Raw genomic sequence first — 57,202 nt, 5'->3', positions numbered from 1 at the left:
CGAAGCTGTCGGGGCGCTGCGGGCCGCGGGTTTTGCGCCGCCCGTGTGCGTGGTGGTGCACGCGCTGTTTGCAGGCGATGCGCTCGATGTGCTGCGGGCAGCAGGACCATCCATCATCGCCAGCTGCAACACGGCGCCGCACGCGACTAACCGGATCGACGTCATCCCCGCGCTGGCGGAAGCGGCCCGGGACCTTTGGAAGCAAGGAGGAATAGTATGAAACCGCATGCCGAAACCCGGGCCGAAGTGCCGCTCGAAGTGCCGCTCATTCGTGCGCAAGCCTTTGAACTGGACGCGGACTTCAGTGCGCTGGGCATCGCCTTGCGCACGATTTTGCAGCAACGCCGCTCCCAGTTTGAATTCTCTCCGGACCCGGTGCCCCATTACCGCTTTTCACGCCTGCTGTGGGCCGCGTGCGGCTGTAACCGGGAAGGGACGTCGCTGCATACGGTGCCGTCGGTATGTGGCGGGGTGGCTGTGGACTTGTATGTCGCAAACAGCGACGGGCTCTACTTGTTCGACTCCGCACGCATGGTGCTGGCGCCGCGCAGCGCCGCGGACGTGCGCAGCCGCGATGCACATGGCGTACCGGCTGCGCCGCTGGAATTGATTTATGTGGCCAATACCGCGCGCATGGCGGCCATACCGGCCGGCGAGCGCTTGTGGCAAGCGGCGCTGGACGCCGGCTTCATGGCGGAAAATGTCAGCCTGTTCTGCGCGGCCGAAGGATTGGCCACGTGCATGCTGCCGGCAGCCGGCCGCTCAGCCCTGGCGCAGTCCATGGCGCTGCAAGAGGGCGAACGCATTGTGCTGCTGCAGCAGGTCGGCATGCCGAAGAATGCGCCCGAGCGCAACCCCTGGCTGTAAGTCATCGACTGAACGGGTATGCGCAAGGCATGGCAAGCCGAGTGGCAGGCGATCACGAACCGCCTGGCCGGGACGGCCCGCTACAGCCGGCTGGGCTGGCTGTTATGCCTGGCGTTGCTGCCGGGCGTGGCGGTGGGGTGCGTGTTTATCGCCATGCTGTACGTAAACGGCCGGACCCAGGCCGAGCAGGAAGCGCTGCTGGCGGCGCGCAGCATGTCGCAAGTATTTGACGCGGAAGTGGCAACGCGGATGGCGCGCATTGAAGCGCTGGCCGCATCGCCTGCGCTGGCGGCGGATGACCTGGAAGCGTTCAGGCGCCATGCCGTTGCCGTCACGCCGGGCAATGCGCCGGTCGTGCTGGCCGATGCGCGCGGGCAGCAATTGCTCAATACGTCGGTGCCGCAGGGGACGCACCTGCCCCGCAGCGCCGCGGCCGAAGCGCTCGCGCAAGTCGCGGCAACAGGGAAATCCGCAGTCTCCGGCCTGTTCGTCGGCGCGGCGTCGGGCAAGCCGCACGTGGCGATGCTGTGGCCGGTCAGCCGCCCCGGCAAGGAACCGCTGGTGCTGATACAAGGCGTTCCTGTCGAGCAGCTGGACGCCAAGTTTGCCCATTTGCGGCCGGGTTCGGGATGGGTGGCCGCGCTGCTGGATCAAAACGGAAAAACAATTGCGCGCAGCATGTCGCCTGACCGGTTTCGGGGCCAGCGCACGGTGCCCGATATGTTAGCTGCGCTCGCGTTGCACGATGAAGGCATGCAGGCGACCACCACGCTGGACGGCGTGCCGGTATTTGCCGCCTTCAGCCGTTCCAGGGAAACCGGCTGGACCGTGCTGGTCGGCGTGCACCGGCAAGCCATGCTGGCCCGTGTGTTTGGCAGCCTGGCATGGGCGGGCGGACTGGTGGCTGCCGCGCTGCTGGCCGGCGCCGGGCTGGCATGGCGTCTGCACCGCGGCGCATTGCATGCGCTGCATGGTTTGATTGATGCCGGCTGGCGCTCGGAGCGGGGCGAGCAGGGTGTCCGTGTCGCCGTCAGCGGGCCGCGCGAATTGGCGCAGCTGGCGTCGCAATTCAACCGCATGCAGCACGCCCGCGAGCAGGCCCAGCATGCGCTGCAGCTGGCCGCCAGTGTGTTTGGCGCCACGTCCGAAGGCATCTTGATTGTCAGTGCGCAGATGCGGATTATTGAAGTGAACCGCGCGTTCCTGGAAATGAGCGGCTACAGCCGGGAGGAATTGTTGGGCAGCAGCCCCCGTATCCTGCAGTCCGGCCGCCAGGACGCCGCGTTTTACGCGCACATGTGGTCTTGCCTTAACGAGAAAGGCAACTGGGAAGGGCAGATATGGGACCGCCGGCGCGACGGTTCGCTGTTTGCCGCCTACCTGTCCATCAGCCGCGTCAACGGCCCGGATGGCGCGCTGCTGCATTACGTTTCACTGTTCACCGACATTACCGAACAGCGGCTGCACCAGGAAGAAGTCGAATTGCTGGCCTACCGGGATCCGCTGACGCACTTGCCCAACCGCCGCCTGATGCAGGACCGGCTGCGGCAAGCGATGGCGGGCGTGGCGCGCAATGGCGCCATGCTGGCTGTGTGTTCGCTGGACCTGGATGGCTTCAAGGCGGTGAACGACCAGTGCGGGCACGACGCCGGCGATGAAGTGCTGGTCGCCGTCGCCACGCGGCTGCAGCAGGTGGTGCGCGCCAATGACACGGTGGCGCGCCTTGGCGGCGACGAATTCGTGCTGCTGCTGGTGGACTTGCCGCGGCGCCTGGATGCGCAAGACATTGCGCGGCGCACGCTGGAATTGATCGCCATGCCGATTCCGCTGGCCTCCGGAAGGAGCGCCAGCGTGTCGGCAAGCATCGGCATCGCGTACTTCCCGATGGATGCGGCGGATCCTGCCGAATTATTGCGCCTCAGCGACAGCGCCATGTACCAGGCGAAGCGGCGCGGCCGCAACTGCTTCGTGCTGCATGGGGCCGAACTGGCGTAAGGCCGCGCCAGCAGGCGCGTCAGCGGCCATCCCGGCCAGTTTAAATACGCTGACCGCGTCGGTCAGGCTGGCGGCCTGTTCCTGCAGCGATTGGGCCGCCGCGGCAGCTTGCTCAACCAGCGCGGCATTTTGCTGCGTGACTTCATCCATCTGCGTAATGGCGGTATTGATATCGCCAATACCCAGCGCCTGTTCGCGGCTGGCGCTGGCGATGTCGCGCATGCGCTCGGCAACGTGTTCAATGTTTTGCACGACGGACTCCATGGTGCAGCCGGCTTGATTGACCAGCCGTGACCCGGTTGCCGCATGCTCTGCCGATTCTCCGATCAATACCTTGATCTGCTTGGCAGCCGTTGCGGAGCGTTGGGCGAGATTGCGTACTTCTGTCGCCACCACGGCAAAGCCGCGCCCCTGTTCACCCGCCCGGGCCGCTTCGACGGCCGCGTTCAGCGCCAGGATATTGGTCTGGAACGCGATGCCATCGATTTCCGCGATGATGGCGACGATTTTCTGTGCAGACGCGTTGATCAAATCCATGGTATCGATCACTTGCGCGACAGCGGCGCCGCCTTCCCTGGCGACATGGGAGGCCGTCGCTGCCAATGCGCTGGCCTGGCGGGCATTTTCCGTATTTTGGTGGACCGTGGCCGTCAGCTGCTCCATGGCCGATGCCGTCTGTTCCAGCGAGCCGGCCTGGCTTTCCGTGCGGGCCGACAAGTCCATGTTGCCGCTGGCAATTTCGCTGGAGGCCGTAGCAATGGTTTCCGCGCCGGTGCGCACTTGCCTGACGATGCGATCAAGGCTGTCGGTCATGTGTTTCAGCGCATCGAGCATGCGGCCGCTTTCGTCGCTTGACGCAACGTTGATCTCGCTGCGCAAATCGCCGGCAGCTACCCGCTGCGCCACGTCCACCGCCACGCCGATGGGGGCGGTAATGGAGCGCGTCAACAGCCGCGCTATCACCGCGCCTATCGCCAGGGCGGCGCCCGTGGTGCCGAGCATCAGCCACACGCTGCGGTCGTAGGTTGCTTCCGCCACCTGTTCGTCATCGGCGCTTTTCTTGCGCTGCACATCAATGAATTGTTTGATTTCACCCTGCCAGCGGCTGGCCGCGGGGCCAGCCTCAGCCAACAGGAAAGCAATGGCCGCGTCCTTGTCGCTGCGCGCCATCTGCATGAAGCGGTCGTTGAGCGGGCGTGCTTCGGCGCACCCCGCGGCGATTTTCGCCAGCAGCGCCTGCCCAGTCTGGTCAAGCGGCATGGCGCGCAGTACGCCGTAGGCAGCATCGTATTGCTGGCGCGCGGCGTCAATTTTTTCGTGCTGGGTTTGCGCCTGCGAGGCATCGGATAGCAGTGCCATGGTGCGCATGACGCGTGTCACTATATGCGTGGCCTCCGACATTTCTTGCAGCAGCGTGATTTTCTTGCCGTTGACTGCCACGACATGATGTAGTGCGGCATTGGATTGCGACATGCCGTGCAGGCCGATGCCGGCTACGCCCGCAAGCAGCGCCAGCAATAAGACAAATCCGGCATTAAGGCGGGCGCCGATGGTGATTTTTTTGAAAAACATGACTGACTCCGTAATGTGGCTAGCGCAGACGGACGTCCGCATCCAGCAGCAGCTTTAAATCGGCAATGGGAATTTGCCCAAACTCATGCAGCCGCAAGACCAGGTCGGCGTTGACTTCGCGGTAGCCATTGCGTATCCGGCTCAGCCTGGCGGCTGACACGCACAGCGCACGGGCCAGCGCCGCGTCATTTTTCAGCCCCAGCCGGGAAATCACGGTGTCGAGCAGCCGGTGGGGCCGTACACGATGAACTGGCTGGTCAGCGTCGTTGATTAAATGGATCATGCGGCCTCCTTGAGCGCGGCAGGGAAAAATGGTTTGGCGGGACCGGTGTAGCGGGTGTGGATTGCCGCTAGCGCGGTGTTGTCATGGAACAGCGCCGCCAGGCAATCGGGGTCGAAATGGGTGCCGCTGCTCTGTTGCATGAATGCGCGGGCGCTTGCAAAGTCCCAGGCTTGCTTGTAGGGGCGGCTTGACGTCAGGGCGTCGAGCACGTCGGCCACGGCGACGATCCTGCCATACAGCGGGATGGCTTTGCCCGCCAGGCCATGCGGATAGCCGCTGCCGTCGTAGCGTTCATGGTGGCTCTGCGCGATGATGGCGCCGGCCTGCAGCAAAGGCGATGCGCTGTCCGCCAGTATCGAAGCGCCAATCTGGGCATGGGTGCGCATGACGGTCAATTCTTCCGGGTCCAGCTTGCCTGGCTTGAGCAAAATGGCATCGGGAATGCCGAGTTTGCCGATGTCGTGCAGCGGCGCTGCGGCCCGGATCAATCCGCATTCGCTGTCCGGCAAGCCAAGGTTGCGCGCCACCAGTTCCGCGTAGGCTGCCATGCGCAGCAAATGGGCGCCGGTTTCCGGATCGCGCAGTTCGGCGGCGCGCGCCAGTAAATACACGGCTTCCCGCTGGCCGGCCTCGATGTCAGCGGTGGCCTTGCGCACAGCGGCATCAAGCCAGGCCGCCCGGTCCGCCAGTTGCAGCTGCGCGCGGCGCAGGGTCAGCAGGTTGCCGGTGCGGGCATTCAATTCCACGAAATTGACCGGTTTGGTCAGGAAATCGTTGGCCCCCAGGCGCAGGGCCTCGTGCCGGATGGAAAGCTGGGTATCGGCCGTGACCATAATGACAGGAATCGTGGCCATGCCCTGCAGGGCGCGGAACGCGCGCAGGAAGCCGATGCCATCCATCTCCGGCATCATGTAATCGACCAGCACCAGGTCGGGCGTGTTGTTTTCGCACCATGCCAGCGCCGCCTGCGGATCTGCCATGGCGACCGTCGCAACGCCATCAAGCATGCTCAGCATATGGCCGAACAAGTCCAGGTTGGTGGGGTCGTCGTCAATCAAGAGGATGTTCATCACAGCTCCTTTACGGCCAGCCAGGCCATCTAAAATTTGTTAGACCATTAATTTTGTAGTTTTGCTTTATCATTTCGGCACCGTGCTGATTGATGGGGGACTTAAAAATTGGCAGGTGGCAATTAATTATAACGATAAATCATTAAATTTAAAAAATTTGTTGGAAAATTTGTGATAAAACGAATTGACGCACAGCCGGACGAGGTATGCACGACGCAGCGGGCGGCGGAAATGCTGAACATTTCTGTTACGTCCGTACAACAATTGGTTGAGAAGGGAGTGATTGAAGCCTGGAAAACCAAAGGCGGGCACCGGCGCATTCCCGTGGCGGCAGTGCTGGCCTACCGGGCTGCCCAAACCCATATCGAAGCCGCGCCGCCGTCGGAACGGCCCAGCGTGCTGGTCGTGGAAGACAATGCCATGCAGCGGCTGGCCTATCAGCGCCAGTTCGAAGCGTGGCAACTGCCGGTCGAACTGTGCTTTTGCGAAAACGGCTACCAGGCATTGTTGCAGATTGCCAGGCGCAAGCCTGACATCTTGCTGGCCGATATCATGATGGATGGAATGGACGGCTATGCGCTGGTAAAGACCATCCTGGCGGATCCTGAACTGGCGTCCACGCAGGTTGCCATGTTGTCCAGCGTGTCGCAGGCCGAATTGGAGGCGCGCGGCGGCATTCCTAAAGGCGTGGTGTTTTTCACCAAGCCCGTCAACTTTGACGAATTACGCGGTTATATCAAGGCTTGCTGCGCACAATCGCAGCGCTGGAATCGATAAATTAGTCAAATAAATCGAATTTGACAGTTTTTGAATTTCGGCGCAGTATTTCTCCTGGTCATTGCTCGGCGGCTATTTTTCAGCCGCGGTGCGGTTCGGGAGAGGTGCATGTGGCGAAGAATACTAGGCCGTATCGATGTGCGCTGGCTGCTGGCGGGCTTTGCGCTCTCGCTGGTCGCTGGTACCTGGACGCTCACGTTGATACAGCTGCGCGAGTCCCGCCAGTTGCAGCTGGACGATGCCAGGCGCGACGCCCGCACGCTGGTGCGCCTGTTCAGCGAACATGCGAACCGCAGCATTGAAGCGGCCGACCAGGCAGTCATGTTCTTGCGGCACAGCTATAACAGCCAGGGCATGGCGCTCGATATCAACCGCGAGCTGCGCGAGGGACTGGGGCCGGGCGATATCTACAACTTGTTTTCGATCGTGAATGAGCACGCGGACATCGTGTTATCGAGCAAACCCTTCACGCCGATGAACCTTGGCGACCGCGAGCATGTCAAAGTGCACATGCACAGCGACAGCGACGCCTTGTACATCAGCAAACCCGTGCTGGGGCGGGTGTCGAAAAAATGGTCATTGCAATTGACGCGCCGGATCAATCACACGGACGGCAGTTTCAAGGGCGTGGTCGTCACTTCCATGGATCCGCAGTACTTCATCCAGCTGTACCACAATGTCGACGTTGGCAAGAAAGGCTCGATTGCGCTGGTCGGCAGTGATGGCGTGATGCGGGTGCGGCGCGTGGGCAAGGATGACAGCATGGGCCAGGATATCAGCGCCAGCCCGCTGTTTGCAGCCATGACGGCGGCGCATGACGGCTTGCTGGAGCATACCGGGCCAATTGATGGCCGGATCCGCATTTATGCCTTTCAAAAGCTCGACCGTTTTCCCTTGTATGCGCTGGTTGGCATTGACCTGGAAGAGCGCATGGCGCCGTATGACGCGAACCGGCAGCGCACGCTGGCACTGGCTGGCGCCGCGACTTTGGCCATCTTGTTGTTTAGCGTTGGCATCTGGGTGCTCGCGGGGTGGCTGATTGCCAGCCGGGAAAGCGCCGTGTCGGCAAACCTGGCCAAGTCGCGTTTTCTTGCCAACATGTCGCATGAATTGCGCACGCCGCTCAATGGCATCCTTGGCTATTCTGAATTGCTGCAACACGAATTCGGCGACGCGCGCGAAGGAAAATTTGCAGCGGCAATTCACCATTGCGGCAGCCGCCTGCTGGGATTGGTCGAAGCCGTGCTGGAATTGAGCGCGCTGGAATCCGGCAAGGAACAGTTGCTCATTGAACCCATTTCTATGCAGGATCTGGTGCGGCAAGCCATGTCGCGGCAACGTGCCGCGGCGGACGCCAAGAAGCTGTCGCTGGAAACCGAACTGGGTCCGGGAATACCGGAAAGTTTTGCCTGCGACCGCGCTAAATTGCTGCGTGTATTGGATATCTTGCTGGTCAACGCGGTCCAGGCCACGTCGCACGGCGCGGTACGGCTGGCCGTGTCGGCAACCGGGCGGCATGGTTTGCGCTTTCAGGTCAGCGATACCGGCAAGGGCGTTCCCGCAAGCCAGCGCCAGCGCATTTTCGACAAATTTTCCCAAGGCGACGATAGCGCGGCGCGCGCCAAAGATGGCGGCGGCCTGGGTTTGGCGATTGCCGCCCAGCTGGCCGAATTGATGCAGGGCCGCATCTGGCTGGAAGACAGCGCGGGGCCGGGCGCCGTGTTTGTCGTCGAGCTGCCGCTGCAACGGGAAAGCGCTGATGTCCTGGAACGGCAGGAGGCGGAAACCGTATGACGCCCGCAAGCTACCATGCAATCGACCCGTGGGCCTTATGGGACGTGGCCGCCGGCGACCTCGATGTCTTTCGCACGCTGGCCTGGATCTACCTGCAACAGGCGCCATTGCTGGCGCAACGCATACGCGAAAGCCGGGCGCACTACGCCGCTGCGGAGATCTACAGCGCCAGCCATACGCTGAAAGGCATGGCGGGGCTGCTGGGGGCGACGGAGCTTTGCAGCGTGCTGGAACAGCTGGAACTGGCCGCAAAGGCAAACTTGCCGCTGCCGGCGGCAGCGGACCGGGTCGATGACTTATGCGCAAGGGTGCTTAGCGAAGTCGAGACGTGCTCTGAACAATTTGATGGTATCCGTCCCCGGGAGGCGCCCTGATGCAGCAAAACAGGCGCGGATTGGCTGCCGGGAGCGCCCCGGCCGGGCGGCGCTGGTCCAGCACCAGCGTGCGGCGCACCGTGGCTGCCATCGGCGGCGGCTTGCTGGTGGTCCTGCTGCTGACAGCCGGGTACGCGGCATGGGTCATGCGCCAGCACGAAATCGATGACTGGCGCCGCCAGCTGGGCAGCTTGTCGCTGGTGCTGGCCGAGAGTACTGCGCAAACCATGGCGTCAAGCTTTAAAGTGCTCGATGGTATTGCCGAAGCCATCCATGAAGTGCATGGTACCGGGGAGGCCGCCCGCAATACGGCACTGGGCACGCAGCAGTTCTACCAGGTGATGCGCGACAAGATCAGCGGCTTGCCGCAAATTGATGTGGCAAGCGTGGTGGCCGCCGATGGCCGCGTCTTGAATTTCACGCGCCAATATCCTGCGCCCGCCATCAACTTGTCCGAACGCGACTATTTCCAGCATCACGCCAGCCATGCCGACGATCTGCCGTATCTGAGCCAGCCGGTACGCAACAAAGGCAATGGCAAATGGACTTTCTACATCAGCCGCAGACTCAGCCATCCGAATGGACAATTTGCCGGCGTGGTGCTGGTCGGGGTGTCTTGCGAATTCTTTTCATCGTTCTTCAAGAATGTCAGCCTTGGCGAGCACGCTTCGGTATCGCTGTACCGGCGCGACTTCACGTTGCTGGCGCGCTGGCCCCAGGTGGAAAAATTAATGGGCGAGCAAGTGTTGAATGGAACGACCTATGCCGTCATTTCTGCGGGGCTGACCGACGATGTGCGCCTGACCCGGGGGCCGCGCGCAGCGGCCGATAACCGGGAAGTCACCCGCATGGGCGCGGTACGCCAGGTGCGCGATTACCCGCTGGTGATCAATGCCACGATTACCGAAGAATTGCTGATGGCGGGATGGTGGAGCAAACTGCGCCTGCTGGGCGCCGTGCTGCTGGCCAGCCTGGCGGCGCTGCTGGTGGCGTTTTACATGGTCGGACGGCTGCTGATGCGGCGCGAGCTCGACGCCACGCGGGCCATCGAACTGAAAGACCAGGCCGATTCCGCAAACCGCGCCAAATCGGATTTCCTGGCCATGATGAGCCATGAAATCCGTACCCCGATGAGCGCCATTGCCGGCATGTCTGAATTGATGCTTGAAACCCAGCTCGATCCCGCGCAGCGCAGCTATGCGGTCAATGTGCATCAGGGCGTGGGGGAGCTGATGCATATCATCAACGAAGTACTGGACTTTTCCAAGATCGAGTCGGGCCACATGCAGCTGGAAATGCAGCCATTCGACCCTGCGGCCCAGGTGGCGCAGGTGGTGGCGTTGCACAGCGCCGCGGCTGAACGGAAAGGACTCAAACTGCAGGCCCAGATCGGTATCGGGCCTAAGCTGGTGATGGGCGATGCCGGCCGTGTGCGCCAGGTACTGGGCAACCTGGTCAACAACGCCATCAAATTCACGGCGGCAGGCACGGTGAATATAGCCTATGAGGCCCATGCCGATGGCGGGTTGGCAGGATCGTGGCGGCTATGCTATGCAGTGACGGACAGCGGCATCGGTATTGCGGCCGACGTGCAGCAGCGCTTGTTTAAACCGTTCAGCCAGGCGGACAGTCAAATCAGTGGGCAATACGGCGGTACCGGTTTGGGATTGGCGATTTGCCGGCGGCTGGTTGCAATGATGGGCGGCACGATTGGCTGTGTCAGCGCGCCAGGGGCGGGCGCCAAATTCCACTTTGACGTGGCGTGCCGCCTTGCGGCCGCTTCGCCCGCGCAAGACATGCCGCAAGCCGCCATCCCGGCGGCAGCCACGGCCGGGCAGGAGGTGCAGCGCCACGTCTTGCTGGCCGATGATACGTTAATGAACCGGCAATTGGCTTGCATCTTGCTCAAACGCCTGGGCTGCCAGGTAACGGAAGCGGAAAACGGCGCGGAGGCGCTGCAGTTGCTGGAGCAGCGGCCGTTTGACCTTGTTTTGATGGATTGCATGATGCCGGTGATGACCGGCTATGAAGCGTGCCGCCGCCTGCGCACAACGGAAGCACAAGCGGGGCGGCCGAGGGTCCCCGTGATTGCACTGACTGCCAGCGCCATCGATGGCGACCGGCAGCGTTGCCTGGAAGCGGGCATGGATGACTACCTGAGCAAGCCATTTACCGCAGCCCAGCTGGGCGAAATCGTCAGGCGCTGGTGCGGCGAAACGGTGGCATAGCTGGTTCGCGCATACGGCGGTGCGGCTATTGAGCCGGCGCCACCGACGCGCCCTCAATCTGATGGCGCTGCAACGCCTCGGCCACGAAGCCGCCGGCCTTCATTTCTTCGACAAAGGCCGCCAGATACGCGGCAGCCGCTTCGCCACGGCTCTTGGGCACGCCCATCGCCTGGCGGATTACCATGAAACGGCCTGGCAGCAAGCGCAGGCCGCCCAATTTGGCCGCATCCGCTTCCAGTTGCTGCTTGACGCCGGCCGCGGCGTCCGCCTGTTCCGCAATAAACGTTTGCACCACAGCCTGGGACGTGGCCGCACGGACAATGTGAGCGTGCTGCAGGCTGCGCGTCAGGTACAGGTCATAGGCGCTGCCGCCGCCCACCACCACGCGGTGCCCGGCGCGGTCGACTTCTTCATTGGCTTGCAGCGGCGATGCATTGGGCACCAGATAGCAGCCTTCGATCAGCACATACGGCGCGGTGAACGTGATGCCGGCGCCGCGCAGCGGATCGATGGCGAAGAAGCCGATATCGGCCTGGTCCGCCGCGACGATTTCCACCGCCTTGCCCGCCGCATTGACGACGACCGGTTCCAATGGCACGCCCAGGCGGCGCGCCAGTTCGGCCGCCAGGTCGACGGAAACGCCGAACGGCGTACCGTCGGCGCGCGCATTGGCGAGAATGGGGTTGCCCAGGTTGATGGAAGCGCGCAAGACGCCGGTGGGAGCAAAAGCAGACAGCAGGTCGGGAGAGATGGTCATGGCAGGTGAGGTGGTTGCGGGATGCTGCTGATTCTAGCGAATGACGGAGGGATGTGCCGCAAGTTCTGATAGAGCGCCCCCTCTGTCCGCGCAGGGACCGGCGTGGGGTAAAATCGCGGTCCCGGTTTTCCACCCTCATACGAAAGCATTGCATGAACCGACTGTTGTCTTCCTGCCTGATTGGCCTGACCCTGACGATTGCCCTGGCGGGCTGCGAACGCGCCAAAGCGCCCGCGCCTGCTGCCGGCGCTGCGGCGGCTGCCGCTGTCCCGTTCCAAAAAATTGATACCGTTCCCGGCACTGGCAAAGAGGCCGTCGGCGGCGTGACGGCTGTCGTCAATTACACGGGCTGGCTGTATGAGCCGAATGCACCGCAACAGCATGGCGCGCAATTTGATTCGTCCGTGGGCCGCTCGCCGTTCAGCTTTGCGCTGGGCGCCGGACAAGTGATCCAGGGCTGGGATGAAGGCGTCAAAGGCATGAAGGTGGGCGGCAAGCGCACGCTGATCGTGCCCGCCGCCATGGGCTACGGCAGCAGCGGCGCCGGCCCGATTCCGCCGAACGCCACGCTGATTTTTGACGTGGAATTGCTGGACGTGCGCTAATCCGCGGCGCTTCCGATCACCCATCCGTACGGCGCCAGCGTGGCGCCATGCCAGCCGTTCGCATACAGCGGTTCAATGTGCGCCAGTGCGGCATCGAATTGCACTGCATGTGCCGACAAATTGGCCAGCACCACAAGCCGCTCGCCCGGGCCGCTGCGTGTAAAGCCGATGGCGCCGGGCGGCACGCTGTCCAGGAAACCGGTGCCGCCTGTGCGCAGTACCGCGTGGCGGCGGCGCAGGGCAATCAGCGCCTGGTAGTGCGCATACAGTTCGCCATCAAAGGCATTCCAGTCCAGCTGGTAAGGGTTGAACAGTACTTGCCAGCCGGTCCACGTGGGCTCATTGAATTCCTGCCCCATCAGGATGTGCGGCACGCCATCCATGGCCAACAGGACGGCAGCGGCGGGGCGGTGCGCATCGCGGCCCAGGAAGGCAGCGATGCGTCCCTGCTCCTTGTCTTCCAGCCAGCGCATGCGCAGCGCGCCGCGCGGGAAGCTGTACGTGGATTCATTCCAGTAGCGCGCAAACGCCGCGTTGTCCGCCGCGCCTTGCGCGCAGCGGCGCAGCATTTCGCGCGTGCCGCCTTCGTAGGTCAGGTCGCAGGCCGCCAGGTGGTGGAATTCATCATACGACTGCGAAATCAGTGCGATATCCGGCCGCACTTGCGCCAGCGCGGCGCGGAGTTCGTTGAGAAAATCGCAGGGCGTGATGTCGGAATCATCGAAGCGCAAGCCATCGAAGCCAAAGCGCCCGACCCAGTTGCGCATGCTGCCGGTCAGGTATGCGCGCAGCGCACGGTCTGTAAAGTCAAAGCCAGCGAACTCGTCGCGGTTGGGTACCGCGTAATAAATGCTGCCGTCCGCGCGCCGCGTGTACCAGTGCGGATGCGTGCGCGTGAATGGGTGGTCCACGCTGCTGCGGTTCAGCGTCCAGTCCATGACCACGCCCATGCCGCGTGCATGCGCCGCGTCCACCAGTGCGCGCAGCGACGCGGCATCGCCCAGCGCGGGATCGATCGCGTCGAAGTCGCGCACGGCATAGGGATCGCCGCTCGTGCCGCGCCGGCCTTCCACCCCGGCGGGCTGAATAGGCATGATCCACAGCACATCGATGCCCAGTTCGTCCAGGTAGGACAGCCTGGCGCGTACGCCGTCAAAGTCGCCGCCAAAGGCGGGAACCGATAACTGGTAAATCACGCCATTGCGCAGCCAGTCCGGGCTGGCCAGCGCCGTGCGCGCATGCAGCGGGCCGGGGGCGGCGGCGCTGAGGCCCGGCTGGCGCATCAGCACGTTGCTGCTTTCATCGACAGTCAAGCAGGAATTGTTTTGGCCATCTTCGGAAATCCATGGATTGGCCGGATCGGGTATCCAGTCCGTGCCGTCGATGACGAATTTGTACAGGTGCCGGCCGGCGGGGACAGGCAGCGTGGCTTGCCAGCGCGTCGCTGAAACGCGTTCCATCATGCAGGCATCGCCCGCCCAGCAATTGAATGTACCCGCCAGCGCCACGCTGCGCACGCCGGGCGCGGCATCGTAGATAAAGCGTACGCCGCCAGGGGCGGCATGCGGCAGCACTGCCGGGGCAGCGTGACATTGCAAATCCATTGGATCCTTTCAAGGCGCGTTGCGATACGAAGTGATGTAATTAAACTACTTATTTTTAATTAAGTAAACGTCGTTTGACTACATTTTCAAACGCGCCGGCGAACGTCCTGGATAAGCGCCTGTCAGGGATGCCCTACAGCGGCGCGTCGGGTTTACCCGTGGCGTTTTGTCCGTCAGGCCCGATACCGTTGGTGGCACAGGGGGCCGATACTGTACCTGGGCATCACACAACCTGCATCGGGAGGCTGAGATGGAAACCACAACACAGCGCGTAGCCGCAGCCGGCAATGCGCAGGGGCCAGGCCGCGGCGGCCGCGCCAGCCTGCCTGAACCCAGCCATGGCGCACCGGCGGCGCCAGATAATGAACGTATCCGCGAATTGCTGGGCTGGGGATTGATCGCATCCAACGGGAGGCATCATGGATGCTCCCGGCATTAACCGCTTTTACCAGCCACGGGGCCGAACCATTCAGTTGCTGTAAAAAAGCCCGCTGAACTTCAGCGGGCTTTGCCGGGTAAAACCGCGCAGTGATCAGTGCGCGCTGGCAGCTGCTGCGCCGATGCCGGTTTCCGAACGTACTTCCTGTGCTTCAAAGCCGGCGCGGTCAATCGCGGCGCGCTTGCTGGTATCGGTCAGCGAAACGATCAAGATGCCGAGGAAACCCACCGTCATCGAGAACAGGGCAGGGGACGTGTACGGGAAGATCGGTGCGGCGTTATGGAATACGTCGACCCACACGGACTTCGACAGCACGGTCAGGGTCACCGCGGTCAGCAGGCCAAGGAAGCCGCCCACCGTGGCGCCGCGCGTCGTGCACTTGCTCCACAAGACCGACATGAACAGCACCGGGAAATTGGCCGATGCGGCAATGGCGAAGGCCAGCGACACCATGAAGGCCACGTTCTGCTTTTCAAACACGATGCCCAGCAACACGGCGATAACGCCCAGCACGATGGTGGTGACTTTCGACACGCGCAGTTCGCTGCCTGGCGCCGGCTTGCCTTTCTTGATCACGGTGGCATACAAGTCGTGCGACACGGCCGATGCGCCGGACAGGGTCAGGCCCGCAACCACGGCCAGGATGGTGGCAAATGCCACGGCGGAAATAAAGCCGAGGAAGATGTCGCCGCCGACGGCTTTCGCCAGGTGTACGGCCGCCATGTTGTCGCCGCCCAGCAGCTTGCCGGCGGCATCCTTGAAGTTCGGGTTGGTGCCCACCAGTACGATGGCGCCAAAGCCGATGATGAACACCAGTGCATAGAAGTAGCCGATCCACGTGGTGGCCCACAGCACGGACTTGCGCGCTTCTTTTGCATTGGGCACAGTGAAGAAGCGCATCAGGATGTGCGGCAGGCCGGCGGTGCCGAACATCAGCGCCATGCCGAACGAAATGCCGGAAATCGGATCTTTAATGAAGCCGCCCGGACCCATGATGGCGTCATGCTTGGCGTGCACTTCGACGGCGCTGGCAAACAGCGACGACAGGCTGAAGTTGTACATCGACAGCACGGAGAACGCCATGAAGCTGGTGCCGGCCAGCAGCATGACTGCCTTGATGATTTGCACCCACGTAGTGGCGGTCATGCCGCCGAACAGCACGTACACCATCATCAGCACGCCGACCAGCACCACGGCCACGTAGTAATCGAGGCCGAACAGCAGTTTGATCAGCTGGCCCGCGCCGACCATCTGCGCGATCAGGTAAAACAGCACGGTCACCAGGGTGCCGGAAGCGGCAAACATGCGCACGGGTTTTTGCGCGAAGCGGTACGCGGCCACGTCGGCAAACGTGAAGCGGCCGAGGTTGCGCAAGCGTTCCGCCATCAGGAACGTCAGCATCGGCCAGCCCACGAGGAAGCCGATCGCGTAGATCAGGCCATCGAAGCCATTGGCAAAGACTGCGGCGGAAATGCCGAGGAACGACGCGGCCGACATGTAGTCGCCGGCAATTGCCAGGCCATTCTGGAAGCCCGTGATGCCGCCGCCAGCCGTATAAAAGTCGGACGCGGAACGGGTACGCTTGGCGGCCCATTTCGTGATGAACAGCGTGCCCAGCACGAAGACGGCGAACATGGAGATCGCCGTCCAGTTGGTGGCTTGCTTGGCTGCCTGGCCCAGGTCAGGCGCGGCCAGCGCGCTGCCCGCCATGGCCGTCAATGCGGCGGCGGCAGCAAGGCGGGAAAACAGGCGGGCGTTCATGCTGCCTCCTTCTTGGCTTCAGCCGAAGCATTCTTGTGGATGGCTTCCGTCAGCGCATCAAATTCGCGGTTGGCGCGGCGCACGTAGATACCCGTAATGGCGACGGTGAACACGATGACTGCCAGGCCAAGCGGCACCCCGCGCGACATGACGCCGTCGCCGATTTTGGCCGCCATGAAAGGCTTGTCGAACGCATTGAGCGCCGTGAAGCCGTAATAGACGATCATCATGGCCCACGCCAGCATCCAGCCGTAGCGGGAGCGGGTCTTGACCAGCTTCTGGTAATTGGGGTCGGCCTTGACCCGCTGTACAACGTCTTGTTCCATCTCTGCCTCCAATTATTTTGTTAAGCCGGGCCGGGAATGTCTGGCCAGGCATTGGAGCGATCGTAAGGGGCGTTGCTTACCATATGCTTACGGCTGGCCGCATTGCATGCAACGCGCGCCGCCGCGTCACTTCCCCATCAGCGCCGCCTTGACAGCGGCCACATAGGTTTCGCTGACAGGCAGCCGCGCGCCGCAGGCCAGCGTTAATGTGTGGCTGCCTTCCTGCGCTTGCTGTAATGCCAGCATTTGGCTGCGCCGCACCAGGATACGCCGGTGGATGCGGATGAATTGTTCCGGGTCCAGGTAGCGTTCCAGCGCCGACAGGGTGGTGCGGTGCAGGAAGGTTCGCTGCGGTAAGTGCAATTCGACGTAATTTCCGGCCGTTTCCATCCACCGCACGTCGGACAGGCAGACACGGTCGATGCGGCCGACGGAACGTACCGCCAGTTCCGTCCAGTAGCCGGCGGGCGGCGACATGAATCCATTGAGCGCTTTCACGTAAGCGGCGCGCTGGCTCAGCAGCGTGGCGGCCCGCTGCAGCGCCTGCTGCAGGCGCTGCTCGTCGACGGGCTTGACGATGTAGTCCAGCGCGTGCACGTCGAACGCTTCCAGCGCGTGGCCCCGGTGCGCCGTCACGAACACCACCAGCGGTGGCGTTTCCCTGCGGCTCAGCTCACGTGCAAACGCCAGTCCCGACTCCACCGGCATTTGCACGTCGAGCAGCACAATGTCGGCATCGTCCGATGCCAGCCAGGCGCGCGCTGCCGCCGCACTGGCGCATTCTGCCGCCAGGCGCCATTCCGGCAAGGCTTGCAGCGCCAGCCGCAAGTTGGTGCGCGCATGGGCTTCGTCGTCCACGATCAGCACTTTCATGCGGCAGCGCTCCACGGCAGCGACAATTCCGCGACAAAGCGGTTGCCCTGGCGGCTGGTGGAAAGCGAGGCAGCGCCGCCATAGGCCAGTTGCAGGCGCGCGCGGATGCCGCGCAAGCCGATGCCCAGTCCCGCGGACGGCGCCTGATGCGCATGCAGCGGATTGCTGACCTGGACTTTCAGCTGCCCGTGGCCGCGCGCGAACGTGACGGCGATGTCGCTGATCCCGTCGCTGCATTCCAGGTCGTGGCGCAGCGCATTTTCAACCAGCGGCTGCAGCAGCATGGGCGGACATTCCACTCCGTCATCCAGCACATGCACGCCCTCGACGCGCACTTGCAGGCGCTCGCCAAAGCGCAGGCGCTGCAAGTCCAGGTAATTCAGCACGAAATCCCATTCCCGCTCCATGCCGATCCAGTTGCTGGTACTGTTGGCCAGTGCATATTCGAGCAGGTCGCCGAGGCGCGACAGGCCGTCCAGCGCCAGCGCCTTGTCATCGGTACGCACCATGGCGGCAATTGCGCTCAGCGCGTTGAACATGAAATGCGGTTCCAGCTGGCCGCGCAAGGCAGCGAGCCGCTGGCGTTCCAGCGCCAGCTGGGCTTCGGCCAACTGGCGCCCCTGCTGCTGGCGATGCTTCCACAGGTGCATGGCCACGACGCAGCCAAACGCCATCGTCAGCATGACATAGGCGACGAACCATTCGAATTTGTTCATCGTGACGACGTAGCGCCAGCTGTTGCCCAGCGTGGGGGCGATGTCGTACTTGATGCAGCGGCGGAAGCCCAGCCCCAGCATCGCGGCCGGCCAGCACAGCGCAACAAAGGAAAGGTAGCCCACGGCGATGCGCCGCTGCGTGGCAAGCCAGGCGGGATGGCTGCGGTACGCCATGTACAGCGCATAGCTTTGCACCGTCATGACCAGGTACCCGAAGAACCAGCCTGCCGTCATGTGCCAATAGCTGCGCATATCGCCATATTGCAGGCGGTCGCTGTATGTCGTGATGCCTGCCAGCGCGCATACGAGCGCCCACAGCATGTAATTGGCCAGCAGGGCGCGCAGCCAGGCCGGCATCGAGAATATCGGTTCCATGGCGCGGAAGTATAGCAGCGCGGTTTCGGCGGTTTTCCGGCAATCGTCCCTGCGGCGCAGGCGTTCGTCACACCAGGCGTTACAGCGCCGCGGGCGGCGCAGACAATGCGCGTCGTTCCTTCTACCTGCGAGTCATAACGATGCGAATTTTCCTTTCCCTGTTGTTCCTTCCCCTGTGCGCGGACGCTGAAGAAGCGGCGCCGCGAGTTGAAGTGAGGGCGGCCAGCGCCATGCAGCAGCGCCGCGATGACAGCACCGGCCGCGTCATCGTGACGCGGGATGAACTGGTGGACTATGGCGACGCCACCGTGGCCGATGCGCTGCGCCGCCAGCCTGGCGTGACCGTGAGCGGCGGCCAGGTCCGGTTGCGCGGCATGGGCGGCGGGCGCACGCTGCTGCTGTTGAATGGCGAACCCGCTGCGCCGGGATTTTCTCCGGATAGCCTCGCGCCCGAACTGGTTGAGCGGATTGAAATCCAGCATGGCGCAAGCGCCGACCGCAGCAGCCAGGGAATTGCCGGCAGCATCAACATCATTTTGCGCAAATCGTCGGGACGGGCCCGTACGCAGGTGGCGCTGGCAGGCGCGCGTGGCGCGGCCGGGTGGGCGCCGGAAGCGTCGCTGGACTTGGCGCGGCCCGGGGAGGACGTCTCCGGCAACCTGGCAGTCCAGGTGGCGCGCAGTTTGCGTGCCGGGAGCAGCGCAGTGGACGAACGCACGCTGTCGGGCGAGCGCCGCACGGCGGAATCGGACCGGGCGCGCAACCTGCGGCTGGGGCTGGCGCCGCGCCTGAACTGGAAACTGGGCGGCGGCGCGGCGCTTTCCTGGCAAGGGCTGCTGGAAGCAGGGCGCAGCCATAACCAGGGCTGGGCGCAAGAGACGGTGCTGGCCGGCGAGCCCGGCGACTACCCGCGCAATGCTTACGCCGCCGACGCGCACACGGCGGCCTTGCGCAGCGACTTAAGCGGCAGCAGCCAGCTGGGCGGCGCGGCGCGGCTGGAATGGAAGGCCGGGATGGCGCACTACCGGCGCGGCGGCGACTACCTGTTTACGGGCAGCGCCATGACGGGCCAACCCCTGTGGCTGCGCCGCGTGCTGTCGCATGCGGACGATAGCAGCGCCAGCACCATGGGTAAGCTGCGCTTTGGAAGTGGAGCGGGACATGGCCTGGCCGCCGGCTGGGATGGCGCGCTGGCGCGGCGCGGCGAATCGCGCCGCCAGGACGATGCCAGTGCGGCGGGCGAGCCGCTCGGGATGCTCGATCAGCGCTATGTTGCGCGCGTGCGGCGCCTGGCCCTGTTTGTGCAGGATGAATGGTCGCCGTCGCCTGCGCTGGACACGTATATCGGTTTGCGCTGGGAAGGCTTGCGCACCTTGACGGATGGCGTTGCCCTGGCGCCGGCCGGCAGCCGCTCCAGCGTGTGGAGTCCCGTCGCGCACCTGCTTTGGCGCGTGCCGGCCACCCGTGACCAGTTGCGGATGGCGCTGTCACGCAGCTACAAGGCGCCCGAGACACGGGACCTGGTGCCGCGCCGTTTCACCGTCAACAATGGCAATAGTGCGGCCAATCCCGACGTGCAGGGCAATCCCCAATTGCGGCCGGAACTGGCGTGGGGCGCCGATGGCGCGTATGAAACCTACCTGGGGCAGGACAGCATGGCCAGCGTGTCGTTCTATTTGCGCCGCATTGACGGTGTGATCCAGCCGGTGCTGTTCCAGGACGCCGGCAAATGGGTGTCGGCGCCAGGCAACGGGGGCAATGCCACCGCCCGCGGCATGCAGCTGGACTGGCGGCAGACTGTCAGTGCGCGCGTGACGGCACGTGTGGCGCTGTCGCGCAACTGGTCGCATGTGCAGGCGATAGCGGGGCCGGGCAACCGGCTCGGCGCGCAGGCGCCGCTGGTGGCCAATGCTGGCCTGGACTACCGCTTCAGCGCGGGTGCGGCGGCGGGATTGAACTGGAACCTGGAGCAAGGCGGCGTGGTCCGCACGTCGGCGGCGCAGTGGCGCCAGTCCGCCACCGTGCGCAAGCTGGACGTGCATGGCAGCTGGCCCCTGTCGAACGGCGTGGTGCTGCGCGCGGCTGCATCGAACGTGCTGCGCCCGGAGACCTTCGACGTTGTGGCATTTGGCGATGGCCGCCATGACACGCGCCGGGAGACGCTGTCCAGCGGCGTTCGCACGCTGCGGCTGGCTGTTGAATTTGCCCTGTGACCGCACGGGATGGCGCCTGCGGTCACGGCGCAGATGATTAGCGGCGGCGCGGGTCCTTGTTCATCTTGTCCAGCAGCACGGAAATTTTGCTTTCCATTTCCGGCGGCAGGTTGATGAACTTGCAGCCGACGTGCAGCTGCTCGCCCAGCAGGAACGAGCGGTACGAACGGGTCAGGCGGATTTCCATGTCGGCGATAATGACGGTGTCCGGTCCCAGGTCCAGCCGCACTTCCACCAGCTTGCGGCCCTTGATCAGTCCGCGCGCATCTTTCTTTGCACAGCGCAGGCCGACACCGCCCAGGGAGAAGTCATGCAGCGGCAATTCATACGGGTTCCCGTTCATCACGAACGTCGCCATGAAGTTGGCGCCGAGCGGCGTTTCCAGCCGTTCCGATTCGCGGCGGTTCAGCACGTCGCACGATTCCGGGAAGGTCATGGGAATCAAATGCGGTTTGCCGGGGGCGCACTGCCACGCCTTGTCGGTCAGCTTGAATTGCAGCTTCGCCGTGCGCAGCCACGCGACAAACGTGATGGGGCCGGGCGGCAAAGTCACGCCTTGGTTCATTTCCATGACGAAGTGCGGCAATTCGGGATCGACAGACAGGATACGTCCCAGCATGGCGTCACGGTTGCCGGGCGCATACATGGAAATCGCATCGCCACTTTCCGAAAGCAGAGTCAGCGCGTCGCCTATGTCGTCGATGTCGGTCATCGCGTGTGGCTTGGCCACCGCCGGAATCGGAGCTATGGCATCTTGGGGCCGTGGCGGACCTTTGCGGATCGGGACGGCGATGGGCTCATTGAGCAGCATGGTTTTCAATTAAGATTGTTAAATATAAACCAGACATTGGTTGGGTCTAATTTACAAGTCAATCATAGCCCCTTGCTTTCTTAATAGCAATAACTCGTGGAATTTCATTAATAAACTGTGGCGTAAACCACGCGCTTTGCAAATGGTTGCGGATGACATTTTCCGCAACCGTTGCGCTGTCCTGGACGCTACGCACTGCAATGGTTACGCGCGCCGCGCTTCGCTCAACATGACGGCTTCGCCTTCCTGTTCCGGCACCAGTTCACGCGTCGCTACTTCCAGTTCATCGAAGGCAGCGTATGTCAGTTGCATCAAGCGTTCAGGGTCGGGAATCTGTTCTTTATCAACGAACAGCGCCAGCTGGATCTGGCCCGCGTAGGAAATAAATGCGAGGCCGACGCCTAGCCTGCCCGCTTGCGGCACCCAGCAAATCAAGTCCGTCATGCGCGAACCCGCCAGGTAGCGGCGTCCGCCCGGGCCTTCGATATTGGTCAGCACGACGGAACCTTTGGACGTGAACAGGTTCAGCGCAAAGCGCTGCAGGGCAGCGGGCAGGCAGCCGGCGATCGACAGGAACGCCATCGTGGCGCGCGGCTGGTGCGAGCGCTTGATGGCGGTCATGCGTTCGCTGGCAAATTGCAGGCGCGTGGTGGCGTCGCCCACGTTGGTCGGCAAATCCACGGCCACCAGGCCAAACTCGTTACCCAGCTGGAAGGCGTTCGCCTTTTCGCGCAAATTGAACGTGACGGCCGCGCGCAGCGCGCGGCCATCGACGTGTTCTCCCTTCTGTTCCAGGTAGGTGCGCAAGGCGCCGGAAACCGCCGCCACCCACACGTCGTTCAATGTCACGCCAACCCGCTTGCTCATCGCGCGCACCCGCTCCATTTGCAGCGGCGGCAGCCAGACCAGCTGCTTTTCGCCATACATCGGGTTTTTCAGCGGCGTGCGGGCATCGGGCCACAGCATCGACAGGCGCGTCACGTGGAACGCGATTTTCATGTGCGAGACAGCCCGCACCAGTGCCGAGCACACGGCGTTTTGCACCACCGTTGCGCGGTGTGGATGGTTGGCCGGCGAGGGCGTGCGGCTGTGCAAGCCGTTATCGTCCGTCAAGTGGTTCAGCACGTGCACCAGTCCCAGCCCGTCCGTGATGCAGTGGTGGACGCGGAACACGATGGCGTGGCCGCCGTTGACGTGGTCCAGCACCGTCATGTGCCACAGCGGACGGCCGCCCTTCAGCGGCTGGTGCGCCAGGCGGGTCAAGTGCGCTTGCAATTCTTCCCGGGTCAGGCTGGCATCGTGCTCCATCTGCTGCAGCTCGATGTGGTCTTCGATATTGAATTGCTGGTCTTCCACCCAGTGCGGGCGGCCATAGCGCAATTCGACTTTCTGCGTGAAGCGCGGATAGTTCGGCAGGCGCTGGGCGATGGTCGATACCAGGCGCTCCATGTCCACCTGGCCTTCGAACAGCAGGATACTGTTGATGACCATGATGTTGTTGTCGGTATCCATGCGGTACCACGCATAGTCGCGCCGCGTCATGGGCGCGGCGGCTTGCCGGTGCTGATTCATTGCTGCTGTCTCCTTGGCCGCGCCGCTTATCGTACGCATATCGTGCATAGCTGCCGCGTCGGCCGTATTGTTTTATGTGTGCATTTCCAAAGGGGCCGATGGCTGCGGTGCGGCCTGCATTGCCGCCGCCGTGCTGCCCGGCGAACGGGGGCGCAGTGCGTACCGGTTCAAGCCTGTCATGTGGATACGTCCCAGGTAGTCGTTCCAGTTGATGATGCGGGCATCGACCGGGTAGCGCTGCAGGTCTTCGTTGCCGAAACGTGCCGCCAGCGCCATCAGGCGCGTGTTGTGGAAGCGGTATTGCGGCGCCGTGTAAAACGAGAAGGTGACGGCCAGCAGGCGCGTTGTGCGCACCTTTTCCAGCGCGGGCGACGGACCGGCGCCCACTGCGCGCCGTACGCTGCTCCATGCCGCCGCCGCCGCGCCGCTGGTGCGCAGCATCAGCAGGAAGGCAGGGCGGCTCACCACCGTGAAGTCATGTTTGGGTGCACGGTAAAACAGGCGCTCGTAATTGCGCCAGTTGCGTTTCGCCTCGGTCGTGAAACGGTCAATCACGCCGCCGACGGAAATGGGATTGCTCGACCCTGTGCTGCACTGGTAGATGCGCTGCGCGGGCGGTGTTGCCAGTGCTTCGGCGGCAGCCAGCGTGATGGCGTTGGCCACCAGGTCGGCCGGGATGATATCGACCACGGCGCCGGACTTGGCCGGGAAAAAGCTGGTCTTGCCGCGCGCATAGGCCATCAGGATGGCGTCGGCCACCTTGACGCCTTCAATCCAGCCGGGGGCCGGCTCTTGCAGCGTGCTTTCAATGATGGATGGGCGCACGATGGTCATGGCGCGGCCCCGCATGTGGTGCATGGCCAGCTGCTCCCCCATCCATTTGGTGAACGTGTACGTATCGTTCCAGCCGTAATAGTGCGCTTCCGCCAGTCCCAGGTCCGTCAGGCGCCGCGCCAGCCGTTTCGGATCGCTGGTTTCCGCCTTGACTTGCGCCATGCGGTGTCCCAGCCGCTGCAGCAGGCTGTCGAGGTCATAGTGGCCTTCCGGGTGGCGCGTGATCGCGCCCTTGGCCGGCGCCACGATCAATTCATGCATGTCGCCCTTGTGGTAGCCATTGACGTAGCACGTCGACACCTGAATCAGCGGTGCGTGCGCGGCGCGCGCCAGTTCCGCGATATGGCGCACGCTGAGCGCATTGATGGCCAGCGCCACGTCCAGCGCTTCGCGGAAGTTGACGCTGGCGGCGGAATTGATGACCAGGTCGACGCGGCGCGCCAGTGATGCAAAGGCGGAAGGGCGCATGCCGAAGCCCGGTTCGGTCACGTCGCCCGTCACGCATTCAATCCGTTCGGCAAAGAAGTCTTGCAGGAAGTGGGGACGTTCCGCGCGCAGCCGTTCAAACACGGAAGACGGCGCCACTTCGCGCTCAAAACGCTGGCGGGCATCAACGCCGTCCGCCGCGCGGATCAGCAAGATGATGCCGCCGAGGTCCGGTACCGTGCGTATCAGTTTTTCCAGCACCACCTTCGCCAGGAAGCCCGTGCTGCCGGTAATCAGGATACGTTTGCCGGCCAGGGCGGCATGAACGCTGAGCTGCTCCATAGGGTGTCTCGATGAGTATTTTTATAATAAATGGTGTCAAAACATTCATACAGCACGCCCTCGATCTTAGTTTGAAATCCGCTGCGGGTCGGTAAATTCGGCATGCTTTGGCGAGCCAAAAGCATGGCCGTGCGAGTCACTCCGGACCGGCGCCCATACCGGTAAAATTGAAAAATTGCGGAACTCGAAAATTTTTCAATTTAAGAAAATACTTATAAAACAAAGCTTTATAAAAATTTTGCAGCCTTTCGAAGAATCATTTTGTATAAAATATTCGATTCGTGTATGATGTTTCCACGGACTTGCTACCCGCATCCAGAACCCATCCAACAAACCATTGAAGGAATCATGATGAGCAACATCTTTACCGGCACCATTCCCGCCCTGATGACCCCATGCAAAGCCGACCGCACGCCGGATTTCGATGCGCTGGTTGCCAAAGGCCGTGAGCTGATTGACCTGGGCATGAGTGCTGTCGTGTATTGCGGTTCGATGGGCGACTGGCCCTTGCTGACGGAAGCGCAGCGCCAGGAAGGCGTGGCGCGCCTGGTGGCGGCCGGCATTCCAACCATCGTCGGCACCGGCGCCGTGAATTCGAAAGAAGCGGTATCGCACGCCGCGCACGCGGCGAAAGTCGGCGCGCAAGGCTTGATGGTGATCCCGCGCGTGCTGTCGCGCGGCGCTTCGCCCGCCGCGCAAAAGGCGCACTTTGCAGCCATCCTGGAAGCCGCGCCGGCGCTGCCGGCCGTGATTTACAACAGCCCGTACTACGGCTTCGCCACCCGCGCCGACCTGTTCTTCGAACTGCGCGCCCAATACCCGAACCTGATCGGCTTCAAGGAATTCGGCGGCGCCGCCGACATGCGCTATGCTGCGGAACACATCACCAGCCAGGATGACAGCGTGACCTTGATGGCCGGCGTCGATACGCAAGTGTTCCACGGCTTTGTGAATTGCGGTGCAACGGGCGCCATCACCGGCATTGGCAATGCGCTGCCGCGCGAAGTGCTGCTGCTGGTGGACCTGTGCCGCAAGGCCGCGAAAGGCGACGTCACTGCCCGCCGCCAGGCGCGCGAACTGGAGTCGGCACTGGCGGTGCTGTCGTCGTTCGACGAAGGCACGGACCTGGTGCTGTACTACAAGCACTTGATGGTGCTGAACGGCGACAAGGAATACACGCTGCACTTCAATGAAACGGATGTGCTGAGCGATGCGCAGCGCCGTTATGCGGAAACCCAGTATGACTTGTTCAAGACGTGGTACGCCACGTGGTCGAAGGAAGTCGTTGCCTGAGTAGTGGCCTGGCCTGCGCTGGGACGCCGTGTCTGAATGATATAATTTATACCGTTCAGACACTGGAAGTTCCGCCGCAATGACTACCTCAGCCCTGGCCGCTGGCCTCGCCGTTACCACCGTTGCGGAGCAGGCCGCCGACGCGATCCGCCGCAAGATCATTGCGGGCGAATTGCCGGAAGGGTTTCAATTGCGGCAAGATGCGCTGGCCGCCGAGCTGGGCATCAGCCGCATTCCCGTGCGCGAAGCGCTGGTGCAGCTGGAAGGCGAGGGACTGGTACGCATCGTGCCCCACAAGGGCGCGGTGGTGTCGGAAATGTCCGTCGCAGAAATCAATGAACTGTTCATGCTGCGGGTCCTGCTGGAACCGCTGCTGCTGAAAAAATCCGTCCCCCGCCTCACGCCGGCCGACTTCGCGCAGCTCGACACCATCCTCGCGGAATACAAGGAAGAGCTGCACGCGCAAAACCCCACGCGCTGGGGCGAATTGAATACCCAGGTGCATAATTTGCTGATGTCGCGCGCCGACCAGCCCCGCACGGCGGCGATCGTCACGACGTTGCTGCAGCAGACTGACCGCTATACGCGCCTGCAATTGTCGCTGAGCGCCGAGAGTTGCCAGCGCGCGGAAGAAGAGCATGAAGAACTGGTCCGCCTGTGCAAGGCGGGCGAAGTGCGGGCGGCCGCTTCGCTGTTGAAGCACCACATCGAACACGCGCGCGCCGAACTGGAAAAATTCATCCTGTCGCGCCGGCGCAAATAAGCGCGGCCGCTCAATGCAACGTCATTGCAGCCTTGCCTGCAGGCGCGCCAGCGCCGCTTCGAAAGTCTTCGGCTCTTGCAGTGCGCGCGCCAATACCAGCGCACCCTGAATACCCGCCACGGTTTCTTCGGCCAGTTGCCGCGCTTCCCTGGCTCCGTGGCCGCAATGCCGCAGCGCACCGGCCAGCGCGTCGATCCATGCTTTAAAGTAGCCCTGCACACGGCTGGAGAAACGGTCGCGTTCATGGCCCAGCGCGAACATGCCGACCAGGCACACCTTGTTGCCCGCGTCGAAATAGCGGCGCGTTTCGTCAAACATGCGGGTAATCGCACCCTGCGCATCGCCGCCCCGCAGCGGCGCAAACACGTTGGCGGCAAACCAGTCGTCGATCAGGGCCAGCACGGCTTCCGCCATGTCATCTTTCCCGCCGGGGAAAAAATGATAAATGCTGCCTTTACCCAGTTTCGTGCCTTCCGTGATGCGCGCCAGGGTGGCGCCTTCAAAGCCGTAGCGGCGGAACACTTCCGCCAGCAGTGGCACCACGTCTTCGCGCTCGGCGACCAGTCTTGCCATATCGTTTCCTTAAAAACCCAGTGCCGTGAGGCCGGGGTGGTCCAGCGGGCGCGGGCCGCTGGTATCCCATAACAGCTTGCGCTCGGATGCGTTGATCGGATGTTCGTTGATGCTGGCATGGCGGTGATGCATCAGGCCATGCTCGTCGAATTCCCAGTTTTCATTGCCATAGGCGCGGAACCACTGGCCAGAGTCGTCATGATATTCGTAGGCAAAGCGCACGGCAATGCGGTTGCCGTCATGCGCCCACAATTCCTTGACGAGCCGGTAATCGAGTTCGCGCGTCCACTTGCGCTTGAGCAGGGCGGTGATTTCCGCGCGGCCGTGGGCAAATTCGCCCCGGTTGCGCCACCAGCTGTCTTCGGTGTACGCCAGCGCGACTTTTTCCGCATCGCGGGTATTCCAGCCGTTTTCCGCCAGGCGGACTTTTTCAATTGCGGTGTCGCGGGTAAACGGGGGCAGCGGAGGACGGAGGGACATGGGATAGCCTTTCTTTGCAGTGAGTTTTGTACTGAATGGATAAATATGTACCGATCGGTACAATTAAGAATAGTCCATGCCGCGGCGATTTGCAAGCTATGAAAATAATTGATGCATTGAGCAATATCGTTCGTTTTACGGCGTGCCATGCCCCGGCACAGAATGCTCGTCACTATCCCCAATCAGCAGGAAAGCGGCCCGTGGCCTGGTGCAGCGGGTCTGGCGCCGCTTTGCGTTGACGTAGTGAGCATCGTTGTTCCAAAAAAACCAACCAGGAGACAGCAACATGAGCAAAGCAGTCAAAGCAGCGGGCAGTGACAAACCGGCATCGCCGTCACGGCGCAAATTTGCCGCCGGAGCAGCGGCAGCGGCGGCACTGGCGGTATTGCCGCTGGCAGGGGCGCGGGGCAATGGCGGCAATGGCGGCAGCGGCGAATCGTGGCGCGCGCCGGCCGAATGGGAACCGCACGCGGGAACGCTGATGGCATTCCCGTGGGACCCGTCCGACGCGTGGGGCGGCAAGCTGAAAGCCGTGCAAGCCGAAGTGGCGGCCGTGGCCAACGCCATTGCGCGCTTCGAGCCCGTCATCATGATCGCCAATCCCGGCCGCGCGGCTGATGCCATTGCCATGTGCGGCCCCGGCGTTACCGTGATTGAATATCCGATCAATGATTGCTGGGCGCGCGATACGGCGCCCATTTTCGTGTTGAACCAGCAGCGCAGCCGCCTGCAGGGGCGCGACTTCCAGTTCAATGGCTGGGGCAACAAATATCCGTACGATAAAGACGACGTGATGCCGGTGGGCGCCTGCGCCTACCTTGGCGTCGAGCACACGGACGTGGCAATGGTGCTGGAGGGCGGCGCCGTCATTACGGACGGGCAGGGCACGCTGATCGCGACGGAAGAATGCCTGCTCAACCCCAACCGCAATCCCGGCATGAGCAAGAGCCAGATCGAAGCCACGCTGCTGGCGGCGTATGGCGCCAGCAAATTGATCTGGATTCCGTATGGCCTGGAATATGACGACATCACCAATGGCCACATCGACCTGGTGGCGTCATACGTGGCGCCGGCCAGGCTGCTGATCTATACGGCGCCCGGCACCGGCCGTGGCGATGAAGCGCGCATGGCGGCCAACAAGGCCGTGCTGGAAGCGGCGACCGATGCACGGGGGCGGGCGCTGGAACTGGTGGAAATCCACCAGCAGCCGCGCTTTACCGTGGGGCGCAACCAGGTGCTGACATTCAGCTATACGAATTACTACCGCACCAATGGCGGCATCGTGGTGCCGATAGCGAACGTGCCGGACGATGCCGCTGCATTGGCCGTGATCCAGGCGCTGTATCCGGACCGCGAAGTCATCGGCGTGCCGGCGCGCACGCTGGCGTGGGGCGGCGGTGGTGTGCATTGCATCACGCAGCACATCCCGGCGACGAATTAACTCACGTAGTTAAGCGGCGCTGTCCGCCAGCGCCTGCGTGGCCTTGATCAACTGATTGAGGCCGCGTTCCGAACGCGCTTCATCCGGATCCACCAGGTATTGCAGGATCAAGCCATCCATCCCGGCCACGACGAAGCGCGCCAGGTCGGCCAGGTGCGGCGCGGCGGCGTCCGCAGCCAGGCCCAGGCCCTGGCGGAATGCGTCTTCATACAGCCGGCAATAAGCGTCGTACTGGAAGCGCGCCAGGTCCCTGGCTTCCGCGTTGCGCAAAGTGTACAAGGTCAATTCGTATTGTAGGATCTGGATATTGCGGGTTTCCTGGATCAGCCGCCACGAATTGCGCGCAACACTGTCGATGCATGCTTTCAAATCCAGCCCTGCCGCCAGGCCGACGCGCAACGCGTCGCTCATCTGCTTGATGATTTGTTCCAGCGCGCCGATCAGCAGTGCATCCTTGCTCTCGAAGTAGTAGTGCAAGGTGGCCAGGTTGACTTCCGCCTTGGCGGCGATCTTACGCGTGGTCACGGCCGCCAAGCCGGATTCCACCAGCGCTTCGACGGCGCCGCGAATGATTTGCTCCTTGAGCTGTTCTCGTTTTTCAGTGCCTTTGGGACGCGCCATCTGCAACTCCAGAGTCGGGGGACGGCACGCATCTTAGCACATGGGTACAAAAATTAGTCGGTCGATAGATTTAATCACTTGACTTAATAATTTCGCGTCCCTACCATGGCATTAATTGGTCAATTGATCAAATAACCCGCCACCCCGAAAGGAGCCCTCCATGAACATGAATGACCACATCGATACCCAGTGCCTGCAAGCGAGCGATGCGGCGCACCACTTGCATCCATTTGCCGACTACAGCCAGAAGCACCAGCAGATTTCCCGCGTCATCGTCAAAGGCGAAGATATTTATGTGTGGGATTCTGAAGGCAGGCGCCTGCTGGATGGCATGGCGGGCCTGTGGTGCATGAACGTCGGCTACGGCCGCAAGCGCATTGCCGACGCCGTGCATGCGCAAATGACCAGGCTGGCTTACTACAACACGTTCTTCCACACGACGCATCCGCCCGCAGTGGAACTGGCCGCCAAGCTGGTGGAAATTTCGCCGCCGCAGTTCAACCACGTGTTCTTTGCCGGTTCCGGTTCCGAAGGCAATGACACGGTGGTGCGCCTGGTGCGCCACTACTGGGCCAAGCAGGGCCACCCTGAACGCAAGATCATCATCAGCCGCCACAACGCGTACCACGGCAGCACGATGGCCGGCGCATCGCTGGGCGGCTGGCCCAGCATGCACCAGCAGGGCGATTTGCCGCTGGCCGGCATCGTGCACATCGGCCAGCCGTCGTACCTGGAAGGAGGGCGCGGCAAGACACCGGAACAGTTTGGCCTGGAAGCGGCATCGTGGCTGGAACACAAAATCCTGGAACTGGGCGCGGACAAGGTGGCGGCATTCATCGGCGAACCCGTGCAGGGCGCGGGCGGTGTGATCGTGCCGCCGCCGACCTACTGGCCGGAAATCCAGCGCATTTGCGGCAAATATGGCGTGCTGCTGGTGGCCGATGAAGTGGTGACGGGCTTCGGCCGCCTGGGCCACTGGTTCGGTTCCACTTATTTCGGCATCCAGCCGGACTTGATCACGTTTGCCAAAGGCGTCAGCTCCGGCTATGTGCCGCTGGGCGGCGTGCTGGTGGGCGACCGTATTGCGCACGCGCTGATGGCGAAAGGCGGCGAATTCAATCACGGCTTCACGTATTCCGGCCACCCGATCGGCTGCGTGGCGGCGCTGGAAAACATCCGCATCATCGAAGAAGAAAACCTGGTGGCGCAAGTGCGCGACGACACGGGCCCTTACCTGAAGCAGCGCTTCGAAGCGCTGGCGCAGCATCCGCTGGTGGGCGATGCCGGCGCCGTGGGCTTCCTGGGAGGATTGAATCTCGTCAGGCACAAAGGCGCCACCGTGCATGACAACGTGCCGTTCGACCGCGCGCTGGAAGTGGGCATGCTGTGCCGCGCCCACATGTTCGGCAGTGGCGTCATCGTCCGCACAATCCCCGGCGACCGCTTGCTGATTTCGCCGCCGCTGACGATGACGCGCGCACAGATCGACGAAATGATCGCCCTGATCACGACAGGACTGGACAAGACGCTGGCGGAATTGAAACAGCGCGGCTGGGCATAACACGACAACCCGAGGAGACATATGATGAAAAACTGGACCAAGAAGCCGCCCCATGCCATCCAGCGCGCCACGGCAGCGCTGCTGGGCGCTGCCGCGCTGGCGCTGGCTGCCGCGCCGGCGCTGGCGATGGAAGAAAAAGTACTGCACGTTTTTAACTTTGCCGAATTCATTGCCGACGACACCATCAGGAACTTCGAGAAAGAGACGGGCATCAAGGTCGTCTACGACACGTACGACAGCAATGAAATCCTGCATGCCAAGCTCACGGTGGGCAAGACCGGCTATGACATCGTCGTGCCGGCAGCGCACTGGGGCCAAATGCAAATCCAGGCCGGCTTGCTGCGCAAGGTCGACAAGAGCAAATTGCCGAACCTGGCCAACCTCGATCCCATGATCCAGTCGCAGCTGGCCAAGCTCGATCCCGGCAATGGCTACCTGGTGCCATGGCTGTGGGGCTTCACCACCGTGTCGATCAATACGGGCAAGGTCAAGGCGGCGCTGGGCGACTTGCCGATGCCGGACAACCCATGGGACCTGGTGTTCGACCCGAAGTATGCGTCGCGCCTGAAGTCGTGTGGCGTATCGTTCCTCGATGCACCATCGGATATCTTGCCGGCCGCACTGGCGTACATCGGCAAAGACCCGTTTTCGCAAAATCCGTCCGACTACCAGGAAGCGGGCCGCATGCTGAACAAGGTGCGTCCATACATCACGCTGTTCAGCACCCTGGGCTATATCGGCGACATGACCAACGGTTCGCTGTGCGCCGCCATCGCGTGGTCGGGCGACATGAACGTGGCGCGCCGCCGCGCCATCGAAGCGAAGAATGGCAATGACATCGTGACCCTGGTGCCCAAGACGGGCGGGGTACTGTTCTTCGACACCATGGCGATACCGGCCGACGCGCCGCATCCGGAAAATGCGCAATTGTGGATGAATTACATCATGCGGCCGGAAGTGCAGGCCAACCTGACCAACAAGGTGTTTTATGCGTCGCCCAATGCGGCCAGCCGCAAATACATCAAACCGGAGCTCAATGCGGACCACACGATATTCCTGTCCGAGGCGGACATGAAAAACATGGTGGCGCCGAAGGCGCTGAACGTGGATATGCGGCGCATTGCGACGCGGGTGTTCCAGCAGTTTAAGACCGGCCGTTGAACCCGCCGTTTCGTCATCCCCGCGCACGCGGGAATGACGGGTTTGTTATTCCTGACACAGTGAGTTTCAATATGACGCGCAATCCTCCCGCAGTACCGGCGGCCGCCGTGCCTCGCGCGGCCGCCACCACGCCCTACCTGCAAATCGACCACCTGGTCAAATCATTCGATGGCGTGCACGCTGTCGATGGCATCGATCTCGGCATCGCGCAAGGTGAAATCTTCGCGCTGCTGGGCAGTTCCGGCTGCGGCAAGTCGACCTTGCTTCGCATGCTGGCAGGCTTCGAGACGCCCACGTCGGGCCGCATCCTGCTGGACGGGCAAGACATCACCGGCCTGCCGCCCTACCAGCGCACCATCAACATGATGTTCCAGTCGTATGCGCTGTTTCCCCACCTGACCGTGTACGACAACGTGGCGTTCGGCCTGCGCCGCGAAAGCGTGCCGGAGCCGGACATCGCGGAGCGGGTCGGCCACATGCTGGCGCTGGTGCAAATGAGCGCGTATGCGCGCCGCAAGCCGCACCAGCTGTCGGGCGGCCAGCAACAGCGCGTGGCGCTGGCGCGCAGCCTGGCCAAGCGTCCGCGCCTGCTGTTGCTCGATGAACCGCTGGGGGCACTCGATAAAAAGCTGCGCGAAAAGACCCAGAGCGAGCTGGTCAACATCATCCACCAGGTGGGCGTCACGTGCGTGATGGTGACGCATGACCAGGAAGAAGCCATGAGCATGGCCAGCCGCATTGCCGTCATGAGCGCGGGCCGCATCCAGCAGGTGGGCAAGCCGGCTGATATTTATGAAACGCCGAATTGCCGCTTCGTGGCCGACTTTATCGGCAACATCAACCTGTTTGACGGCACCCTGGCTGAAGTCACGCCCGGCCACGTGGTGGTGGCATCGGCCGATTGCCAGCACTACGTCGGGCATGGCGTCAGCGGCAATCCCGGCATGGCCGTGACAGTGGGCCTGCGCCCGGAAAAAATCCACGTCAGCCGCAGCAGCCCGCCGCACATCCACAACAGCGTGCGCGGCAAGGTGGTGGAACTGGCTTACCTGGGCAGCCACACGGTGTACCACCTGCAGCTGGCCAGCGGCATGGTAGTCAAGGCCAGCGCCACCAATGCCAAGCGCCACGCGGCGGACAGCCCGCAATGGGGCGATACCGTATTTGCCAGCTGGGGCGACGACGCGATGGTAGTCCTGACTCACTAAGGAATCCCGATGAAACAACACATGATTTGCCTGCCGGCCGGGCAGGCGGGGGAGCGTGTTGCCTGCGCATCCGCAAGCGGGGCCGGGAGCCGGCCCCGCTCCGGCGCCACGCAGCGTATCGCCAGCCTGCGCGCTTTGTTGCCCGGCCTGAATGGCCGCAGCCTGGTAATCGGCATGCCGTTCACGTGGCTGCTGCTGACTTTCCTGCTGCCATTCCTGATGGTGCTGCGCATCAGCGTGGCGGGCACGGAACCGGGACAGCTGCTGGGCAGCATGGCGTCTTTCACGGATGGCGTGCTGCACGTCACGGTCAAGCTGAGCAACTACGTCTTCCTCATGCACGACGATTTATACGTGCTGACGTATATCAGTTCGCTGAAATATGCGGCCGCCACCACCGTGTGCTGCCTGCTGCTGGGTTACCCGTTCGCGTACTTCATGGCGCGGGCCCAGGAAAAATGGCGTCCGACCTTGCTGATGCTGGTAATGCTGCCATTCTGGACATCGTTCCTGCTGCGTATCTATGCGTGGAAAGGCATCCTCGCCAATGACGGCTTGCTGAACCAGCTGTTGCTGGCGCTGGGCGCCATCGATGCGCCGCTGCACCTGATGAACACACCGCTGTCGATGATGATCGGCATGACGTACGCGTACCTGCCATTCATGGTGCTGCCGCTGTACGCCAACCTGGTCAAGATGGATATCCGCTTCCTGGAAGCCGCCGGCGACCTGGGCGCCACGCCTTGGACCACGTTTTGGCGCGTGACGGTGCCGCTGTCGAAAGCCGGCATTGTGGCCGGCGCCACGCTGGTCTTCATTCCGTGCATCGGTGAATACGTGATCCCGGAATTGCTGGGTGGCCCGGAGACTTTCCTGATCGGCCACGCGCTGTGGGATGAATTCTTTACCAATAACGACTGGGCGATGGCGTCGGCCGTGACGGTGGCGGTAGTGCTGATGATCCTGCTGCCGATCGTGTGGTTCAGCAAGCATCAGGAAACTTCGCAGGAGAACAACGCATGAAAACCCTGCTGTCCAAGGGCTGGCTGTCGGCCAGCTATGCGTTCCTGTACTTGCCGATTGCCGTCCTGGTCGTGTTTTCCTTTAACAGCGCGCGCCAGAGCATGGTGTGGTCGGGCTTTACGTGGCAGTGGTACACGGCGCTGCTGGCCGACGTGGAACTGGGCGCCGCTTTCGGCTTGTCGCTGCGTATTGCCGTGCTGTCGGCCACGGCATCGGTGGTGCTTGGCACGCTGGCGGCGTTTGTCCTCAGCCATTACCGCCGCTTTGCGGGACGGGCGCTGTTCAACGGCATGGCCAGCGCGCCGCTGGTGATGCCGGAAGTGATCATCGGCTTGTCGCTGCTGCTGATGCTGGTGTCGGTCGAACGGTGGTTCGGCTTTCCCCAGCGCGGCATGGCGACCGTGTGCATCGGCCACACGGTGCTGGGCATGGCGTATGCCACGGTGGTGATCCAGTCGCGCTTGCGGGAAATGAATCCATCGTATGCGGAAGCCGCGATGGACCTGGGCTGCAAGCCGCACCAGGTATTTTTCCTCGTGACGCTGCCCAACCTGGCGCAAGCGCTGGTCTCGGCCTGGCTGCTGGCCTTCACGCTGTCGCTGGACAACGTGGTGCTGTCCGGCTTCCTGTCCGGGCCCGGCTATTCCACCATGCCGACCGTGATTTTTTCGCGCGCACGGCTGGGGCTCGACCCCCGCGTCAATGCGGTCGCCACGTTGACCGTGCTGGTGGTCAGCGCCGCCGTGATCCTGTCCACCCTCTACAAGGCGCGCGCCGAACGCCTGCGCCGCCAGTCGGCTTGATGAAAACGAAGTGACAACAACAAGGAGACACCATGCAAACCATTAAACAACTGGCCATCGCAGTGGCCATGGCCTTTCCTGCCGCCGCCGGTGCGCAGACTTTGCAAACGCTGCAGGGCGAAATCGATGCACTGAAAGCGCAATTGAAACAGTTGCAAACGCCGGCGCAGGATGCGGAACCGGACATGCCGCGCCTGGAGTTCTTCCGCGTGCGGGAAAAGACCGATTCGCTCGACGAACGCCTGGAGGCGAGCGGCTTGAAAGGCTTGAAGATATCCGGCTTTATCGACCCGACGTATATCGTCAACCGCCGCCAGCACACGGGCAGCGCCGTGTTCATGAAAAAATTCAGCGACGTCAACCGCGATGGCAGCGCACCCGGCGAATCGGCCGTGTACGCGTACGACAATGGCTTCTTTGGCACCGGCATGGTGCGCTTTGAAAAAGAAGTGGAAGGCGGCGCCAAATGGGTGATGGAACTGATGCCGGCCAAGAGTTATGGCGACGCGGCGGGGTTCAATGTGGGCTCGCTGGTCAACCAGGCTTACATGACGCTGCCCAGCGGCATTGGCAAGGACAAGTTTTACCTGGGCCAGATCGGTCCATGGTCCGGCTATGAATTCCAGCTGCCGACGCAAAAGAAAACCATTACGGATAACCTGTTCTTTGATTTCACGGAACCTGCCGCCTTCATCACCGGCATCGGCTATGAACACTACGTCGGCACGGCGTGGGATTTCAAGGCCACGCTGGGCAACTTGAATAACGGCCGCGTGACGGACCGCCGTGCGCCCGGGCTGCACTTCCGCGCCGACTATATCCCGGGCGAATACTGGGGCATCGGCATGTCCGGCGTGATCGGCAAAACCGGCGCCAGCATGAATGTCCGCCATATCGACGTGGATGCGTTTTACAGCCGCGCCGACTGGACTTTCCAGGGACAGATCGAAGCGGGCAGCACGAAGGGTATGAGCTTTGATGGGCGCGACAGCCGCTGGACCGGCGTTGGCGCGCTGGTAGCCTATAAATTCACGCCGCTGCTGGAGGGGATCGTGCGCGCTGAACATATCCGCAATGGCAAGAATGGCGGCGGCACGGCGAATCTGCTGCCCGGCGGTATGTGCATGGCGGCATCCGGCCCCACGCCGTGCGGCGATTACCGCAACGGCTTCGGGCCCGGCATCGATAACGCCACTGGCTTGATTGCCGATTCGAACCGGGGCGCCAACCGCAGCGCGCTGACCTTGGCGCTGAATTATGGCTTGTCGGCCAACGCCATGTTCAAGCTGGAAGTGCGGCGCGATTTCGCGGACCAGCATGTGTTTTACGACACCGCCACCCGCCGCTACGACAAGAACAATACGCTGATGGGCACGGCCGTCGTGTTCAGCTTTTAACAAGGGGATTGCCATGACAAATACTGTATGGCGCCAGCGCGCGGCGGCGCTGGCCATGGATGGCCGCGCCTTCATCAATGGCGATCGGGTAGCGGCGCTGTCGGGCCGCACGTTTGAAACGCGCTCGCCCATCGATGGCCGCTTGCTGGCCCACGTGGCGCGCTGCGAAGCGGCTGACGTTGACGTGGCCGTCGCCGTGGCGCGGCAAGCGTTTGATGACGGGCGCTGGGCCGCCCAGGCGCCGGCACAGCGCAAGCGCCATTTGATCCGCCTGGTGGAACTGATGGTGGAACATGGCGATGAACTGGCGCTGCTGGAAACGCTGGATATGGGCAAGCCGGTCCAGTACAGCCGCTCGGTCGACGTGGAAGCCGCCGCCAATTGCGTGCGCTGGTATGGCGAAGCGATCGACAAGCTATACGGCGAAATCGCCCCGACGGGCGCCGGCACATTGGCGCTGGTCACGCGCGAAGCCGTGGGCGTGGTGGCAGCCATCGTGCCGTGGAATTATCCCTTGCTGATGGCGGCGTGGAAGATTGCCCCGGCGCTGGCGGCCGGCAACAGCGTGATTTTAAAACCGTCTGAAAAGTCGCCGCTGTCGGCGCTGCGGCTGGCCGACCTGGCGCTGCAGGCAGGCATACCGCCCGGCGTTTTCAATGTGCTGCCCGGTTTTGGCGATGAAGCGGGCAGCGCGCTGGCGCTGCACATGGATGTCGATTGCCTGGGCTTTACGGGATCGACGGCCGTGGGCAAGAAAATCATGCAATACGGCGGCCAGTCGAATTTGAAGCGCGTGTGGACGGAGCTGGGCGGCAAGTCGCCCAATATCGTGTGCGCCGACTGTCCCGACTTCGATGCGGCGGTCAAAGGCGCATTGGGCGCCGTGTTTTTCAACCAGGGTGAAAGCTGCAATGCGCCTTCGCGCCTGTATGTCGAAGCGTCCATCAAGGAACGCTTCATCGAACAGGCGCTGGCGCTGATGCCGGATTATGCGCCGGGCGACCCGCTCGATCCGTCCACCGTGATGGGCGCCATTGTCGACCAGACGCAGTTGCGCGGCGTGCTGGGGTATATCGCTTCCGGCAAGGAAGAGGGTGCGCGCCTGCTGGCGGGCGGCGAGCAAGTGTCTGTCGGCAGCGGCGGCTATTACGTGACGCCAGCGCTGTTTGACGGGGTCGAGCCGGGCATGCGCATCGCCCGCGAAGAAATCTTCGGGCCGGTGCTGGCCGTGTTCAGTTTCACGGACCTCGATGACGCGATCCGCCAGGCCAACGCCACCACGTACGGGCTGCAGGCCGGCATCTGGACGTCGGACTTGCGCAAGGCGCACAAGGCGGCCCGCGCACTGCGGGCGGGCACCGTGCACGTCAACCAGTATGCACAAGACGACATCACGGTGCCGTTTGGCGGCTATAAGCAGTCCGGCAACGGGCGGGACAAGTCGCTGCACGCGTTCGACAAATACACGGAATTGAAAACCACGTGGATCAAGCTGGATGAATGAGAGGAAGACTATGCAGCAATTGGCAATCAATAGCGCGCGCCTGTGGCAATCGCTGATGGACCTGGCCGCAATCGGCGCGACGGAAAAAGGCGGCAATTGCCGGCTGGCGCTGACGGCGCTGGATGGGCAGGGCCGCGACCTGGTGGTGGGCTGGATGAAACAGGCGGGCCTGGAGGTGCGGGTCGACCAGATCGGCAATGTCTTTGGCCGCCGAGCGGGGAGGGACAGCGCGCTGGCGCCCGTCATGACGGGCAGTCATATCGATACCCAGCCGACCGGCGGCAAGTTCGACGGCTGCTATGGCGTGCTGGCCGGACTGGAAGTGATGCGCACGTTGAATGAGCACGGCATCGCGACGCAAGCACCGCTGGAACTGGCGATCTGGACCAATGAAGAAGGTTCACGCTTCGTGCCTGTCATGATGGGTTCCGGCGTCTACAGCGGACGCTTCCCGCTGCAGCAGGCGCTCGATGCGCGCGACAGCGATGGCAAGTCCGTGCGCGATGAACTGGCCGCGATAGGCTATGCGGGCAGTGCGCCGGCCGATGCGCGCCCGCCTGCCGCGTACTTTGAAGCGCATATCGAACAGGGCCCCGTGCTGGAAGCGAAAGACAAGGTAATCGGCGTCGTGACGGGATCGCTGGGCCTGCGCTGGTATGACGTCACGGTGACGGGCATGGAAATGCACGCGGGGCCGACGCCGATGGCCGTGCGCAAGGATGCGCTGCTGGCGTCAACTTACCTGGTGCAGGAAGCCATCCGCATTGCCAATGCTTTCCAGCCGCACGGGCGAGGCACGGTCGGTGTGCTCGATGTGCACCCCGGCTCGCGCAACGTGATACCGGGCCGCGTCTCGTTCACTGTGGACTTGCGGCACCAGGACGCGGCCATGCTGGCGAAAATGGATGCATGCCTGCGCCGCGCGTGCACGGATATTGCCAGCGAGTTTGGCGTGGATGTGAAGCTGGACGACGTGCAGTATTTTGCGCCGACGCCGTTCGACCCGCGCCTGGTGCAGCAAGTCCGCGCCGCGGCCGTGCTGGAAGGCTTGAGCCATATGGATATCGTGACGGGGGCGGGGCATGACGCCGTCTATGTGGCGGGCGTGGCGCCCACTGCCATGATTTTCGTGCCTTGCAAGGATGGCGTCAGCCACAATGAAATTGAGGATGCGAAGCCGGAACACCTGGCGGCGGGTTGCCAGGTCTTGCTGTCGGCCATGCTGGCCAGCGCGGGAACAGTGCGTGGCGAACTACAGGAGCGCAATGCGGCGTGACCGCTGTGACAGGGTAATGGGAGGCATGCCTCCCATTTGGCTGATACGTGCCGCCGGTTACAGCTTGCCCGCGACTTTTTGCTGCCGCAGCACGCACAGCATTTCCACTGCCAGGTGCGCTGCCGCCAGCGCCGTCACTTCACTGTTGTCAAACGGCGGCGACACTTCCACCACATCCATCCCTACCAGGTTCAGCGGCGTCATGCCGCGCACGATGTGCAGCGCTTGCGCGGAACTGAGGCCGCCCGCGACAGGCGTGCCGGTGCCGGGCGCGAATGCCGGATCGAGGCAGTCGATATCAAACGTCAGGTAAGCGGGCCGCTGGCCGACAATGTCGAGGATGCGCTCCAGGGTGGCTTGCTGGCCATGCGCATGCACCCACGGCGCATCGATGACATTGATGCCCATGAAATCCTCGTTCCACGTGCGCAGGCCAATTTGCACCGACGTGGCGGGATCGATCAACCCTTCCTTGACGGCCTTGTAAAACATGGTGCCGTGGTTCAGCGAGTGCGGATTGTCATCGGGCCACGTATCGCAGTGCGCATCGAAGTGGATCAGCGACAGCGGCTTGCCATACTTTTCCGCGTGCGCTTTCAGCAGCGGGTAGGTGATGAAGTGGTCGCCGCCCAAGGTCAGCATTTTCGCGCCGCTGGCGAGGATGGTGCGCGCGTGGCCGGCAATGGCGCCGGGGATGGTCAGCGGATTGTGCGGATCGATCCAGCAATCGCCGTAATCAATCACGGCCAGGTGGTCGAAAGGATCGAAGCCCCAAGGGAACGCTTTCAGGTTCGGCATTTGCACGCTGGCGGCGCGCACGGCGGCCGGGCCCAGGCGGGCGCCGGGACGGAAAGTCGTGGCCAGGTCCAGCGGAATGCCGGATACCGCCACGTCGACGCCTTCCAGGTTGCGGCTGTAATTGCGGCGCATGAAGCTGAGCGCGCCGGCAAACGTGTTTTCATGGGATGCGCCGTGCAGCGCGTGGCGGCGGAAAGCACTGTCGCCCTTGATCTCCTGGTGCATGGTTCGGTCTCCTTTGCGGGTATTTTGGGAAACCCATTATGTCGGGCCGGGAGACGCAGGTATAACGAAGGATATCGTTCAACCTATTAGTTATTTTCATAGCTTCTGGCTGCCGCCTTGCGCAGCCAGTCATACACTTGCCCCACTGCGGGGGTGCGGGCGGGCAGGCGGGATGTGGTCAGCCACAGCCCGGGCAGCGGGATGGCGGGGATTTGCGGCAACGCCGCCACCAGGCCGCGCCGCAGCGCCGCATCGGCGGCGGCGCGCGACACCATGGCGATACCCAGGCCGGCCATTGCGCTGTCGAGCAGCAGGCGGCTGTCGTACACCATGACGCTGCGCTGCGGCGTGCCGGCTTCCGGCTCGCTGCCGCGCAAGGACAGCGCCCATTCCGGATGGCGTTCATCGACAATGAGGGGCGCGGCGCGCAGCAAGTCCGCCAGGGGCAGGGCGCGCCACAGCAAAGCCATTTCCGGGCTGCACACGGCCACGGCTTCGTCATCGAACAGGGGCACGGACGTGGCGTCGCCGGTTTCCACCCGCTCGGCGGAAATCAGCAAATCCAGGTCGATACGGTCAATTTCCGGCTTTTCATCTTGCGTGACGAGCCAGATTTCCATGCCGGGATACAGCGCGCGCAATTGACCCAGCCGTGGCGCCAGCCAGCCGCTGGCAATGTCGGCGGAACAGGCGACGATGGCGGAATTGGGATTGCGGTAAGGTTCGATCCGTTCCCGCCCGTCGAGCAGGGTTTTCAGCGTGCTGCGCACGGTCGCGTTGAATAATTCACCGGCAGCCGTCAGCTTGACGCCGCGGCCGATGCGCTTGAACAGCGGCTGGCCGACCCATTGTTCCAGGTTGTGGATTTGATGGCTGATGGCCGACTGCGTCAGCGACAGCTCGTCCGCCGCGCGGGACAGGCCGCCCAGCCGGGCCGTGGCTTCAAATGCAAGCAAGCTTTGCAGAGGTGGCAGGCGGACAGCCATGGTATGAATAAAATTAATGAATTCACGGAGGCGTCATTGTATATGCCGGGGCCGCGCGGTTCATACGCGGGGCCGCGTCCAGCGTATCAATCCCCGATATAGCGGCGGTGGTAGCGCTGTCCCAGGCTGGTAAGGATTTCATAGCCGATGGTGCCGGCCAGCGCCGCCACGTCATCGACCGTCTGCTCAGGCGACAGCAAATCCACCAGCGCCCCCGCCGTGACCAGCGATGGCGCGATCCCCGTCACGTCCACGGTCATGCTGTCCATTGACACGCGGCCCACGACAGGCGCGCGCGCGCCGCCGATCAGCACATGGCCCTTGTTGCTCAAGTGGCGCAGCCAGCCATCCGCGTAGCCGACCGACACGGTGGCAATCGTACGCTCAGCGGGCGCCTGGTACGACAGCGCATAGCCGACATAGTCGCCGGCTGCGATGGTGCGGGCCTGGACCACCCGGCCCTGCAAGGTTACGACGGGCTGCATGGGATTGGCCGATCCGGGCAGCGGATTGCCGCCATACAGGGCGACGCCGGGGCGGGCCAGGCCGAAGTGATAGTCCGGCCCCAGGAAAATGCCGGACGAATTGGCCAGCGAGCCGGGGATGTTGCCCAGCCGCGCACGGATGGCGGTAAACCGCGCCAACTGTTCGCGGTTGAAAGGATGGTCCGGTTCATCGGCCACGGCCAGGTGGCTCATCACATAGTGCAAGTCCAGTCCCGCCTTCGGGTCTTGCTGTGCCAGCCATGCGTCCACTTCCGCAGGCGGCATACCCATGCGCGACATGCCGGAATCCACTTGCACGATGGCGGGCAGGCGGCGCCCCAACTGGCGCGCGGCCCCTTGCCATGCCGTCAATTGCTGCTGGCTGTTCAACACGGGAACCAGGCGGAATTCCAGCATATCCATTTCCGCACCCGGCGGTGCGCCATGCAGCACGTAGACGGTTTCATCGCCGCGCAGCACCTTGCGCAGCGCAATGCCTTCTTCCAGGTGCGCCACGAAGAAGTGGCGGCAGCCCGCCTGCCGCAGCACGGGCGCCACCTGTGCGGCGCCCAGCCCATACGCATCGGCTTTCATCACGGCGGAACAGGCGGCAGGGCCCACGCGCTGTTGCAGCAAGCGGTAATTCGCGGCAATCGCGGCCAGGTCGATGGTGAGGACTGCGCCGCAGCGGCTTTCTGGAGTATTCACGTGATGGCTCTGACGGGTAGGAAATTTTGCTAGTCTATTTGTGAATAGCTAGTTTATGTTCCTAAAGTGAGCCGGATTTTTAGCAGGATTTCATGGTGCGGATTACGTGCAGCGCTTGTCGTAACGGGCTTTGACGCTGTCATGGATACGGCTGATGGTGCCGTCCGCCCGCATTTCCGCCAGTATTTTTTCAATGCGCACGGCCAGTTTTGCGTGGCGCTTGTGCAGGTAGTGATACAGATCGAACACTTCCAATGGCGGCGCCAGCATTTGTACGTTTTGCAAATTTAATTCTTTGACCAGGCATTGCGTGGACCGGAAGTCGACTGCCACCTGGGTGCGGCCATGCGCCAGTTTTTTCAGCAGTAATTCATTGTTGACTGCCGTATCCGTGTGAAGTTTGGCCAGGCGCGCCGACAGCGTCGGGATGCCCAGCACGTAGCCGACGGAATAGGGCATCAGGCTGTCGTATCCTTGCACGGTGAAGGTCAGGCTGCGCGTGCTGAACACGACGACTTCTTCGTGCGCGATGGGCAGCGGCAGCTGGATCAAGTCGTCCACGGGACCCGACCTGGCCATTTCCGTAATCGGCACGGCCGCCGTCAGCGCATCGAGGCTGCCGTCGCGGGCCATCGCCAGCCGCCGGCTGGTGGGGTAGGGCTTGATCCGGATCGGCACGTGCGCGCGCCGGTACGCTTCTTCCACCACTTCGATCGCCATCGCGCGTGATGCGCGGTCCACGGTGGTGGACCCGATCAGCAGCGGGGCGGCTTCCTGCGCGCGCACGCCTGGTCCCACGGTGAGCAGGGTGCACAGCATGGCGGCGGACGGCATGAACAGGCGCATGGCGGCAAATGTGGCGGCAATGAACGTAGTGTCGTGCCATTTTAATAAAAAAGCCAGGAACAAGTTCCTGGCAAGAGACAGCAGACACAATCTTCCAACAGCGGCGTATCAGAACAGGTGGTGCACCCCCAGCCGTATGGCGTGCTGGCGCTGGCCGGCCGCCAGCCCCAGTGAATTGATGGCTGCCACAGCGCCGGCGCCGCTGGCTTTCTGGAACACGGCCATGGCATACACCTCCGTGCGCTTGGACAGGCTGACGACGTTATTGATTTCAAACTGGCGCCACCGTTTATCGGCCAGCCGGGTCGACGATACGGCGAAATTGAGCGAATCGGCCGGCGTCAGTTGAACATTGACGCCGCCTTCCGGTGTCGTCATGGCCACGCTGCCGGCCGCCGTCTGGATTTTGCTGTGGCCGATGGCCGCATGCAGCAGCACGCCATCGAGCGCATAGCTGGCGCCCACGCCGGTGTTGCGCACTTTATCGGCTTGCAGCGGCGTGTAGACAGGCGCCGAGGCGCTGCCGCCGATCAGGTTTTGGCCCAGCAGCGTTTTGATGCCCAGCGCAGCGCCGAGGTTCAGCGCCTTGTTGTTCGCGCTGGTGTAGGCGCCGCCCAGTTTCAGCGGCCCCCGCACATAGCTGGCGTTAACGCCGAATGCACGGTTTTTCGCGGCATCGCCGGGCTGTTCGCCCAGTGACAGCATGGCGCCCGCCGTCAGCCCGCCATAGGACGCGCTGGTGAATTTGACGGCGTTATCCACTTGTCCGACGTTGGCGAATTCATCGATGTTGCCTGGATGGAAAGCATAAAAACTGCCAAACAGTACGCCGTTACTGAGCTTGCCCACGGCATCGAACATCATGTTGGTCTGGTGGCCGATGGCCAGCGTGCCCCAGCCGCCCGCCAGCCCCGCATAGGACTGGCGGTTGAACAGCACGCCGGCGCGCGGCTGTGCGCCCGTGCTGGCGACAAAGCCGCCTTCGAGGTTGAAGATGGCGCGCGTGCCGCCGCCCAGGTCTTCGCTGCCGCGCAAGCCAAAGCGGTCCGCCTGCAGCACGCCGTCGTCCACCAGCGTGACGGAATGGCCGCGCACGTTGCTGACGTAAGTGGGGCCGCTGTCGATGCTGCCATAGAACGCCACATTGCTTTGCGCATGCGCGAGGGTGGCCGTGAAGAAGGTGCTTGCAGCTGCGATAAGTGTGCGGTTCATGGTATTAACCTCGGATCAGGATGAAGGCGCCGGACGCGATGGCAAACACCAGCACGGACAGGCGCAGGAAGCGTGGATTGACGCGCGTGTGGACTGTGTGGCTGGCCAGGATGCCGGCCACCATGGCCGGGATCAGCCAAAGCAGCGGGCCCAGGCCATCTGCCGTCATGCGGCCATTGACGGCCAAGACCAGCAGCGAAATCACTTCGCCAATCAGGAAACTCAATGCCACGGAAGCGCGCAAGGTGGCGACTGGGCTGTGCTGGTACACCATGGCCAGCGGCGGGCCGCCGATGCCGGTCGCGGTTTCCGTCACGCCCGTGAACAGGCCGGAAGCGACAAACGCGCGGCGGTCCGGCGAAAAGGCCGGCGCCGCCAGCGTGGCCAGCGCGGCGACGATGGTGCTGCCGCCGATCAGCCAGTTCAGATACGTCAGCGGCACGGCCACCAGCACCCACAAGCCGCCAAAGGTGCCGGCGGCGCGGCCTGCCGTGATCCATTTGACGCCGGAGAAATCAATTGCCTTGCGTTCGCGCCATGCGACATACGCGTTCAGCGGCAGCATCATCAGCAGCAAACCGCCTGGCAGCAGGGAAGGCTGCAGGATGCCGAACACGGGCACCACGATCAGCGCGAATCCCATGCCCGTCGTGCTTTGCATGAAGGCGGCAATCAGCACGGACAGGGCGATCAGCGCAATGACAGTCATGTTCACGGCTGGACTCCCCGCGCGCTGGCAAAGCCGTGGATCTTCTGGATCGGCGCTGCCGCCACGGCGGTCCGCGCCGCGCCGCTGATGTCGCGCATCAGCGCCTTCGCATCCCAGTCGACCGGCCAGCCTTGCCACAGCCGCAGCTTGCCTGCCACGAAGACAGCCTGGATCTGGTCGCGGTTGGCCAGGCGCACCAGTTCCCAACTGATGTCCCACGATGGCTGCATTTCCGGCACATCGAGATCGACCAGCAGGAAGTCCGCATCCTTGCCGACGGCGATTTCGCCTGTCACGTGCTGCAAGCCCAGCGCGTCGGCGCCGCGCCACGTCGCGTGTTCCAGCCATGCCGCGCCGCCGCCGCATGATGAATCGCCGGCAGCCATGCCGTAAGCGAAGCGCTGCGCCGATTCCGCATAGTCGAGCAGGCGGAACGCGTCGCTGCGCGTGCCATCGGTGCCGAGGCCGACGCGGATGCCGAACGTGTTCATCAATTCCGCGGGCGCCACGGCATTGCCTTTCCATGCGCTGGCAACGGGATTGTAGCTGACGGCGGCGCCGGTATCGGCCAGCATTTTCAATTCGCCAGGCGTTACCAGCGTGGCGTGCGCCAATAGCGCTTGCGGCCCGAGCGCGCCCACCTTGTGCAAATGTTCGATCGGGCGCAATTTGCGCTGCACCAGCGAGCGTTCGACGGCCACCAGGTGTTCATTGGCATGCGTCTGGAATACGCGGCCCGCTTCCGCGCACATGCCCGACACTTGCGCCAGCATGCTGTCGCTGGCCGCTTCCGGGATCGACACGGCCAGCGATGGGTGCACCAGTGCATGCGACTCCCACTGCGCCAGGTGGCGCGCCGCGCGCCCGATGATTTCGCCCGGTTCCGCCAGCGCCGCGCTGCCATTCAAGTCATTGCAAATCAAACCCAGCACGCAGCGCACGCCGGCTTCCGTGGTGGCGCGGGCAATCGCATCGACGCTGGCGGCGGAGCGGGTGCCGGCATCGGCCACCGTGGTAAAGCCGCCGCGCAGCGCTTCCAGCGCAGCCAGTTTTGACGACAGGTATACGTGATGGTGATCCAGCTGGCCTTCCAGCGGCACCCAGATGCGGCGGAAAATTTCAGACGGTTCGCCAAACACGAGCGATTTGCCGTACGCTTGCGTCAAGTGGTTGTGCGTATCGACCATGCCCGGCATCAGCAGCGTTTGCGGCAAGTCCAGCGCGGGCAGGTGCGGATAGTGTGCGCGCAGTTCGGCTGCCGGACCGACAGCGGCAAACTTGCCTTGTTTGGCCAGTACCGCATGGCCGCGCACTGGGCCATCTTTCAGCAGCAGCCATTCCGGCATCAGTAATTGGTGTCCGTTGGCCAGGTCGGCCGCAGTCAAAGCGTGATTCATTTTTATTGATTCCTGTTTAGTGGGTGCCGGTGGCGCGCAGTGGTTCGGCTGGCGCTGCATGGCTGGCGCGGGCGCCGCCCAGGTGGAAAAAGATGACGTTCATGGCGGCTGCCGTGATGGTGCCGATGGCGACGCCATTGCCCAGCAACATGCGGATGCCGCTGGGCAGCTGGTTATAAATACCGGGGATCAGGATGGGCAGCAGGCCGGCCGACAGCGCCACGGCCACCACATACATGTTGGAATGCTCGCGCAAGTCCGTGCGGCGCAAGATGTCGATGCCCATGGTGCCGACCACGGCAAACACGATCAGGCCGGTGCCGCCGATCACGGCTTCCGGTATCGCGCCGATCAATTGCGTCAGCGGCGCCAGCACGGCAAACACAATCAGGATCACGCCGCCCATGGCGGTCACAAAGCGCGAACGCACGCCGGTGGCGCGCACGATGCCGATGTTTTCGCCGCTGGTGATGATCAGCGACGTGCCGAACATGCCGCCCAGCAGGGATACCAGTGCATCGCCGCGGATGGTGCGCGGCACGTCGCGCTGCTGGTCGATCTTCTGGTCCACCGCTTCGCCGATGGCCATGGTCTGCCCCGTGGCCTCCACCATGGAGATCACGGCAAAGATCATCATCGGCAGCGCTGCCATGACGTCGAATTTCGGCATGCCGAACGGCAGCAGCGACGGCGTGCTAAACAAGGGAAACAGCGACACGTGCTCCATGTGGAATTGCCCGCTGAGCGCCGCGACGACGGCGCCGCCCACGAGGCCCAGCAAGATCGACAGCTGGCGCAGCATGCCGGTGGCGATGCGCGCAAACAGGGCTGTTAATGCAATGGTGGCAAAGGCCAGCAGCAGGTTGGCCGGGGCGCCGAAACCCGGCGTGCCGGGATGGCCTGCAATCAGCTTGCCCGATACCTGCGCCAGGTTGATCGACACCAGCAGCAGCATGATGCCCACCACGAGCCCAGGGAAAAAGCGCAGGCAGCGGCGGAACAGCGGCAGCACGAGGAAGTAAAACACGCCCGTCAGCATGACGGCGCCGGACGCGGTCTGCACGTCCGTTTGCTGCGCAATCAAGATGAAAATCAGGATCGGGGCGCCGCCCGGCAGCATCATGAACGGCAGCCTGGCGCCGATGCCGCGTGCGCCGAATGACTGCAGCAGCGTTCCCAGTCCGCAAACGAGGAACGTGGCGCTCAGCAGGTTGATCATCAGGCCGGGCGCGAAGCCCATGGCTTTGCTCATCATGAAGACTGATGCGATGGGGGAAGCTGCCATGACCAGCACGTGCTGCAAGCCAAAAGCGATGAGTTGGCGTAGCGGCAGTTTTTCATCCACTGGCGCGACGGTGATGTGGTTTTGCATTGCGTCTCCTATTTTTTTGAATCAATGGCAATTCCCAAATCGATTTGGGGTTGAGCCCAAAAAACAGGTGACGTTCACATGCGGAAAATCACCCCAAATCGTTTTGGGGAGTATGGCCAAAAACGATTTGGGATGCAATCAAATTTTTTGTGTAGTTTTTATGCAACCACGGACGATGCACGGACGATCAGCGTGGGCGCCGGTCCAGGCAGCATCGCGTGGCGGGTATCGCCGCAGATGTGTTCGAACAGCAATTCCACCGCCATGACGGCCCGCTGCTCCAGGTTCAAGTCGACGGCAGTAATGGGGGGCACGCTGTTTTTTGCCCGCAAACCATCGTAGCGGGTGACGACTTTGACGTCGTGCGGCACGCGGCGGCCCGCTTCATGCAGCGCCTGCATGGTGCCGGTGGCGAAGGCATCGACCGGCACGCAGACCGCGTCGATGGCAGGATCTTCTGCCAGTAATTCGCGGCAGGCAGCCGCACCCGCGGCTTCGCCCACGTGCACGTCGGCTTTGCGGATCAGCACGGGCAAGCCTTTGTCCGCCGCGAAGGCGCGGTAGACGCGCTCTGTTTCCAGGTTCGAGTGGCGCGGCTGGGCGCCCACCAGCAGCGCAATGCGGCGCGCACCCTGGCCATACAAATGCTCAAACCACAGTTGCGCCATCGCGGTCGTTTGCAGGTCGATGTAGGGAATTGCCGGTTCCGGTTCCGGCGGACGGCCGATCGATACGACGCACACGCCGCGCTGGCGCAACGCCGGGATTTGCGGGTCGCCCAGCGCCGGTTCAATGACGATGGCGCCGTCGATATCCAGGCCGTCAAGAAAATCATTGGCGCCGGCCAGCGGCGGCACCAGCACCAGCGACAGGTTGCGGCGCATGGCCGCTTCCGATGCGGCTGCCACGATTTCCATCATGAAGCCCATGCGCGCCGGGCCGCCGGCGATGGCCAGCGGCATCGAGAAAAACACGGCAATGCTGTTGGTCTTGCCGGTGCGCAGGCGCTGCGCGCGCAGGTTGGGGCGGTAGCCCAGTTCTTGCGCAATGCGTTTGACCCTGGCGCGCGTGTCGGGATCGACGTAGCCACGGTCATTGAGCGCGTGCGACACGGTGGTCAGCGACACGCCGGCAGCGTGCGCCACGTCCTTGATGGTTAAACGGCGCGGTGCGGTATCGGCAGGCGGTGTGGAGCGGTCCCGGGGTGAAGTCATCAGTTGTCAGTGAATGTCGGTGCAGCGTGATTGTGCCATACCTGTTTGGATATCGACTGCGCATAAAAGGTCATTGGACGCAAAAAAATACGCGGGATATCGTGCCAGCGCTGGTAAATCAATAATATCAACGGAGACTCAATTGACTAAATCCTTTTCGCTGTGGGGCTCAGTGGTCCCGCTAGCCGCCGCATTGGCTGCATGCGCGATCGCACCCAACGCCTCGGCGCAGGCAGCCTATACGCCTGTGGCCTTCCAAAACGCGTCGGTCCACGACCCTTCCGTCATCAAGTCGGGCAACACGTATTACGTCTTTGGCTCGCACCTGGCGTCGGCCAAGACCACGGACTTGATGAAGTGGACGCAAATGACGGAATCCGTCAGCGCCACCAATCCCCTGTTCCTCAACGGTTCCGCCAACGTCTACACGGAACTGGCTGAAACCTTCAGCTGGGCGCAAACGTCGACGTTGTGGGCGCCGGACGTGATCAAACTGGCCGACGGCAAGTACTACATGTACTACAACGCGTGCAAGGGCGATTCGCCCCGTTCCGCGCTGGGCGTGGCCGTGGCAGACAAGATCGAAGGCCCGTATGTCAACAAGGGCATTATCCTGAAGTCCGGCATGTGGGGCCAGGCCAGTTATGACGGCGCCATATACGATGCGCTGAAACACCCGAACACGGTGGACCCCAACGTGTTCTTCGACCAGGGCGGCCGCCTGTGGATGATTTACGGTTCGTATTCGGGCGGTATCTTCATCATGCAAATGAATCCCGTGACGGGCATGCCGCTGGCCGGGCAAGGTTACGGCAAGCGCCTGATGGGCGGCAACCACAGCCGCATAGAAGGGGCGTACGTGATGTACAGCCCCGCCACGCAGTACTACTACATGTTCACGTCTTTCGGCGGCCTCGATGCCAATGGCGGCTACAACATGCGCGTGTCGCGCGCCACCGCGCCCGATGGCCCATATTACGATGCGCAGGGCGTCAACATGGCCAACGTCAAGGCCGACCCGTCCAAGCCGCTGTTTGACGATGCGTCGATCGCGCCGTATGGCGTGAAGATCATGGGGAACTTCCTGTTCGAGCGCAAAATCGGCGATGCAGGCGCCGGCATCGGCACCGGCTACGTGTCGGCAGGCCATAACTCCGCATATTACGATGCCGCCACCGGCAGGCATTTCCTGATTTTCCACAGCCGCTTCCCGGAACGGGGCGAACAGCATGAAATCCGTGTGCACCAGATGTTCATGAATGCCGATGGCTGGCCTGTCGTGGCGCCATACCGCAATACCAATGAAACCATCGCCCCTGTGCGGCGTGAATTCATCATGGGCGACTATATGTACGTCAACCATGCGAAAGACATTTCCGCCACCATCAAGAAGTCCAGGCTGATCACGCTGAATGCCAACGGTTCCATTACCGGCGCCGTGTCGGGAACGTGGGCGCTGGTGGGCAATTACCAGGTGGAGATCAACCTGCCCGGTTCGCCGCCATTCAAAGGTGTGTTCCTTACGCAGTGGGATGAAACGTCGAAAAGCTATGTGACCACGTTTACCGCCACGTCGCGTGAAGGCGTGTCCATCATGGGCAGCCGCCTGATGCCCCGCACAGACAGCCAGGTAACGGCCGCCATTTATAACGAACTGAGTCTGGGCAACACCGGCGCCGTGACGGGCGACCTGGTGTTGCCGGCCAGCGCTGCGCGCGACGCCGTGATCACGTGGAAGTCGTCGAATCCCGCCGTGATGAGCAACACGGGGCAAGTCACCAGTCCTGCCAGCGACGTGAACCTGACGTTGACCGCCACCATCACTAAAGGCACGTCGACCGTCGTCAAGCAATTTGCCGTCACTGTGCGCAAGCTGGGCAGCATGGTGGCCAACTATACGTTTGACGGCAATTTGCGCGATGCGACGGGCGCGTTTGGCGCGGGCACGCTCGTTGGCAGCAAGATCGATATTGCCGGCGGCAGCATTTCGTATGAACCCGGCATCAAGGGCAGCGCCGCCGTGTTCAATGGCGCCACCGGCATCCGGTTGCCGGACGGCCTGATTTCATCCAACACGTACACGGTCGCCATGTGGCTCAAGCCGGCGCAGCTGACGGCCTTTACCACGGCGTTTTTCGGCGCCCGCACGGGGGATGCCTGGATCAGCTTCCTGCCGAAAGGCCATGACTTCGTTGGCGGCGCCACCATGCTGTGGTCGGGCACCGCGTGGTATGACGCGGGCCTGGGCATGAACATCCCGGCCGGGCAGTGGTCGCACGTGGCGTTCACCGTCAAGAATGGCGCCGTCAATGTGTACGTCAACGGCGCCAGGCGCTTCAGCGGCACGAACTTCCCCAACGTATTCACGACCACCAATGGCGTGTTTGCGCTCGGTGTGAACTGGTGGGATACGCCGTACAAGGGTTCGATGGATGATTTGCGGATTTATGGCGCCGCGCTGAGCGACGGCGAAGTCGCCAGCATTGCGCGCTGACTGGGGAGGAGAACAGTATGAAGAAGATGTTGACTATGCTGGCATGGTTGCTGGGCGTATGGGCAGCGCAGGCGTCGGCCGGTGTCGTGACCTTTGATGACTTGCCAGGCGACTATACGCAAGCCATTGCGGATGGCTACCAGGGCTTCAACTGGACCAACATGAACACCATCCGCGCCGATGCCTTGCCGGGCAGCGGCTATCAAGCGGGCACGGTATCGCAAACCAACACGGCCTTCAACCGCGATGGCGGCACGGTGGCGATTTCCAAAGCGGGGCCGGGCACGTTTGACTTCGTGGGCGCGTTCTTCACGTCGGCATGGCTGGACCAGGAAATCGCGCTGGAAGGCTATGCCGATGGCCAGCTGCTGTATTCAACAGCGGAATCGTTCGTGCTTGATACCGTGAACCCGCTGTGGGTGCAGCTGGGCTGGGGCGGCATCGATACGCTGGTCATCTACAGCAGCAGCGGTACACAGTGGGCCATGGATAACATGACGGTGCCGGAACCGCCGCCGCTGGCGCTGCTGGGCGCGGCGGCTTTGGCAATGACAGTGGCGCGCCGCCGGCGTACCTGACCCCCGGCATTGACTATGCCGCGGCGCGCAAGACTGAATTGCGCGCCATGCGGCTACACTGCGTGTGGCGCTGCGCGTACAGTGCGGACTCCTCAACCACTGTTACGGAATCGCCATGAAGTCACTGCCATTTGTATTGGGTTTATGTGCCGCCACGGCCGCCATTGCGGCTGTGCCGGTGCAGCCGGCATCCACGCCGCGCCTTGTCATCGATAGCCCGGCGCGCGGCGCCACGGCGGAAGGCGCCGCCATTATCCAGTTCCACACGGAGAACCTCGCCATCAACAAGGAATTCGGCGATGCCGCCGCCGCGCGCCAGCCCGCCATTGGCCACTTGCACGTGCAAATTGATGACTTGCCCATGCTGCTGATTTACACGAGCAGCGACCCGATCATCCTGGCGGGACTGAAGCCCGGTCCGCATACAGTGAAGATCGACCTGGCCAACCCCAATCACAAAGTGCTTGACAGCCAGGTTGTGCAATTCGACATGCGGTAATGCACGCAGCCGGCTCTGGGCCGGCTATTTCAGGTGCGCTGTGCGGACTTACAATTCCGACGGCTGTTTTGCTGCGACGGTTTTCCAGTTGTCGTTGGCTGCCTTGATGCGGCCGGCAATGTCTTGCGACCAGATCGCGCGGATTTTGCTGTCGAGGTTCAGATACAGCTTGCCGTCGACAATGTCATACACGTCCGGATCGGCCACGAATTTCTTGCCGACCGATGCGCCATACGCGCAATAGCCGCCGTACTGCGGCAAATACTTGGCGGCATTCGCTTCAAACATTTTCTTGTTGTCGTCCGTGGCGAACAGGTACGTGACGCCGTTGACGACAGCCGTGTGGTGGCCATTGCCGCGCTGCGGCTTTTCTTGCGTGAAGTAGGACGTCAAGTCATAGCCGCCGGCGCCAACCACATTGTCGCGCGGCGCATCCGCATGGGCGGCGCCCGCGCCCAGCGACAGCAAGGTGGCGCCCGCAGCCATCAGTGATTTCAAATTGTTCATGTCAGTTACTCCGTGTGATAGGGAGCCGCCACTATAAGAGGCTGGACCACTATGCAGAAGTACTGTCGCGCTGAATTCATTCTTCCGCTGAATGCAATGGTTCAGTGCCTGGGCCTGTGCGCCTCCAGCAGACACGCCCTGAACGCGCTGGCAATCCGCGACGGCTGCGGCGATCCGCGCAGGATCGCCACGAACTCGCAATCGTAGCGGAACAGTTTCGGATGCACGGCCCGCATCTTGCCATCCGCAACAAAGCCTTTCGCATAATGGTCCGGCAGGAAGCCCAGGTACTGGCCGGACAAGATCAAGGTGGCGATCGATTCCTGGTCAAACCCGGTGGCCTTGCGCGGCAGGCGCACTTGCTGGCTGATTTCCATATTCGGCGAATGGTAGCCCAGCCCTGCAAACTGGTAGCGGCGCAAGTCTTCCCAGCCCAGCTTCGCGCCGCCGGATGCAAACAGCGGGTGGCGTTCGCCGCAATACAGCAGCATGGTCTCGCCAAACAGGCGGTCGTATATCAGGCTGTCGGAACTGCGGTGCGCGGGAATGACGCCGATCTGGTATTGGCCGTCGATGACGCCCCGTTCAATCATGTTCAGCGTGGCCACGTGGAAGTTCAGCGCCACGTCGGGCGCCCGTTGCGCAAACAGGGCGATGGCGCCGCTGATGCGGCAAGCGGGGTTGCTGGCGGTCTTGTCGAATACCGCCACATGCAGCTGGCCGCCCATGCGCTGGTGGATATCGTCGACGCTGGCGCGGAATGCGTCGGCGGACGCCAGCAGGCGCTGGGTTTCTTCGTATATGCGCTCGCCTTCCGTGGTCAGCGCAAAGCCGCCGCGGCCCCGGCTGCATAGGGTCAGCTGCAGCCGCTGTTCCAGGTCCTTGACGTGGCGGCTGACGGTGGAAATCCCGATATTCAATTCCAGCCCGGCCGCCGCCATGCCGCCGCAGTCGGCCACGCTTTTGAACACCCGCAGCAGCCGCAAATCCATATCGCTGAGCTGTCCCAGCACTGCCTTTGCCTTTACTTTCATAATTTGCCAACTAAACGTTGATATCTAACTAAATATGAAAGTGAAATGCTACCCTAGAATCACCCTGGACGACTACCCACAACCAGGAGACGAACATGAAGCAAGGCGAATTGCAGCGCGCCATGGGCGGCACGGTGGATGCACCCCACCGTACCGATGCCGCATGGCTGGACGCGCACTGGATGCCGTTTTCCGGCAACCGCAATTTCAAGGCGGATCCCCGCATGATCGTGGGCGCACAGGGCTGCTATTACACGGATGCGGATGGCCGCAAGATCTTTGACGGCTTGTCCGGACTGTGGTGCAGCGGCCTGGGTCACGGCCACCCGAAAATCACGGAAGCCGTCAGCCGCCAGGTGGCGACGCTGGACTATGCGCCGGCTTTCCAGTTCGGCCACCCGCAATCGTTTGCGCTGGCCAACCGCATCAAGGAATTGACGCCGGCAGGGCTGGACTACGTATTCTTCACGGGTTCCGGTTCCGAAGCGGCCGACACGTCGCTGAAAATGGCCCGCGCATACTGGCGCGCGAAAGGCATGGCCAGCAAGACCTTGCTGATCGGCCGTGAAAAGGGCTACCACGGCGTCAACTTCGGCGGCATTTCCGTGGGCGGCATTGTTGGCAACCGCAAGCTGTTTGGCCAAGGCATCCAGGCCGACCATTTGCCGCACACGCAACTGAAGCAAAACGCGTTTTCGCGCGGCTTGCCGGAGCACGGCGTGGAACTGGCGGAACGCTTGCTGGACATGATTGCGCTGCACGATGCATCGAATATCGCGGCCGTGATTGTCGAGCCGTTTTCCGGTTCGGCCGGCGTCGTGATTCCGCCGCGCGGCTACCTGCAGCGGCTGCGCGAAATCTGCGATGCGCACAGCATTCTGCTGATCTTCGACGAAGTCATTACCGGCTTTGGCCGCGTCGGCGCCTATACAGCGGCTGAAGCCTTCGGCGTCACGCCGGACATCATGAACGTGGCCAAGCAAGTCACCAATGGCGCGCAGCCGCTGGGCGCCGTGGTGGCGAAAAAAGAAATCTACGATACGTTCATGGCCAATGGCGGCCCTGACTACATGGTGGAATTCGCCCATGGCTACACGTATTCCGCGCACCCGGTGGCGTGCGCTGCCGGTTTGGCGGCGCTGGACGTGCTGGTTGGCGAAAACATGATAGAGCGCGTACGCGAACTGGCGCCGCACTTTGAAAACGCCGTGCACGGCCTGAAAGGCGAGCCGCACATCACGGATATCCGCAACTATGGCTTGGCGGCCGGTTTTACGATTGCGTCGCTGCCGGGCGAACCGGCGCGGCGTCCATTTGAAATCGCCATGAAGTGCTGGCAAAAGGGCTTTTACGTGCGCTATGGCGGCGACACCATCCAGCTGGCGCCGCCGTTCATCGCCACACCGGCGGAAATCGGCAGCCTCGTGTCCGCGCTGGGCGATGCCATCCGCGAGACCGCATAACGTACAAGGAACCTGAAACATGCAAGCATTACCCATCGTCGGCCATTTGATCGGCGGCGAAATCATCACCCCTGACGGCCGCACGCAAAACGTATACAACCCTGCCACCGGCAAAGCGGAAAAAAGCGTACTGCTGGCCGATCAACGCACCGTGGAAGCTGCCATTGCGTCCGCCCAGGCGGCATTCCCTGCGTGGCGCAATACGCCGCCGTTGAAGCGCGCCCGCGTCATGTCCAACCTCAAGCAATTGCTGGAGCAGCACGCGGATGAAATTTGCCGGCTGATCACGGCCGAACATGGCAAAGTCCTCAGCGACGCCATGGGCGAACTGCAGCGCGGCATTGAAAACATTGAATACGCCAGCTACGCGCCGCAATTGCTGAAGGGAGAACACAGCCGCAACGTCGGCCCTGCCATTGATTCGTGGAGCGAGATGCAGGCGCTGGGCGTGGTGGCCGGTGTCACGCCATTCAACTTCCCCGCCATGGTGCCGCTGTGGATGTGGCCATTGGCGGTCGCGTGCGGCAACACCTTCGTGCTGAAGCCATCGGAACGCGATCCCTCGTCGACGTTGCTGATTGCCCGGCTGGCGCTGCAGGCAGGCTTGCCGCCAGGTGTACTCAACGTCGTCAATGGCGGCAAGGAAGCCGTGGACGTGCTGTTGGCGGACACGCGCGTGCAGGCGCTGAGCTTTGTCGGTTCCACGCCGATTGCCCAATACGTGTATGCGACCGGCAGCGCGCACGGCAAGCGTATCCAGGCGCTGGGCGGCGCCAAGAACCATGCAGTGGTGATGCCGGACGCGGACATCGCGCAAGCCGTCAGCGCCGTCATGGGCGCGGCCTATGGCTCGTGCGGCGAGCGCTGCATGGCGATCCCGCTGCTGGTGGCCGTGGGCGATGCGACGGCGGACGCGGTGATTGCGCTCTTGAAGGAAGAAATCAGCAAGATGCGCGT

52 protein-coding genes (2 of these 52 running past the window's edge) are annotated in these 57,202 nt (G+C 62.8%); 26 read left to right on the top strand and 26 right to left on the bottom strand.

Features of this window, described 5'->3' with window-relative positions:
- The 3 genes in view from GM668_RS06450 to GM668_RS06440 are tightly spaced (at most 18 nt apart) and all read left to right on the top strand, a layout consistent with a single transcriptional unit that may run on beyond the window.
- Positions 1-220, top strand: partial view of a ribose-phosphate diphosphokinase gene (locus GM668_RS06450; RefSeq protein ID WP_155438102.1) — the final stretch only. The gene continues 704 nt to the left of window position 1, outside the view; 220 of the gene's 924 nt are visible here — the last part of the coding sequence; its start codon lies off the left edge, out of view; its stop codon occupies positions 218-220.
- Positions 217-867, top strand: a complete 651-nt coding sequence (locus GM668_RS06445) for a nitroreductase family protein (protein WP_155438101.1) — start codon at positions 217-219, stop codon at positions 865-867. The genes GM668_RS06450 and GM668_RS06445 overlap by 4 nt, the downstream gene beginning before the upstream one ends.
- A gap of 18 nt (positions 868-885) precedes the next feature.
- Positions 886-2,862 (top strand): diguanylate cyclase domain-containing protein, encoded by a 1,977-nt coding sequence (locus GM668_RS06440; RefSeq protein WP_155438100.1) that lies wholly within the window; start codon positions 886-888, stop codon positions 2,860-2,862.
- Here the strand turns inward: GM668_RS06440 and GM668_RS06435 are convergent.
- From GM668_RS06435 to GM668_RS06425, 3 genes are read right to left on the bottom strand one after another with little or no spacing between them, the layout of a single operon-like run.
- The gene (locus GM668_RS06435; RefSeq protein ID WP_155438099.1) at positions 2,776-4,434 is read right to left on the bottom strand and encodes a methyl-accepting chemotaxis protein; all 1,659 of its coding nucleotides are present in this window, start codon (positions 4,432-4,434) and stop codon (positions 2,776-2,778) included. The two genes, GM668_RS06440 and GM668_RS06435, sit on opposite strands and share 87 nt — an antisense overlap.
- Before the next feature lie 19 nt (positions 4,435-4,453).
- Positions 4,454-4,717, bottom strand: coding sequence for a helix-turn-helix domain-containing protein (locus tag GM668_RS06430; RefSeq protein WP_155438098.1), 264 nt, complete (start codon positions 4,715-4,717; stop codon positions 4,454-4,456).
- Positions 4,714-5,787 carry an HD domain-containing phosphohydrolase gene (locus tag GM668_RS06425; protein ID WP_155438097.1) on the bottom strand — a complete coding sequence of 358 codons (1,074 nt, stop codon included), beginning with the start codon at positions 5,785-5,787 and terminating at the stop codon, positions 4,714-4,716. Before GM668_RS06425 ends, GM668_RS06430 begins: the two co-directional genes overlap by 4 nt.
- A 174-nt stretch (positions 5,788-5,961) precedes the next feature.
- Here GM668_RS06425 and GM668_RS06420 point away from each other — a divergent pair, with 174 nt between their 5' ends.
- From GM668_RS06420 to GM668_RS06405, 4 genes are all read left to right on the top strand, one after another.
- Positions 5,962-6,564 (top strand): response regulator, encoded by a 603-nt coding sequence (locus GM668_RS06420; protein WP_170305523.1) that lies wholly within the window; start codon positions 5,962-5,964, stop codon positions 6,562-6,564.
- 108 nt (positions 6,565-6,672) lie between these two features.
- Entirely contained in the window at positions 6,673-8,358 is a 1,686-nt protein-coding gene (locus tag GM668_RS06415; RefSeq protein ID WP_155438096.1) for a cache domain-containing sensor histidine kinase, read from the top strand.
- Positions 8,355-8,732, top strand: coding sequence for an Hpt domain-containing protein (locus GM668_RS06410; RefSeq protein ID WP_155438095.1), 378 nt, complete (start codon positions 8,355-8,357; stop codon positions 8,730-8,732). Before GM668_RS06415 ends, GM668_RS06410 begins: the two co-directional genes overlap by 4 nt.
- Positions 8,732-10,960, top strand: a complete 2,229-nt coding sequence (locus tag GM668_RS06405; RefSeq protein WP_155438094.1) for a hybrid sensor histidine kinase/response regulator — start codon at positions 8,732-8,734, stop codon at positions 10,958-10,960. The genes GM668_RS06410 and GM668_RS06405 overlap by 1 nt, the downstream gene beginning before the upstream one ends.
- Before the next feature lie 25 nt (positions 10,961-10,985).
- On the opposite strand, the gene GM668_RS06400 is transcribed toward GM668_RS06405, so the two are convergent.
- On the bottom strand, positions 10,986-11,717 hold the full coding sequence (locus tag GM668_RS06400) for an ABC transporter substrate-binding protein (protein WP_155438093.1): 732 nt from the start codon (positions 11,715-11,717) through the stop codon (positions 10,986-10,988).
- 152 nt (positions 11,718-11,869) lie between these two features.
- On the opposite strand from GM668_RS06400, the gene GM668_RS06395 reads away from it, so the two are divergent.
- Positions 11,870-12,322: an FKBP-type peptidyl-prolyl cis-trans isomerase gene (locus tag GM668_RS06395; protein WP_155438092.1), complete on the top strand. Its 453-nt coding sequence runs from the start codon at positions 11,870-11,872 to the stop codon at positions 12,320-12,322.
- Here the strand turns inward: GM668_RS06395 and GM668_RS06390 are convergent.
- A complete protein-coding gene (locus GM668_RS06390) occupies positions 12,319-13,926 on the bottom strand; it encodes an alpha-amylase family glycosyl hydrolase (RefSeq protein ID WP_155438091.1) in 1,608 nt (535 codons plus the stop codon). The genes GM668_RS06395 and GM668_RS06390 overlap by 4 nt on opposite strands.
- Before the next feature lie 250 nt (positions 13,927-14,176).
- On the opposite strand from GM668_RS06390, the gene GM668_RS06385 reads away from it, so the two are divergent.
- Positions 14,177-14,365, top strand: coding sequence for a hypothetical protein (locus tag GM668_RS06385; RefSeq protein ID WP_155438090.1), 189 nt, complete (start codon positions 14,177-14,179; stop codon positions 14,363-14,365).
- A gap of 93 nt (positions 14,366-14,458) precedes the next feature.
- On the opposite strand, the gene GM668_RS06380 is transcribed toward GM668_RS06385, so the two are convergent.
- The 4 genes from GM668_RS06380 to GM668_RS06365 form a co-directional block, all read right to left on the bottom strand.
- On the bottom strand, positions 14,459-16,126 hold the full coding sequence (locus GM668_RS06380) for a cation acetate symporter (protein WP_155438089.1): 1,668 nt from the start codon (positions 16,124-16,126) through the stop codon (positions 14,459-14,461).
- The gene (locus GM668_RS06375) at positions 16,123-16,452 is read right to left on the bottom strand and encodes a DUF485 domain-containing protein (RefSeq protein WP_155438088.1); all 330 of its coding nucleotides are present in this window, start codon (positions 16,450-16,452) and stop codon (positions 16,123-16,125) included. Before GM668_RS06375 ends, GM668_RS06380 begins: the two co-directional genes overlap by 4 nt.
- Positions 16,453-16,578: 126 nt before the next feature.
- Positions 16,579-17,325, bottom strand: a complete 747-nt coding sequence (locus tag GM668_RS06370; protein ID WP_155438087.1) for a LytR/AlgR family response regulator transcription factor — start codon at positions 17,323-17,325, stop codon at positions 16,579-16,581.
- Positions 17,322-18,416: a sensor histidine kinase gene (locus GM668_RS06365; RefSeq protein ID WP_155438086.1), complete on the bottom strand. Its 1,095-nt coding sequence runs from the start codon at positions 18,414-18,416 to the stop codon at positions 17,322-17,324. The genes GM668_RS06370 and GM668_RS06365 overlap by 4 nt, the downstream gene beginning before the upstream one ends.
- 140 nt (positions 18,417-18,556) lie before the next feature.
- Between GM668_RS06365 and GM668_RS06360 the strand changes: the two genes are divergently transcribed.
- Positions 18,557-20,629, top strand: a complete 2,073-nt coding sequence (locus GM668_RS06360; protein ID WP_155438085.1) for a TonB-dependent receptor plug domain-containing protein — start codon at positions 18,557-18,559, stop codon at positions 20,627-20,629.
- Between the two features lie 37 nt (positions 20,630-20,666).
- Here the strand turns inward: GM668_RS06360 and GM668_RS06355 are convergent, their stop codons facing one another.
- The 3 genes from GM668_RS06355 to GM668_RS06345 all read right to left on the bottom strand — a co-directional run bounded on the left by GM668_RS06355 (position 20,667) and on the right by GM668_RS06345 (position 24,614).
- Entirely contained in the window at positions 20,667-21,440 is a 774-nt protein-coding gene (locus tag GM668_RS06355) for a flagellar brake protein (protein WP_155438084.1), read from the bottom strand.
- Between the two features lie 204 nt (positions 21,441-21,644).
- A complete protein-coding gene (locus GM668_RS06350; protein WP_155438083.1) occupies positions 21,645-23,012 on the bottom strand; it encodes a wax ester/triacylglycerol synthase family O-acyltransferase in 1,368 nt (455 codons plus the stop codon).
- Between the two features lie 72 nt (positions 23,013-23,084).
- Entirely contained in the window at positions 23,085-24,614 is a 1,530-nt protein-coding gene (locus GM668_RS06345) for a fatty acyl-CoA reductase (protein WP_155438082.1), read from the bottom strand.
- A gap of 348 nt (positions 24,615-24,962) precedes the next feature.
- On the opposite strand from GM668_RS06345, the gene GM668_RS06340 reads away from it, so the two are divergent.
- Positions 24,963-25,907 carry a dihydrodipicolinate synthase family protein gene (locus GM668_RS06340; protein ID WP_155438081.1) on the top strand — a complete coding sequence of 315 codons (945 nt, stop codon included), beginning with the start codon at positions 24,963-24,965 and terminating at the stop codon, positions 25,905-25,907.
- Between the two features lie 79 nt (positions 25,908-25,986).
- Positions 25,987-26,670 (top strand): GntR family transcriptional regulator, encoded by a 684-nt coding sequence (locus GM668_RS06335; RefSeq protein ID WP_155438080.1) that lies wholly within the window; start codon positions 25,987-25,989, stop codon positions 26,668-26,670.
- A 21-nt stretch (positions 26,671-26,691) separates the two neighbouring features.
- On the opposite strand, the gene GM668_RS06330 is transcribed toward GM668_RS06335, so the two are convergent.
- Positions 26,692-27,243, bottom strand: a complete 552-nt coding sequence (locus GM668_RS06330; protein WP_155438079.1) for a TetR/AcrR family transcriptional regulator — start codon at positions 27,241-27,243, stop codon at positions 26,692-26,694.
- 9 nt (positions 27,244-27,252) lie between these two features.
- Complete coding sequence (locus tag GM668_RS06325) at positions 27,253-27,723, bottom strand: nuclear transport factor 2 family protein (protein WP_155438078.1); 471 nt, start codon at positions 27,721-27,723, stop codon at positions 27,253-27,255.
- 286 nt (positions 27,724-28,009) lie between these two features.
- Here GM668_RS06325 and GM668_RS06320 point away from each other — a divergent pair, with 286 nt between their 5' ends.
- Positions 28,010-29,164: an agmatine deiminase family protein gene (locus tag GM668_RS06320; protein ID WP_155438077.1), complete on the top strand. Its 1,155-nt coding sequence runs from the start codon at positions 28,010-28,012 to the stop codon at positions 29,162-29,164.
- 9 nt (positions 29,165-29,173) lie between these two features.
- On the opposite strand, the gene GM668_RS06315 is transcribed toward GM668_RS06320, so the two are convergent.
- Positions 29,174-29,785: a TetR/AcrR family transcriptional regulator gene (locus GM668_RS06315; protein ID WP_155438076.1), complete on the bottom strand. Its 612-nt coding sequence runs from the start codon at positions 29,783-29,785 to the stop codon at positions 29,174-29,176.
- Between the two features lie 166 nt (positions 29,786-29,951).
- Between GM668_RS06315 and GM668_RS06310 the strand changes: the two genes are divergently transcribed.
- The 8 genes from GM668_RS06310 to GM668_RS06275 all read left to right on the top strand — a co-directional run bounded on the left by GM668_RS06310 (position 29,952) and on the right by GM668_RS06275 (position 39,718).
- Positions 29,952-31,346, top strand: coding sequence for an aspartate aminotransferase family protein (locus GM668_RS06310; protein ID WP_371868649.1), 1,395 nt, complete (start codon positions 29,952-29,954; stop codon positions 31,344-31,346).
- A 21-nt stretch (positions 31,347-31,367) separates the two neighbouring features.
- Positions 31,368-32,507, top strand: a complete 1,140-nt coding sequence (locus GM668_RS06305) for a polyamine ABC transporter substrate-binding protein (protein ID WP_371868644.1) — start codon at positions 31,368-31,370, stop codon at positions 32,505-32,507.
- A 71-nt stretch (positions 32,508-32,578) separates the two neighbouring features.
- Complete coding sequence (locus GM668_RS06300) at positions 32,579-33,715, top strand: ABC transporter ATP-binding protein (RefSeq protein ID WP_155438074.1); 1,137 nt, start codon at positions 32,579-32,581, stop codon at positions 33,713-33,715.
- A 9-nt stretch (positions 33,716-33,724) separates the two neighbouring features.
- The gene (locus tag GM668_RS06295; RefSeq protein ID WP_371868643.1) at positions 33,725-34,738 is read left to right on the top strand and encodes an ABC transporter permease; all 1,014 of its coding nucleotides are present in this window, start codon (positions 33,725-33,727) and stop codon (positions 34,736-34,738) included.
- Complete coding sequence (locus GM668_RS06290; protein WP_155438073.1) at positions 34,735-35,541, top strand: ABC transporter permease; 807 nt, start codon at positions 34,735-34,737, stop codon at positions 35,539-35,541. The genes GM668_RS06295 and GM668_RS06290 overlap by 4 nt, the downstream gene beginning before the upstream one ends.
- A 32-nt stretch (positions 35,542-35,573) precedes the next feature.
- Complete coding sequence (locus GM668_RS06285; protein ID WP_155438072.1) at positions 35,574-36,938, top strand: DUF3138 family protein; 1,365 nt, start codon at positions 35,574-35,576, stop codon at positions 36,936-36,938.
- Between the two features lie 13 nt (positions 36,939-36,951).
- On the top strand, positions 36,952-38,442 hold the full coding sequence (locus GM668_RS06280) for an aldehyde dehydrogenase (protein ID WP_155438071.1): 1,491 nt from the start codon (positions 36,952-36,954) through the stop codon (positions 38,440-38,442).
- Positions 38,443-38,452: 10 nt separating this feature from the next.
- Positions 38,453-39,718 carry a Zn-dependent hydrolase gene (locus tag GM668_RS06275; protein ID WP_155438070.1) on the top strand — a complete coding sequence of 422 codons (1,266 nt, stop codon included), beginning with the start codon at positions 38,453-38,455 and terminating at the stop codon, positions 39,716-39,718.
- A gap of 57 nt (positions 39,719-39,775) precedes the next feature.
- Here the strand turns inward: GM668_RS06275 and speB are convergent, their stop codons facing one another.
- From speB to GM668_RS06230, 9 genes are all read right to left on the bottom strand, one after another.
- Positions 39,776-40,741, bottom strand: coding sequence for an agmatinase (gene speB / locus GM668_RS06270; RefSeq protein ID WP_155438069.1), 966 nt, complete (start codon positions 40,739-40,741; stop codon positions 39,776-39,778).
- An 86-nt stretch (positions 40,742-40,827) separates the two neighbouring features.
- Positions 40,828-41,727, bottom strand: a complete 900-nt coding sequence (locus GM668_RS06265) for a LysR substrate-binding domain-containing protein (protein ID WP_155438068.1) — start codon at positions 41,725-41,727, stop codon at positions 40,828-40,830.
- Positions 41,728-41,813: 86 nt separating this feature from the next.
- Positions 41,814-42,920: an alanine racemase gene (alr, locus tag GM668_RS06260; RefSeq protein ID WP_170305511.1), complete on the bottom strand. Its 1,107-nt coding sequence runs from the start codon at positions 42,918-42,920 to the stop codon at positions 41,814-41,816.
- Positions 42,921-43,022: 102 nt separating this feature from the next.
- On the bottom strand, positions 43,023-43,829 hold the full coding sequence (locus tag GM668_RS06255) for a substrate-binding periplasmic protein (protein ID WP_155438067.1): 807 nt from the start codon (positions 43,827-43,829) through the stop codon (positions 43,023-43,025).
- 45 nt (positions 43,830-43,874) lie between these two features.
- Positions 43,875-44,978, bottom strand: a complete 1,104-nt coding sequence (locus tag GM668_RS06250; protein WP_155438066.1) for a porin — start codon at positions 44,976-44,978, stop codon at positions 43,875-43,877.
- Between the two features lie 4 nt (positions 44,979-44,982).
- Entirely contained in the window at positions 44,983-45,687 is a 705-nt protein-coding gene (locus GM668_RS06245; RefSeq protein WP_155438154.1) for a sulfite exporter TauE/SafE family protein, read from the bottom strand.
- 2 nt (positions 45,688-45,689) lie between these two features.
- Positions 45,690-47,084, bottom strand: a complete 1,395-nt coding sequence (locus tag GM668_RS06240) for an amidohydrolase family protein (RefSeq protein ID WP_155438065.1) — start codon at positions 47,082-47,084, stop codon at positions 45,690-45,692.
- A 16-nt stretch (positions 47,085-47,100) separates the two neighbouring features.
- Complete coding sequence (locus GM668_RS06235; protein ID WP_155438064.1) at positions 47,101-48,456, bottom strand: uracil-xanthine permease family protein; 1,356 nt, start codon at positions 48,454-48,456, stop codon at positions 47,101-47,103.
- Positions 48,457-48,614: 158 nt separating this feature from the next.
- Complete coding sequence (locus tag GM668_RS06230; RefSeq protein WP_155438063.1) at positions 48,615-49,670, bottom strand: LacI family DNA-binding transcriptional regulator; 1,056 nt, start codon at positions 49,668-49,670, stop codon at positions 48,615-48,617.
- A gap of 142 nt (positions 49,671-49,812) precedes the next feature.
- Between GM668_RS06230 and GM668_RS31575 the strand changes: the two genes are divergently transcribed.
- The 3 genes from GM668_RS31575 (at position 49,813) to GM668_RS06215 (ending at position 53,241) form a co-directional block, all read left to right on the top strand.
- Complete coding sequence (locus tag GM668_RS31575; RefSeq protein ID WP_308506815.1) at positions 49,813-52,164, top strand: LamG-like jellyroll fold domain-containing protein; 2,352 nt, start codon at positions 49,813-49,815, stop codon at positions 52,162-52,164.
- Between the two features lie 17 nt (positions 52,165-52,181).
- Positions 52,182-52,742 carry a PEP-CTERM sorting domain-containing protein gene (locus GM668_RS06220; protein WP_155438061.1) on the top strand — a complete coding sequence of 187 codons (561 nt, stop codon included), beginning with the start codon at positions 52,182-52,184 and terminating at the stop codon, positions 52,740-52,742.
- A gap of 115 nt (positions 52,743-52,857) precedes the next feature.
- Positions 52,858-53,241: a DUF6130 family protein gene (locus tag GM668_RS06215; RefSeq protein WP_155438060.1), complete on the top strand. Its 384-nt coding sequence runs from the start codon at positions 52,858-52,860 to the stop codon at positions 53,239-53,241.
- Between the two features lie 48 nt (positions 53,242-53,289).
- Here GM668_RS06215 and GM668_RS06210 read toward each other — a convergent pair whose 3' ends face one another.
- Together GM668_RS06210 and GM668_RS06205 are read right to left on the bottom strand one after the other, a co-directional pair.
- Complete coding sequence (locus GM668_RS06210) at positions 53,290-53,748, bottom strand: YHS domain-containing (seleno)protein (protein WP_155438059.1); 459 nt, start codon at positions 53,746-53,748, stop codon at positions 53,290-53,292.
- A gap of 101 nt (positions 53,749-53,849) precedes the next feature.
- A complete protein-coding gene (locus tag GM668_RS06205) occupies positions 53,850-54,782 on the bottom strand; it encodes a LysR family transcriptional regulator (RefSeq protein ID WP_155438058.1) in 933 nt (310 codons plus the stop codon).
- Between the two features lie 95 nt (positions 54,783-54,877).
- On the opposite strand from GM668_RS06205, the gene aptA reads away from it, so the two are divergent.
- Together aptA and GM668_RS06195 are read left to right on the top strand one after the other, a co-directional pair.
- On the top strand, positions 54,878-56,245 hold the full coding sequence (aptA, locus tag GM668_RS06200) for an omega-aminotransferase AptA (RefSeq protein ID WP_308506814.1): 1,368 nt from the start codon (positions 54,878-54,880) through the stop codon (positions 56,243-56,245).
- A gap of 19 nt (positions 56,246-56,264) precedes the next feature.
- Positions 56,265-57,202 carry the 5' portion of a CoA-acylating methylmalonate-semialdehyde dehydrogenase gene (locus tag GM668_RS06195; RefSeq protein ID WP_155438057.1) on the top strand. Its footprint extends 571 nt past the window's final position, so the window shows 938 of its 1,509 coding nt (coding positions 1-938); it begins with the start codon at positions 56,265-56,267; the stop codon falls past the right edge of the window.

The organism is Pseudoduganella ginsengisoli, assembly GCF_009720865.1.
GTDB classification, from domain to species: Bacteria; Pseudomonadota; Gammaproteobacteria; order Burkholderiales; family Burkholderiaceae_D; genus Rugamonas; species Rugamonas ginsengisoli.
The sequence above is the reverse complement of the archived record's forward strand: the minus strand, read 5'-3'. Positions and strand labels throughout refer to the sequence as shown.

Bases quoted from the DNA above. Each gene is read 5' to 3' on its own strand.
- GM668_RS06445 (WP_155438101.1), top strand. From the start codon at position 217: ATGAAACCGCATGCCGAAACCCGGGCCGAAGTGCCGCTCGAAGTGCCG.
- GM668_RS06440 (WP_155438100.1), top strand. From the start codon at position 886: ATGCGCAAGGCATGGCAAGCCGAGTGGCAGGCGATCACGAACCGCCTG.
- GM668_RS06435 (WP_155438099.1), bottom strand. From the start codon at position 4,434: ATGTTTTTCAAAAAAATCACCATCGGCGCCCGCCTTAATGCCGGATTT.
- GM668_RS06430 (WP_155438098.1), bottom strand. From the start codon at position 4,717: ATGATCCATTTAATCAACGACGCTGACCAGCCAGTTCATCGTGTACGG.
- GM668_RS06425 (WP_155438097.1), bottom strand. From the start codon at position 5,787: ATGAACATCCTCTTGATTGACGACGACCCCACCAACCTGGACTTGTTC.
- GM668_RS06415 (WP_155438096.1), top strand. From the start codon at position 6,673: ATGTGGCGAAGAATACTAGGCCGTATCGATGTGCGCTGGCTGCTGGCG.
- GM668_RS06410 (WP_155438095.1), top strand. From the start codon at position 8,355: ATGACGCCCGCAAGCTACCATGCAATCGACCCGTGGGCCTTATGGGAC.
- GM668_RS06405 (WP_155438094.1), top strand. From the start codon at position 8,732: ATGCAGCAAAACAGGCGCGGATTGGCTGCCGGGAGCGCCCCGGCCGGG.
- GM668_RS06400 (WP_155438093.1), bottom strand. From the start codon at position 11,717: ATGACCATCTCTCCCGACCTGCTGTCTGCTTTTGCTCCCACCGGCGTC.
- GM668_RS06395 (WP_155438092.1), top strand. From the start codon at position 11,870: ATGAACCGACTGTTGTCTTCCTGCCTGATTGGCCTGACCCTGACGATT.
- GM668_RS06390 (WP_155438091.1), bottom strand. From the start codon at position 13,926: ATGGATTTGCAATGTCACGCTGCCCCGGCAGTGCTGCCGCATGCCGCC.
- GM668_RS06385 (WP_155438090.1), top strand. From the start codon at position 14,177: ATGGAAACCACAACACAGCGCGTAGCCGCAGCCGGCAATGCGCAGGGG.
- GM668_RS06380 (WP_155438089.1), bottom strand. From the start codon at position 16,126: ATGAACGCCCGCCTGTTTTCCCGCCTTGCTGCCGCCGCCGCATTGACG.
- GM668_RS06375 (WP_155438088.1), bottom strand. From the start codon at position 16,452: ATGGAACAAGACGTTGTACAGCGGGTCAAGGCCGACCCCAATTACCAG.
- GM668_RS06370 (WP_155438087.1), bottom strand. From the start codon at position 17,325: ATGAAAGTGCTGATCGTGGACGACGAAGCCCATGCGCGCACCAACTTG.
- GM668_RS06365 (WP_155438086.1), bottom strand. From the start codon at position 18,416: ATGGAACCGATATTCTCGATGCCGGCCTGGCTGCGCGCCCTGCTGGCC.
- GM668_RS06360 (WP_155438085.1), top strand. From the start codon at position 18,557: ATGCGAATTTTCCTTTCCCTGTTGTTCCTTCCCCTGTGCGCGGACGCT.
- GM668_RS06355 (WP_155438084.1), bottom strand. From the start codon at position 21,440: ATGCTGCTCAATGAGCCCATCGCCGTCCCGATCCGCAAAGGTCCGCCA.
- GM668_RS06350 (WP_155438083.1), bottom strand. From the start codon at position 23,012: ATGAATCAGCACCGGCAAGCCGCCGCGCCCATGACGCGGCGCGACTAT.
- GM668_RS06345 (WP_155438082.1), bottom strand. From the start codon at position 24,614: ATGGAGCAGCTCAGCGTTCATGCCGCCCTGGCCGGCAAACGTATCCTG.
- GM668_RS06340 (WP_155438081.1), top strand. From the start codon at position 24,963: ATGATGAGCAACATCTTTACCGGCACCATTCCCGCCCTGATGACCCCA.
- GM668_RS06335 (WP_155438080.1), top strand. From the start codon at position 25,987: ATGACTACCTCAGCCCTGGCCGCTGGCCTCGCCGTTACCACCGTTGCG.
- GM668_RS06330 (WP_155438079.1), bottom strand. From the start codon at position 27,243: ATGGCAAGACTGGTCGCCGAGCGCGAAGACGTGGTGCCACTGCTGGCG.
- GM668_RS06325 (WP_155438078.1), bottom strand. From the start codon at position 27,723: ATGTCCCTCCGTCCTCCGCTGCCCCCGTTTACCCGCGACACCGCAATT.
- GM668_RS06320 (WP_155438077.1), top strand. From the start codon at position 28,010: ATGAGCAAAGCAGTCAAAGCAGCGGGCAGTGACAAACCGGCATCGCCG.
- GM668_RS06315 (WP_155438076.1), bottom strand. From the start codon at position 29,785: ATGGCGCGTCCCAAAGGCACTGAAAAACGAGAACAGCTCAAGGAGCAA.
- GM668_RS06310 (WP_371868649.1), top strand. From the start codon at position 29,952: ATGAATGACCACATCGATACCCAGTGCCTGCAAGCGAGCGATGCGGCG.
- GM668_RS06305 (WP_371868644.1), top strand. From the start codon at position 31,368: ATGATGAAAAACTGGACCAAGAAGCCGCCCCATGCCATCCAGCGCGCC.
- GM668_RS06300 (WP_155438074.1), top strand. From the start codon at position 32,579: ATGACGCGCAATCCTCCCGCAGTACCGGCGGCCGCCGTGCCTCGCGCG.
- GM668_RS06295 (WP_371868643.1), top strand. From the start codon at position 33,725: ATGAAACAACACATGATTTGCCTGCCGGCCGGGCAGGCGGGGGAGCGT.
- GM668_RS06290 (WP_155438073.1), top strand. From the start codon at position 34,735: ATGAAAACCCTGCTGTCCAAGGGCTGGCTGTCGGCCAGCTATGCGTTC.
- GM668_RS06285 (WP_155438072.1), top strand. From the start codon at position 35,574: ATGCAAACCATTAAACAACTGGCCATCGCAGTGGCCATGGCCTTTCCT.
- GM668_RS06280 (WP_155438071.1), top strand. From the start codon at position 36,952: ATGACAAATACTGTATGGCGCCAGCGCGCGGCGGCGCTGGCCATGGAT.
- GM668_RS06275 (WP_155438070.1), top strand. From the start codon at position 38,453: ATGCAGCAATTGGCAATCAATAGCGCGCGCCTGTGGCAATCGCTGATG.
- speB (WP_155438069.1), bottom strand. From the start codon at position 40,741: ATGCACCAGGAGATCAAGGGCGACAGTGCTTTCCGCCGCCACGCGCTG.
- GM668_RS06265 (WP_155438068.1), bottom strand. From the start codon at position 41,727: ATGGCTGTCCGCCTGCCACCTCTGCAAAGCTTGCTTGCATTTGAAGCC.
- GM668_RS06250 (WP_155438066.1), bottom strand. From the start codon at position 44,978: ATGAACCGCACACTTATCGCAGCTGCAAGCACCTTCTTCACGGCCACC.
- GM668_RS06245 (WP_155438154.1), bottom strand. From the start codon at position 45,687: ATGACTGTCATTGCGCTGATCGCCCTGTCCGTGCTGATTGCCGCCTTC.
- GM668_RS06240 (WP_155438065.1), bottom strand. From the start codon at position 47,084: ATGAATCACGCTTTGACTGCGGCCGACCTGGCCAACGGACACCAATTA.
- GM668_RS06235 (WP_155438064.1), bottom strand. From the start codon at position 48,456: ATGCAAAACCACATCACCGTCGCGCCAGTGGATGAAAAACTGCCGCTA.
- GM668_RS06230 (WP_155438063.1), bottom strand. From the start codon at position 49,670: ATGACTTCACCCCGGGACCGCTCCACACCGCCTGCCGATACCGCACCG.
- GM668_RS06220 (WP_155438061.1), top strand. From the start codon at position 52,182: ATGAAGAAGATGTTGACTATGCTGGCATGGTTGCTGGGCGTATGGGCA.
- GM668_RS06215 (WP_155438060.1), top strand. From the start codon at position 52,858: ATGAAGTCACTGCCATTTGTATTGGGTTTATGTGCCGCCACGGCCGCC.
- GM668_RS06210 (WP_155438059.1), bottom strand. From the start codon at position 53,748: ATGAACAATTTGAAATCACTGATGGCTGCGGGCGCCACCTTGCTGTCG.
- GM668_RS06205 (WP_155438058.1), bottom strand. From the start codon at position 54,782: ATGAAAGTAAAGGCAAAGGCAGTGCTGGGACAGCTCAGCGATATGGAT.
- aptA (WP_308506814.1), top strand. From the start codon at position 54,878: ATGAAGCAAGGCGAATTGCAGCGCGCCATGGGCGGCACGGTGGATGCA.